The following is a 56,623-nucleotide window of genomic DNA, read 5'->3' as shown; positions in this document are numbered from 1 at the left end:
TCACCGCGTGCCTTCCCCGTCCGGTGTGCCGTAGGGGACGACCAGGCGGGCCAGCTCGGTGCGGCGATCGTAGAGCAGCGCCCGGCCGGGGCGGGGGTGCCACCGTACCGGCCGGCCCAGCAGCCGGGTCACCTCCGGCCCGGGTACGTCGAGGAAGAGCAGCCCGTCGACAGTGGCCGATGGCTGCGTTACGGCAGCCTCGGTGCCGTTCGCCGGCTCCGGATCGGCGGCCGGTCCTGTCCCCGGCCGTTCGGCGTCCGGTGGTTCGGGCTGAGGCGGTTCGGCGACCAGGCTGGCGAACGGTTCCACCGCCCGCCACCAGCCGAGCAGGTGTACGCCCCGCCCCGGTCCGTCGCGCAGCAGTGCCCGGAGCCGGTCGACCAGCGGGTCGCCGACGCGGGCCAGCTCGTCCATCCCGAACGCCACCAGGTAGCCGGGTCCGGGAAGCCCCAGCGCGCCAGCCAGCCCGCCGGCGTCCACCCGGCACACCGGATGCCGCCGGGACAGCTCGGCGGCCAGTGCCTCGGCCACCGGATCCGGGCCCGGGGCCGCGATCACGAACTCGATGCTGCCGGCGGGGTGCTGCCCGGCAAGCCCTCGGGCCGCGCCGGCCACGACCCCGGCGCCGGACCGATCCGGCCCGAGGACCGCGAGATGCCGGCCGGGCGACCGGTCGAGCGGTAACTCCGCCGGGCGCGGTGACACGTCGACCAGCAACCCGACCGGCGCGTTCGCCGGGTGCGGCAGGTCCACCACGCCTGCTGTTCCGCCGGTTCCGGCCGGCTCGTCGTTCTCGGCCGGCTGGCTGTTCTCGGCCGGCTGGCTGTTCTCGGCCGGACCGCTGTTCTCGGCCGGACCGCTGTTCTCGGCCGGCCGACCGGTTCCGGCCGGTCTGCCGGTCTCCGTCGGTTCGCCGGCACCGGGTGTGACCGGATCGGCGGCCGGGACCGGCGGCGGTGGCGGGGTCAGGTAGCCGATGAAGACGGCCGGAGCGGGCGTGCCGGCCGGGCGGTCTGCCCAGAGCCGATGTCGCAGGCCGCTGAGCACGCCCGGGTCGGCGTGCGGATCGGGGAACCGGACCGTCCGTTCGTGCCCCCGGGTCGCGCCGCGCGGACCGCCCAGCCCGCCAGCGGTGTTCACCACCGCCGTACCCAGGGGCAGGCCCGCCGCCGAGTCGTTCGTCGGCTCCAGCACGTCCGTGCCGCCAGGCAGCGCCACCCGGACCGGGAACTGCCCGAGGAACGAGTCCCGCCGGGCGCGCAGCGCGGCCAGGGCCGGCGCCGGTCGGCCGGCCAGGATCAGGTGCACCCCCGCCGACCGGCCCCGTCGGGCCACCGACTCCAGCCGGACCAGTGCCTCGGCACCGATCGCGTCCTCCTCGGCCAGCAGCACCGCGTACTCGTCCAGCACGCAGAGGATCCGGGGGGCGGCACGGCGGTCGGGGTCGGCCCGCTGGGCGGGCACCGGCGCCGCGCCGGCCGGATGGCCCGGCCCCACCGCTGCCGGGGACGGCTCCGCCGCGCCACGACGGTCCAGTTCGGCGTCGAGTTCGCGGAGCACCGCGAGGCCGTACTCCCGGTCGGCCTGCACCCCGACGGCCCGGACGTGCGGCAGCCACGGCCCGCCCGGCCCGGTGCCGCCGGACCCGCCCGCCGGCTCCGGCACGAACTCGGCGAACGCCGTCCCGTCGGCGAAGTCGATCAGATAGAGCACCAACTCGTCGGGGTGGTAGCGGGTGCAGAGCCCGTAGAGGACGTTCACCAGGAACGCGCTCTTGCCGGCGCCGCCCCGGCCGCCGACCAGCCAGTGCGGGGTGCGTTCGTCGAACCCGAGCGGCACGGTCCGGTCGCCGTCGTGCCCGACCGGGGTGCTCAGCCCGGCGGCGGCGGACTCGGCCCAGAATCCGGCCGCCGGCTCCGGCAGCAGGTCGTCGAGGGTACGCCGGTAGTCGGCGTGGAACCGTGCGGCCAGGTCCCGGCAGACCCGGTCCAGCAGCGGGACCGGCGGGCAGTCGTCGAGGAAGACCGGCGCGCCCAGACCGGTGCCCGGCAGGTGCGGTGCCGGAGCGCTGAACGAGGCTCCGGGCGGGTCGCCGACCAGCGCGTACGGGTTGCGCATCGCGATCATGGTGGATCGGGCCAGCGGTGCCTGACTCGTCTCCGCGGACAGTGGCGGAGGCGGCCAGCCGGCGACGATCAGGTGCAGCCCCGCCTCCGGACCCTCCCGGGCCAGTACGCCGATCCGGGCCAGGTCGCTCGGCTCGGACAGCTCCGGCAGCGAGCCGACCACCACCAGCAGGGTGCGGTCGTGCCGGTTGTAGCGGGCGGTGGCCGGCCGGGTGGGGCGTACCCATTGCTCGGCCTCGGCCAGCACGGCCCGCAGGCCGGTGCGGTCGGTGGCCGGCGGCGGCATCAGGCCCGCGTCGGCGAGCGGGGCGAACGGGGCGAAGAGCTGGCCCTCGGCGGTGGCGTCGACGCCCCGCACCAGCAGCGAGCCGGCCGGGGCGGCGGCGAGCAGCCGGAGGAGTACGCAGCGGAGCAGCCCGGCGACCCGGGGATCCCGGCTGTCCGCGTCGACGGTGAGGTGGCCGGTGCCGAGCAGCGGCACCACCACCGGAAACCGGGCGTCGTCCAGTGGTTGGGCGGTGCCGATCCGCACGAAGGCGGGTCGGGCGGGGCCGCCGAGCGGGGCGTCCTCGGACTGGGCGTCCAGCGGTGCGCCGAGCCACCCCGGAGCGAGTTGGCTCGCCGCCGCGCGCAGCCGTTCGGCGAGTTCGTGCTGCTCCCGCTGGTCGGCGGGGATCGGCCGGATCGCCTCCAGGGCGGTGGCCGCGGCGGCGGTGGTGGCGGCGGCCCGGCGGTGCAGTACGGCGGCTGTGCCGGCGGCGGCCCGCCAGCGCAGCGTGGCGGCGTGCCCGGTCGGCCCCCTCCAGGTGTCCACCGCACCAACTCCCTCGTCCTGGTCTGAGACGGTATCCCAGTGCGGCGGCATCTTCGGGGACCTGCCGGGATGGTCGTGGCACAGATAGCCGAGGTAGCGGATAGTTATCAGTTGCTCCCTTTTGGTTATCAAGCTGGAATTCGCGCCCATTGGGTACCCGGGCGCCAGCGGTTAGCCTCAGGGGGTGGAATCAGTGCATCCCCCGGCCGATTCCCAGGTGTCCCGGGTACCCACCCAGCGGACCCCGCCCGGGCAGGCCGCTCCCGAGCCGGTCGCACCGCCACCGGCGCCACGTCGACGGCGGCTGGGCCTGGTGCTGGCGGTCGTCGGCGGCGCGCTTGCGCTGTTCTGCCTGGCCGGCGCCGCACTCGCGTACGTCGCCTACGACCGGTTCACCGCACCCGACCGGAGCGCCCCGGACGTGGTGGTCGACAACTACCTGCGGGCCTACCTGGTCGACGAGAACGACGTACTCGCCGAACAGTTCGAGTGCGCCGACCGGGCTGGGCTAGCCCCGCTGCGGACGCTCCGCGCCGACCTGGCGGCCCGGGAGCGGCAGTTCCAGATCACCTTCACGGTGAAGTGGGGGCCGCTGGACGTACGTGCCCGGGACTCGTCCGCCGAGGTTCTCGTCGAGCTGGTGATTTCGTATCAGGTGAACAACCTGTCCCAGACCGACCATCAGCGGTGGCGGTTCGTCACCGAGCAGGAGGACGGCTGGCGGGTCTGCGAGGCCGGTCCGGTGAGCTGACGTCCGACCCCGCGCCGCCGGTCAGCTCATCGGTCGCGGTCAGCCCTGCCCGGGTGGTGCGGTGCAGGAAGTCGGCGAGTAGTTCGAGTTCTGCCTCGTCGTACCCGGCCAGGATCTGGTCCATAGACGCGTTCATCCCCGAGTAGAGCTGGAAGAGTTCGGCGTTGCGGTCCCGCAGCGCCCGTACGGCGACCGCCCGGCGATCGGTGGAGTCGCGTTCGCGGACGATCCAGCCGCCGCGTTCCAGCCGGTCGATGATCCCGGTCATGGTCGCCGGGTGCAGTCCGGCGCGTCGGGCCAGGGCGCTCGGGCTAAGCGGGCCGTACCGGTTGATCAGGTCCAGGCAGGCGAAGTCGGTGGCCCTGACCTCGACCCGCGCCCCGACCTGGTGGTTGAGCAGGGACAACTGGATGCTCAGCTCGCGCAGCGACTCCTTGAGCCCGGTGATGAGCCGGCGGCGCCGCCGCGCGGCGCCCGCGTCCGGAGCGGCCTGCGGGACCGGGCCGGCGTCCGTCCGGGTGCCTGCCGCCCGTCCGCTGTCGGACCGGTCGCCATCCGTCCGGCCGGTGGACGGTGTTACGGAACTCATATAGTCTCCGCATCGAACTCAAATATTATGAGACTCGTAAGGTATTGCTCTCTGAGTACACGATATCCGGCTGCACCGGAGGTCGCATGTTTACCGCCTACGTGATCGTCGCCCTGTTGACCAGCATCGCCAACACCTTCTCCGGGATCGTCGCGGTCGCCCGGCTGAAGCCGGTCCTGCCCGTGATGGCCGCGGTGGGCGTGCCGGAATCCTGGCTGGTCTTCCCGATCGGCACCCTCAAGCTGGCCGGTGCCGCCGGCCTGCTGGTCGGCCTCGTCGCCGTGCCACTGGTCGGCACGGCCGCCGCGATCGGGCTCGTACTGTACTTCGGCTGCGCCATCTACCTGCACGTCCGTGCCCGCGACTACTCGGCCCAGTTCGGCCTGGCGATCGTCTTCCAGGCGCTGGCGATCGCCACCCTGGCACTGGACCTGGCCGCCCGTTGACCGGCGGCGCCGGTCACTCGATCCAGAGTAGGTGCACCGGCACCTCCAGTGTGGTCGGCGGCCGGCCGCTCCAGGCCCAGCGGTACCAGTCCAGTTCGGCGGTGACCCGTACGCAGATGTCGCCGTCGTCGCTGGTGTAGACCTCGGTGACCGCGCGCAGGTCGCGCCGCTCGACCCCGTCGGCGACCTGGACCACCCGGCGGCCGGCGACCGCGTCCGCCTCGACCACCGGCACCGGGGCCCGGTGCGTCGGCGCGTCCAGCGACACCAGCCGGGAGATCACGTCCGGCCGGGCCGGCCGGGGAATCGGCGGCGTGCCGCCCCCCGACGACGGCGCCTCGCCGAGAATTTCGACCCAGACCCGCTCCACCGGCACCAGTGGGGCGAAGACCTCGGTCTGCTCCGCCTCCGCCCGGTACCACTCGTGCTCGGCCAGCACCGGCACGTAGGTGCGGCTGCCCTGCACCACCCGTTCGTCCGCCCGCAGGTCGGCCCGCCAGCCGAGCCCGGGCAGACCAACCAGCACCCGGCGACCGCGCAGGTCCACCCGGTTCGCGGCGGCGGCGATCACGATCGGTCGGGGCGGCGCCGGAGCCCAGTCGGGCTGGCCGGCGAACGGATCGGGCAGTGGATCGTGGCTCACGGTTCGCTCGACCTACCTGTGGCTGCTCGACGGAACGCCCTCGGCGCCTGACACCGCTATTCTCCAGGCTCCCGGTGGGGCGGCAACACAGTGTGTGACGGTAGCCGAGCCGATCAGTCCAGGCCGTGCTCTCCCGGGGCGGTGTTGAGCACCCAGGCGAGCGGCATTGTGGCTCCCGCCTGGTAGTGCGTGCCGTGGAGCCGGTACATGGTGACGGTCTGACCGGGGTCCTGGTCGATAGTCCAGTACTGCGGGATGCCCGCGCCGGAATACTCGGCCGGCTTGGCGGCGGTGTCCATGGCAGCCGACCCGGGCGAGATGATCTCAACCGCGAGCAGCACATCCGCGACCGGCAGCCACACGGATTCGGCTTGCGGCTTACTCCAGACGACCAGGTCGGGGATGCGGCCGCCGACACCGCCGGTCGCGCCGGGGATGCGCAGACCGACCGCCTGGGCGACGCGGTCCGCCGGGATGCCGGCGGTGAGCAGCCAGCCCATGAGCCGGGTGGCAATGATCGCGTGCGTGTATCCAGCCGGCGGCATGACCGACAGCACTCCCTCAGGGCTGATCTCATACCGGTGGTGCTCATCCGCGGCCATCATCGCGGTGAGGTCGTCAAGCGTGATCACCGTGGGCATGTGTCGACCGACGGCCTCCGCACTCATGCCCGCCATGGTACTGCCGGCCTGAGCCTGTGGGGCCTGGTCGGGGCCGATGGAGTGCGATTCGTCGATGATGCCGGGCAATCATCGTCCTGGCTTCTCGGCGACGAAGACGCCGCGACCCGGGCGGCCGATCAGGATTCCGCGCTGGCGGAGCCGGGCGGTGGCGCGCTGGATGGTTGCGGGCGAGACGCCGTACTGGTCTGCGAGCATCTGGCCGGACGGTAGTTGGGACCCGGGTGGAAATTCCTTCCGCTCGATCCTCGCGAGGAGGTCTTCGAGCAGCTCATCCATGGTCGGCGGGATAGGCACAGGTCGCCCCTTGCGGTTCGGTTGGCCCGTCCAGTATCGATCATGAGTTTGACGTAGGCAACGTATGTGCCACCTTTGAGCAAGGTGATGAGGTGACTAATAAGATCGAGTGAGTATGTTGACTAATATGATGAGGTGCAGTAGCGTCACTGACGTCGGGAATCGACGTCTTTGCGGTCGGTTGGCACCTCTCGCAGGGGCGAGTGCACCCGTGGAAACAACCTGGACAGTTGCCCGGCGGCGTGGACGTTCCCCGCTCGACGGAGGTACGCGTTTCCCTAACCGGTCAACAGTCAGCCAGCACGGCTGCCCCTGTTGCCGTACTGCCGCTCTGGGCTGCGGTGGCCGGGGCGGGGGCGGTCCGGCCGGACCCGAAACGGCCGGGCCACCCCCTCCAGCGCAGGAACAAGGACGGGAACAGGACGGAACACCAGGCGAAAGGATGGACGGACGTGCGACGACTCCTTCGGCGCATCCTGCCGAGATCGAGCGGAGCGGAACGGTTCCCCTCGGTGCTCGGTGAGCGCCGCTCCCGGCCGTACCAGCCGATGCGGCCCTGGCAGGTGCGGGGTCGGCGGTTCCGGACGACCTGGCGTGGTCTGGATCCGGGCGAGGTCGCGGCCTTTCTCGACCGGGTCGCCGACGATCTCGGCAGCGTCTATGCCCAACTCTCCAGCAGCCAGGAGGAGGCGGCCCGGATCAAGGATGCGCTGCGGCGCTGGCAGTCCGCCCAGGCGCCGAGCATGCGCGAGATGGCGCGACGGTGAGCGCTGAACTGCACCGGTACGTCATCCACCTGCCGATCGTCACGACCGACCTGCCCCGGGCCCGTGTCCTGGCCCGGACCGTCGCCCGGGCGCTGACCTTCCTCTGCGTGGACGTGCCGGAGACCACCGTCTCGGAAGAACGGAACCAGGACGTACGCCATCGGGTCTTCTGCACCCGGCGGCTGCCCAACGGCCGCCGCTGCGGGCTGCGGATCGACCACGAGATTCCGTGCACCCCACGAGTACGGCGGCGGTCGATATGACGACGTGCTGGTCGGCGCCGACGGTGCCGGGGCGGCTTCCACCGCGCGAGCCAGGGGCAACAGGCCGGAGGGACATCGGCTACCGTGCTGTGTCCCCTTCCCTGATGTGGGACTTGAACTCGGGACATTCGATCAGCGGGGTGTGGGTGCAGGCGGAGGCGTGCCGAAGGCTGTCGCGCATGCGTGTGAGGCGAGCGACGTCCTGGTCCAGCTCTCGAGCCTTTTCCGCCATCCGCTCGCGCAACTCGGCGTCGCCAGGACTCGCGACGAGGAAACGCGCGATCTGCGCCAAGGTGAACCCGGCAGCTTGCGCACAACCGATGAGCGTGATCCGGTCGATGACGTCGGGGCTGAATGTCCGGCGTAAGCCGTTGCGCCCGCTCGACCGGATCAGCCCGCGCCGTTCGTAGAACCTGAGCGCCGATGCCGTCATCCCGGTCTGCTCGGCGACCTCGGCGATGTCCAGTTCTGCCGTGCGCGGCACGTCGCAGCTCCTCTTCGATTGACCAGGTGGGCGCCCTTGACTTGAACCACGGTACAAGTCAGAGGCTGTGGGAACACATCCCGCTCCAGACTGGGAGATCACCCACCATGCCACTCCACCCCCAGGTCAAGGCACACCTCGATCGGCTTGCTGCCGTCAGGTTCGGCAGCCTGCACACCGTCTCGCCCGCGCAGGCGCGTGCTGGGGCCCGCCGATTGACTGCGGCGTCGGTCGGCGAACCGGAGAAGGTGGCCGAGGTATGCGACCGCGTGGCCGCGACCGAGGCCGGCGAGGTGCCGATGCGCATCTATCGCCCGCTCGGCGTCCCGACGGGCGGCCGAGCGCTTCCCGTCGTGGTCTACTTCCACGGCGGCGGCTACGTGCTGGGCGACCTGGACTCCCATGACGGCCTCGCCCGCGCGCTCTCCAACGGTTCGCGAAGCGTGGTCGTGTCAGTCGACTACCCCCTGGCACCGGAGAACAAGTTCCCCGCTCCGGTCAACGCGGGCTACGCGGCGACCAAGTGGGTCGCCGACAATGCCGGCGAACTAGGAGTAGACCCGGCGCGACTCGCCGTTGCCGGCGACAGCGCCGGCGGCAACCTCGCCGCCGTCGTCACCCTCAAGGCACGTGCCGCCGAACAGCCGCACATCGGATTTCAACTGCTCGTCTACCCAGATCTTGACTTCCGGCGTACGAACCAGTCAATCAGCGAGTTCGCCGGCAAGTACGGCAACATCACCCGGGAGGCCCAGGAGTGGTTCATGAACCACTACCTCACCACTGAGGACGACAAGCTCCACCCGTTCGTGTCCCCGCTTCTGCAGCCCGACCTGAGCGGACTCCCACCCGCCTTCATCATCACCGCGGAGTACGACGCCCTACGCGACGAGGGCGAGGAGTACGGCCAGCGCCTGACCGCCGCAGGCGTACCCGTGACCGTCAAGCGCTACGACGGGATGATCCACGAGTTCCTGCGCCATCCGTTCGACGACGCAAAAATCGCCATCGGCGACGCCACGGCCGCCCTTAGGAACGTCTTCAACCCCAAGGCCACCATCGATGTGTAACTGACTGGTCAGCCACTCCGGGCCGGTCCGCCTGGTCGCATCACAGGACCCACGTCAACTGCGGCATCATCGCTCATTTCCGGTGAGCGGTGCGCCGCGGTCCCGCATGAACGGCACCGGGTCGATGGCGCCGTGCCGGCTCCGGTCCCCGCGCAGGTGCACCTCGAAGTGCAGGTGCGGCCCCGACGAGTTGCCGCTCGATCCGACCCGCCCGATCACCTGCCCGGCCTCCACCATGTCGTTCTTGGAGACCATCGGCCTTTCGACCATGTGGCAGTACCGGGTGATCACGTTGCCCGCGTGCAGGATGTCGACGAACCAGCCGCAGCCGCCCTTGCCGGGGAAGCCGTCCACGTCACAGCTCAACCGGCCGCGTCGGTCCGGGTCGCAGCGGGCGACCAGTACCCGGCCGGTCGCCGCCGCCCGGATCTCGGTGGTGTACCTGGCGGCGCCGATGTCGACGCCGTTGTGCGCCGGCCGGGCGGCGGTACGGAACCCGGAGCCGACCCCACCGGGAATCGGTGCGGTCCAGCCCGAGGCGGCGATCTCCGCCCCGTCGGCGCAGCCGAGCCCGAGGTCGGTACCGGCGGCCCGGGCGGCCCCACCGGTCAACGCGTTCACGATCTCGGTCGCCAGCGGCTCGTGCTTCGCGTACGCGTTCGGGAAGGCGCTGATCTGCACCGCCTGGGCGGCCCGGGTCAGCGTCCGCTTCTGCCAGTCCCGGATGGTCTTCAACTTCTGGTAGAACTTCCGGGCCGCGTACTCCGGGTCCAGGATCTGCTCCGGGGTGCCCCAGCCGGTGCTGGGCCGCTGCTGGAAGAGCCCGAGCGAGTCGTGGTCGTTGCGGTCGCCGAGGTGCCCCAGGTTGTTCAGGCCGGACTCCTGCATGGCGGTGGCGACCGCGATCACCCAGGCCCGGGGCGGCAGTTCCAGCTCCCGGCCGACCTTGATGATGATCGCCGCGTGCCGCATCTGGCTCGCCTTGTAGGGCCCGACCAGCGGCAGATCCCCGTCGGTCTTGACCGGGTCGGTGTTGCCGCAGCCGAAGGTGGCCGCCGCCATGTTCTCCTCCTCCGAGGCGAACATGGTCACCAGGAACGCGCCGGTGCCCCCGACGCAGCAGAGCAGCGCGAGTACCCCGGTCAGCGCCATCGCCAGCGCGACCCGACGTACCGGCCGCCGGGCCGGACCGCGGTCGGTCATCCCCACACCTGCCTCCCCGCGCCCGCTCAGCGCCGCTGCCAGTCCACCGTGTCGACCCGCCAGCGCCCCTGGTGGGCGACCAGGCCGAGCCGGAGTTCGCCGGAGTCCACCGGTACGACCACCTCGACGAGGCTGTCGTTCAGAGGTACGACGAGCAGGTCGCCGGTGATCCGGTCGGCCGGCACGGTGACCGGGTCGACCCCGGTCAGCTGCTCGGCCAGGGTCTCGGTGGCGAGCGGCCGGAGCCCCTCGTGCCACTCGGCGGCGGCCACGTCCCGGTGGTCGAGCCAGGCGGTGGCGAAGGACCGGGCCACCGCCGCCGGCTCGGGTGCGCCGGGACTGGTCCGCGGCGACGGCTCCGTCGTCACCGTCAGTCCGTCGTCGCCCGCCTCCGGGTCGGTGACGTTGATCGGGCCGGGAGCGCCGCCGATGAGGGTGGGCCGGTCGTTGCCGGGTCCGGCCACCAGCCGGGCCGCGCCGACGATCCCGACGACCACCACGGCGATCGCGACGGCGATCCCGAGCCGGGACCGGAGGAGCCGGGTGAAGAGGAACTCGAGGGCCCGCCGCATCGGGTCACCTCGCCTCGGAGCGGATCCGGGGCGCCCGGGCGGGCGCCGGATCGGGTGCCGGCGCGGAATCGGGCCGGTAGATCACGTAGGAGGGGTTCTCCACCGGCACGTCCGGCTCGGTCCACTCCGCCGGCCGACGCCGGGACGACCGGCCGGGGCGCGAGCCGCTGCCGGGGGCGTCGGCCGGGGAGGTGTCGGCCGGGCCGGTGTCCAGGTCGGTACTGCTCTCCGCGCGGCTGGCGGCGCCGGCCTGCACCGGGTCCTCGTGCCGGGTCTCCGGGCGTATGTTGGTCTGCTGGATCACCAGGCTGCGGTTCTTGACCCGGATGTCGGTGCGGTGGTCCGGGTCGTCGAGCTGCGACGCGGCCCGGACGTCCCGGAAGAACCGGCGGTGCCAGGAGCCGGCCGAGGCGATCACCTCGGTGCTGTCCTTGCCGCCGAGCTGGGTGATCCGGCGGTACGGCCGCAGCAGCAGCCAGCCCACCACCCCGCAGAGCCAGACCAGCACCACCTGGAGCCAGCCGGGAATGGTCGGGGTGCTCATCACCAGGTCGACGGCGAAGAGATAGATCGCCGCGCCGGTGCCGAAGATGGCGATGTTGAACACGGCGGCCACCACGGCGTTGCCGAGCCGGCGCAGCCCGGCGCTGGCCGGGCGGAGCAGTCCGACCGTGCCGAGCACCGGTGCGGCGATCACCGCCCACCGGAAGAGCAGGAAGCCGAGGAGCACCAGCAGGGACGCGGTCAGGTCGAACATCGCGAAGAGGATCGCGGCCAGGATGGCGATCAGCCCGGCGCCGATCCGGTCCGAGTCCCGGGCGCCGCGCAGGTACTCGTACGCCTCCGGGTCCTCCTTCTGGATCTGCGCGGCGACCTTCATCCACTGTTCCTGCTTGGCCGAGACGGTGGTCTGCCGGGTCTCCGGGTTGGCGGCGATCTTCGCCGTCTCCTCCCAGGTGAACGCCTTGGCGTCGTAGAGCGCCCGGCCGTACTTGCGGGCCGTCTCGCTGTCCGAGGAGCCGAGCGCGCCGCGCAGCCAGTTGCGGTAGAGCATCGACTCGGTCGCGGTGTCGGCGGCCCGCAGCGCCGGTGGCCGGTTGTCCTTGCAGCCGGCCGGGTTGAGCGAGCCGCAGCGGTCGGCCGGGATGCTCTTGTCCCGGGGGCCGACCGCCTCGTGCACCACGGTCAGGGTGGTGACCAGAGTGCCGTCGGCGACGTTGGCGGACCGGACCGGCCAGGCGGCGATCGCGGTCACCGCGACCATCACCAGCACCGCCCAGCCGGCGGTGGTCATCGCGTTGCTCATGTCCGACTGCCGGGAGCGCCAGAGCAGGTAGATGCCGACGACGCAGAGGGTGATGATGCCGAAGACGCTGAACACCCGCTCGTAGACGGCCTTGGTGGCCTGCTCCACCAGCGGGTCGGCCCAGTCCCACATGGTGCTCGGGTCCCAGGCCCGCTCGCGCAGCGCGTTCGAGGCACCGATGATCGCGGCGGCGATCCTGATCTCGCCGTCCGCGATCTTGTTGAAGACCTTGCTGCCCGGGTCGATCACGTCCGAGGCGCAACCGCCCGAGTCGTCGTACGTCTCGTAGCTGTAGCCCGCGTTGCCGTACTCGGTGTACATGCCCTTCACGCCCGGCTTGCCGCTCGCCTCCGGGCGGGTGGCGAACCAGCCGCCGAGCCCCTGGTCGGGCGCGCTCGGGGTGGGCGCCTTCACGCAGTCCCGGATGTTCTGGCCGACGTTGGCGAGCCGGTCGACGCAGTCCCGGAAGTCCGCCTCCCACTCGGCGGTGGTGCAGAGCGCGACCTTGGCCTGGCTCGGCACCGGCGTTGCGGCGGCCGGAGCGGCGGCGGCCGGCGTGGCGCTGCCGAGCACCGGCCAGCTCAGGGTGGCGGTCGCCAGCACCCCGATCGCGAGCAGCAGGGCGGCGAGGCGGGCTCCGAGCCTCATGGTCAAGCCTCCAGGTCCGCGACGGGGGAGGGCAGGTTGGCCTGGGCGGCCTTCGCCGTGACCGGGGTGGTGTCCAGGTGGTCGAGCAGGCCGGGCACGTACGAGACGTCGACGCGTACCTTCTGCACCCGGCCGTCGACGTCACGCATCACGAACTCCCGGAAGCCGAGCCGGTCCGCGGACGACGTGTCCACACTGGAGAGCGAGGCCAGGGTCGCCTCGTAGCCGTCGTCGACCGGGACCCGGAGCAGCCGCAGCGCCTCGGAGGCGATCTCGACGTCCTCGGCGATCCGGCCGACGAAGACGGTGGAGACCAGGTTCTGCACGTCCAGCCCGAGGATGTCCTTCGGGTTCTGCGAGGAAACCAGGGCGGCGAGGTTCCACTTGCGGGAGTCCCGGGCCAGCCGGACCAGGAACGACCGGCCGGAGCGCCAGCCCTCCATGAAGTGCGCCTCGTCCAGGCCGACCAGTTTGCGCGACGACATCGCGCCGCCGTAGCAGCGACGTACCGCCAGCCGGTGCGCGGTGTGCAGCATCGGCAGCGCCAGCGCCTCCTCGGCCGACCAGTACTCCCGCTCGATCTTCAGGTCCGGCAGCCGCAGCCCGGCCATGGTGATCACGGTCAGCGTGGCGTCGGCCCCGAGCAGCCCTTCCGGTGGCCGGCCGAAGAAGAGCAGCGCCAGCGGCATCTCGGCGGTGTCCAGCAGCAGGTTGGCCAGCTCCCGGCCCTCGTCCTCCAGCCCGGCCAGGCAGGCGACCACGTCGTCCAGGGTGGAGGTCTCCTCGGCCGGCACCTGCCGGACCGCGTGCCGGAACAGCGTGGCGGTGGAGGCCTCCCGGGCCACCTGCGGTGGCACCAGCATCATGCAGATGTCCTGCACCAGCATCCGGCGCTCGGCCCGGGCGTTGGAGACCGCGATCTGGAACTCCCGGTCACCCGCCGCGCCGGTGGGGAACTCGCTGCGCAGCGGGGTCGGGATCAGCGCGTACGGCGCCAGGGTGCCGTGCTCGGAGCCGGTCAGGTTCAGCACCCGCGAATACGGCCGAAGCTCCGGCATCGCGCAGAGCCGGGCCAGCGGGCCGGACGGGTCGAGCAGGGTCACCTGCACCCCTCGCCGGGCGGCCAGGTAGCCGAGCGCGCCGAGCAGGGTCGACTTGCCACCGCCCGGCTCGGCGACGAAGACGGCGAGGCCGGAACGCTCGCGCACCTCCATCGGGAAGTGCAGGTCGAGGAAGACCGGCCGGCGGCAGGTGCCGGCGGTACGCCCGATCAGGTCGCCGCGCCGGTCGCCGACGGTGGAGGCGGCCTGCGGCAGCGCGGCGGCCAGCAGCGGAACCGGCATCCGGCGCAGGTAGCCGGTGTTGGCGATCGGTTCGCCGGGAATGAACTCCCGGGCCAGCCAGTCCTGGTTTTTCGGATGCTGGAGCGAGATCCGCAGCTCTCGCGAGTAGAGCTGGATCAGCCGGCGGGCCCGCTCCAGGCACTCCTCCCTGGTCCGTCCCCCGACCGCGATCCGGTGCCAGCCGTGCGCCCGGGCCGAGTCCACCGGCAGCCCGGTGGTCATCTCGTCGCCGATCACCAGCGCCCGCTTGGCGAGCCGCTCCAGCTCGGGCGGGGCGTCGATGCCGTGCTCGGCGTAGTCGAGCTGCTGGGAGCGGATCATCCGCAGCCGGTGTTCGAGGTTGCGGAACGAGTCGGCGGAGCCGAGGATGTCGACCCGGGTGGAGAGCTCCATCGGCCAGGGCAGCCGCTCGTGGAAGTGCAGCCACGGCTCGTGCCGCTCCGGGATCTCCAGCGGTTCCATCCGGCCCACCGCGAGTACGGCGACGTGCCGCTCCTCCCCGGTCATCCGGTTGACCAGCTTCACCGTCGACCCGTACGGGCTGCGGTAGCGCTCCACCTGCTCGGTCAGGGCGAGCAGGTCGCCGCGCTCCCACCGGCCGTTGGTGACCGGCGAGAGCTGGCCGGGCGGGGCCATGCAGAGCGCCACGGAGCGGTACATCAGCCACTCCAGCTCGTCGGCGGTGACCTGCCGCCCGCGCATCCCGAAGGCGCCGAGCACCTCGTCGAACTGCTCGACCGTCCGGCCCAGCTTGCGGCGTTCCCCGTCGGAGGTGCCCCGGCCGAAGGCCCGGAGGATCCGCTCGGCCAGCGAGTTGCCGAGCGACCGTCGGGCGAAGGTGACGCCGAGGTAGGTCTGCCCCTCGGCGTGGTTGACCGATAGCAGGTGCCGCTGGGCGGCGACCAGGTGGTCCGACCAGCTCGGGGCGCCGGACACGGTGGCCAGCGGCTGCGGGGTGTGCTGGTCGATCGTCCGGGCCCACTCGTCGGCCGGGAACGGCCGGGTGGTCCGGCGCAGGTGCAGCCGGAAGCCGGCGAGGCCGGCGTACTGCTCGGAGATGGCCGCGAGCAGCGCCTCCCGCTCGGCGTCCGGCCGGAACGCCCAGCGCACCTCCGGCAGCCAGTACCAGGCGGTGACGGTGTTCGGGGTGAAGGTCAGGTGACCGGCGATCTCGGTGATGGCCAGCTCGACGGCGGGATCCCGGTCACCGAAGCGGAGCTTCGGTGCGCGTACCCGCTGGGGTTTGGTCAGCGGCTGCGGCCCGGCCGGCTTCGACGCGCTCCGCCGCTGCTTCGGTGCGACCGGCGCTCGGTCCCGGTCCCCGTCCCGGGCGGGATTGCGGCGGTCGTGTGTGGGACGGTCGGCGGTCCGGCGGTCCGGTCGTTCGGCGGGCTCGCGGACGATCGGCAGCGCGCCCGAGTGTTCGCCACCGCGCTGCTGCGGCGCCGGGCCCGGACGCCCGGGGTACGCCTCGGGCGGGGTGCCGGCCAGGGCCGCGGTCCGGTCGGCCGCCGGGGTGCGGTGCGCCGCTGGTTCGGTCGGCCGCCCGGCACCGGTGACCGGGTCGGGGTCGGGGCGGCCCGGTTCCGCCTGCCGGCGGGGGACGTCTGCCACCTGCCGGTGGGCGGCCTCCTCCACCTGCCGGTGGGCGGCCTCGGCCAGGGCGTCGGTGGGTTCGTCCTGCCCGGGGCGGGTGGCCGGCGGCGCGACCCGGGCGGTGGGCTGGCCGGGCACCGCCTCCCGCTGGCCGGTGCCGCCCGCCGGGGGCTCGTCCGGTTCCCAGGTCGGCAGGCCGACGGCGGCGTCCCGATCCTCGCCCCAGCGCCCGCGCGGTTGCGGGGTGGGACGCTGCGCGGGGCGGGGTGCCGGCGCGGCCGGCGGGGACGGTTGGACCGGCCCGCCGAAGAGGTCGAGGAAGGGGGAGTCGATGTCCGGGTGCTCGACCGGGGCGCGCGGCGGGGCCGGTGCCGCGCTCGCGGATCGGGCCGGTGCCGCGCTCGCGGATCGGGCCGGTGCCGCGCTCGCGGGCCGGGCCGGGCGGTTCCGGGCCGGTGGCTGCGGCGCCTGGAAGACCGCGACCGCGCCGTGGCCGGTGTTGCTGAGCAGCGCCGCGTCGTACTCGTTCTCCTCGACCAGCTCGGACGGCGGGTAGCCGGAGGACTGCGTACCGTTACCGGGGTTGTCGGCCGGGTGAGCTGCCGGGTGCGACGAGCCCGGCCGGGAGGGGCGGGTCATGCCGCCGCCTCGCCCGGCCCGGCGAACTCCGTGGTCCTGACGAACTCCGTGCTGGAGCGGCAGGGGAATCTGGTTCGCTCGGTCACGCCGTCACCTCACTGGGGTCGGTCATGTCAACTGCTCCCGGATCCGGATACGGGTCGCGACCAGTCGGGGGTCGCGCTGCTCTGTCGCCGGTTCGCGGGTGCGCCGCCAGTCGGTCAGTGCCGTCCGGATGACCATCCGGGCGGGCCGGTCGGGATCGACGTACCGGAAGACGAAGGATGTGGTGACCATCGCGAGCGCGATCTCCCAGGCGGGGATCAGCTCGACCTTGAGGGTGAAGAGCCAATGAATGAACATGAACAGCGGCACCAGCAACATGAAGAGCCCGTACTGCGTGTATGGCAGGTGGACGGGCAACGTGTAGCCGGGCGGCCCCAGGTAGACCAGGCGGGCCCGATAGATGTCGTCGTCGGTGCGCAGCCGCATCTCGTGCTCCGCGGTCTATTCGAAGATCAGGTTGATCAGGTTCTCGCCGACGAAGAACAGCGTCGCCGCCCCGGCGATGAAGGCCAGGCCGAGCAGCGCGATCGCCGAGCTGGTCAGTACCTTGGAGACCTCGCCCTTGCTGGCCCGACCGATGAAGATCACGCCGAGCACGGCGAGCAGGATGGGCGCGATGTTTCCGGCGAAGAAGCCGACGATCCCTTCGGTGTCGATATTGCCCTCGGGCGGTGGCTCGGCGGCCGTGACCGACGCGAGGGTGTGGAGCGCGTGCGTGGCGGCCGGCCATGCCGTCTCCACCAGCTCCATGGCGAACATCGGAATCCTCCCCGGGTGCGGTGACGCCTCGCCTCCGCACTGCTGTCAAGCCCGGTCAACCGGGTCGGTCGTGGGGTGTTGATCGACCCTGCGTCTCGCAATCACCGCGAAGAGTGATGGTTTGTGGGCATCTTTGTCCTAATTCGGCCCATCTCTTAAGTTCTGGCATCTGGCTGATGCGAGCGTACGGCGCGTGCCTGTTTGGAACAAGCGGCGACGAGTGCCACCGATCCGCCCCGACCCGCCGGTTTTCACGCCCCTCCGACCCGGACCGTCGCGCGGCGGCGGACCGGCGCCGGGCGGCGGAGCGGCGCCCGGCCGCGGCAGGGGGCGAGCTGGGGTGTTGCCGGCTGGGTGGGTAGCGTCGGGGGGTGAGCGAGTCAGTCCCGGGTGCCGCCGCCACAGGTGGTGGATCGCCCCTCGTCGGCGAGCTGCCTGGCGCGTCCCGGCCGGTGGTGATGGGCGTCCTCAACGTCACGCCCGACTCCTTCTCCGACGGCGGCCGGTACGCCGACCTCGACGCCGCGGTACGGCACGGGGTACGGATGCACGCCGACGGCGCCCACCTCGTCGACGTGGGTGGCGAGTCCACCCGGCCCGGCGCCGACCGGGTCGACGCGGAGACCGAGGCCGCCCGGGTGCTGCCGGTCATCCGGGAACTCGCCGCCCGGGGAGTGCCGATGAGCGTCGACACCTACCGGGCCAGCGTCGCCGCCGCCGCGCTGGAGGCCGGCGCGACCGTGGTCAACGACGTCTCCGGGGGGCTCGCCGACCCGGACATGGCCAAGGTGGTCGCCGAGGCGGGCTGCCCGTGGATCCTGATGCACTGGCGGGCGCACGCCAAGCGGATGCAGGAACTCGCCCACTACACCGACGTGGTCGCCGACGTGCGGGCCGAGCTGGCGCAGCGGGTCTCCGACGCCCTCGCCGCCGGGGTCGCCGCCGACCGCATCGTCATCGACCCCGGCCTCGGCTTCGCCAAGCGGCCCGCCGACAACTGGCAGCTCACCGCCCGGCTGCCGGAGCTGCTGGCGCTCGGCTATCCGCTGCTCTTCGGGGCGAGCCGCAAGTCGTACCTGGGTGCGCTGCTGGCCGACCCGGACGGCACGCCCCGGCCGACCGAGGGGCGTACCGCCGCCACGATCGCCACCAGCGTGCTCGCGGTCGCGGCCGGAGCCTGGGGGGTACGGGTGCACGACGTGCGGGAGACGGTGGACGCGCTCGCGGTCTGGACCGCCAGCGGCCGCCCCCGGCTGGCGACCGGGGAGGTGGCCGGATGACGGGTACGGCTGGCGACCGGGAGGAGGCGCAGGTCGGGGCATCCGACCGCGAGACCGATCGGATCGCCCGGGAGACCGATCGGATCGCCCGGGAGACTGACCGGATCGCCCGGGAGACTGACCGGATCGCCCGGGAGACCGACCGGATCGTGCTGACCGGGCTGCGGGCACGCGGCCGGCACGGCGTCTACGACTTCGAGCGCGCCCAGGGGCAGGACTTCGTCGTCGACGTGGTGCTGGAACTCGACCTGGGCGCGGCGGCCCGCTCCGACGACGTGGCCGACACCGTGCACTACGGCGAACTGGCCGAGCGGCTGGTCGGGATCGTGACAGGCGAGCCGGTCAACCTGATCGAGACGCTGGCCGAGCGGCTCGCCGCCGCCTGTCTGGCCGATCCACGGGTACTCGGCACCTCGGTCACCGTGCACAAGCCACAGGCGCCGATCCCGCACGACTTCGCCGACGTGGCGGTGACGGTGACCCGGAGGAGGCCGACCCGATGACCCGGGCCGTGCTCTCGCTCGGCAGCAACCTCGGCGACCGGCTGGAACACCTGCGCACGGCGGTGACCGGGCTGCGCGACGTACTCCTGGTGGCGTCCGGGATCTACGAGACGCCGCCGTGGGGTGACCCGGACCAGCCGGCGTACCTGAACGCGGCGTTGATGGTCGCCGACGACGCGGCCGGCCCGCGCGACTGGCTCGACCGGGCCCGGGCCGCCGAGGCGGCGGCCGGCCGGGTCAGAGACCCGGAGCGCCGGTTCGGGCCGCGCAGCCTCGACGTCGACGTGATCGGAGTCTGGACGGCCGACGGTCAGCCGGTGCACAGCGCCGACCCGGAGTTGACCCTGCCGCACCCCCGCGCCCACCTGCGGGCCTTCGTGCTCCGGCCGTGGATCGACATCGAGCCGTACGGGCGGCTGCCCGGCCACGGCGCTCTGACCGACCTGATGTCGACCGAACCGGTCGGCACCGACGCGCTGGACCTGCGCCCTCGTCCGGATCTGCGGTTAGAGTCGGATTGACGGTGACCGGTCGAGGATGGCCGGTCGACGGTGACCGGGCCGCGGGCCCGGACGGGTCCGCCGACCGCGGGACGCGCCCGTCCGGTCGACACCGGACCGGCGCCCCGTGTCGACGAGCGGAGTGAGGAAGAGTTGTGACCGAGCGCAGACCCCCGACGCGCGGCCCGGCCCCCGAGCGCGGGCGGATGGGTCCGACCAAACCCGCCTCGCTGGTCGTGGCCGGGCTCGCCTCGGCGGCCCTGGCCTGGTTGCTGGTCAGCAGCTTCTACAGCCACATTCCGCCGCTGCCCTGGCTGCCCATCGTCACGCTGCTCGGGCTGGCCGCCCTGGAGGGCTTCGCCGCGGCGAACACCCGGGCCCGGATCGAGCGCAGGCCCGGCCGGGACCCGGTCGACCCGCTGGCGGTGGCCCGGTTCGTCGTACTGGCCAAGGCGTCGGCGCTGGCCGGGGCGATCTTTGCCGGCTTCTACGCCGGCTTGGACGTCTGGCTGCTCATCGAGCGGACCCGGGCGGCCGCCAACGACGTACCGGCGGCCAGTGCCGGACTCGGCGCGTCGCTCGCCCTGGTGGGTGCGGCGCTCTGGTTGGAACGCTCCTGCCGGGTGCCTGATCGTGATGATCAAGACTCGGAGAGTGACGACCTGGGGCGGCGCGACGAGCCCTGAGCAGGCCGTCCGGGTAATCGACGCGTACCGGGGGTGACGGCCGGGCGTGCTCGCGGGTACGGTGCCTCCGACCGGGCCGGATCCGCCAACTCCGCTGGATCGGGCCCACGTCCGACCGCTTCGGTCCCGGATGCCGCCCCGGGCCGGGGCCTGTTCGCTGGACGAACGGGAGGCGCGCATGGCGTACGACGATTCGATCTATCGGCGACGGGACCCCGGAATTGATCCGGTCGGTACCAGCGAGCGGGAGGATCCCCGGTACGGCGGTGACCCCGGATACGACGCCGACCCCCGTACGTCGTCCAGCCACCTCACCGGGCGGTTCATGGGTGGCGAGTCGGCCACCGTCAGCGACCCGGACCCGGTCGCACCGACCCGGCGACGGAACGTCTCGCCGGCCGCGCTGGAGAACGTCTTCGACGATCCCGCACACGGCGAGCCCGGACGGGATCGGATCGGGGTGCACCTGCTCTGGGAGCTGGTGCTGCTGGTCGTGGTGGCGGTGCTGCTCTTCCTGTGCAACCGGGACTATCCCGACCTGCTCCGGGGCGCGCAGCGGGAGAGCCTGCTCGTCTTCGGTACCGCGATCGGGCTGCTCACTCTCGGCGCCGGGCTGACCCTGCGGACCGCCGCGCCCAACCTCGCACTGGGCCCGGTCGCGGTCGCCGCCGCGCTGCACTTCGCGGAGAACTCCGACCGGGGCGTCGTGTCGGCGATGCTGCCGGCGCTGGTCGCCGGGGTGGGCGTCGGCCTGGTGATCGCCATCCTGGTGGTGGGCTTCCACGTACCGGGCTGGGCGGCCAGCCTTGCCGCCGGACTCGCGGTGATCGTCTTCATCGAGCAGCGGAGCGCCCCGGTCGACGTGCAGGGCGAGTACGACCCGACCCGGCACGCGGTCTACCTCTTCGCCGGCTTTGCCGCCGTCGCCGTGCTGGCCGGCCTCTTCGGCACCGTCAAGACGGTACGCCGGGCCGTCGGCCGGTTCCGCCCGGTGGCTGACCCGGCGCTGCGCCGGGGTGGGGGTGCCGGATTCATCGTCACGTTCGGCCTGGTGGTGTCGACGGTCTTCGCCGTCGCGGCGGGAATGCTGCTCGCGGCCGGCGGCACCGGGCCGGTGCCGCCGACCACCGGCATCGAGTGGACCGGTCTGGCCTTCGGCGCCGCGCTGCTCGGTGGCGCCAGCGCCTTCGGGCGGCGGGGCGGGATCGCCGGCGGGATGCTCGCGGCCGTCGCGCTGGCGCTGTTCATCCGGTACGCCGACGAGCGCAACCTGGACATCGCGCCGGCCGCCCTGGCCGCCGTGCTGGTGGCCGCCGGTCTGGTGGTGACCCGGCTGGTCGAGGCGAACGGCCGCCCCCGGTCCTACGCCGAACCGGAGCGGGACTGGGTGGAGGAGCCGGAGACGCCGAGGGCGAGCTGGGACACCGCCCAGGCGTCGCCGCCGGAGCCGTGGACCTCCACGCTGCCGAGCCAGCAGACCGACCGCTGGGGCGGCGACCGCTGGGACGCCCCGGACCGCTGACGCTGGTGAACCCTTGACGCGGCCGGCCGTCGGCGCTGGTGGATCGTTGGTACTGGCGGTGCGGCTTGCGGCGGTTCGGGCGGATAGGCTCGGCCCATGACGGAATCGCGTCCCGAGTCCCGTACCACCCCGACCTTTGCCGAACTGGACGCGCTCTCCACGGAGGAGCTGCGGCAGCGGGCCTTCGCGCTGGCCCGGGAACGGCGGGACATCGGATTCTTCTGGTCGGTGATCCGGCACCTGCCGAACGCGGACGAGGCGGCGGCGCTGGACGGCGCGCCGAACGCGGCCGGCCCGACCGTCGACGAGGCGGTCGCGCTCTGGCGGGAGTTCACCGGCCACGGCTACGAGGAGACCGCACCGCTGCTCCGGGCCGCCTTCATCGACTATCTACAGAAGCCCTGACCGGGGACCCTACAGAGGCACTGACCTGGACCCTACAGAAGCCCCGACCGGGATCCCGAAGCCCTGACCGGGACACCGGGCCGCCCGTCTGGTGAACCCAGCGCACCCCGCGAACATGACACCGGGTTTCGCGATCAGATTCCCCTGGGAATTACCTGTGCATGGCTCTCACCAACAGATACAAGACGGCCACGGGTGCGGGCACGCTCACCGCACTCGTACTGGTCCTGGTCTTCGGCAGCCCCTGGTATGCCGACTGGGCCCGGAGCGAGACCGACCCTGACACGGCGGGTGGCTGGTTCCTCCGGCTGCTCGCCTGGCCCTCGTGGCGGTTCGACTCCGACGACACGATCCAGAACGTCATCGCCGCCGACCTCAAGGCAATCCTGGTGGTGGTGCTCACCTGGGTCTTCCTCTACCTGTTGCCCGGCTCGCAACTGGCCCGGGCCCGGGGCACCGTCAGCCAGTTCCTCGCGGGCTGGTCGGCGTACGTCTTCGCCGGTGCGTTCGCGGCCCTGCTCGCCACGTTGATCGGCAGTAATCCGTCGCTGCTCGGCGCGTTCCAGGCCGCCGGCAGCGGTGCCACGTACGGCTTCTTCGTCGGCTGGATCATCGGCCTGGCCACCCTCGGCGGCTGGCGGGGCCGGCACTGAGCCCGCCACCGCACCGGACCCGTTCGCCCGATGGCGTGCCGGGCGGCGGTCCGGTGCGGGCCCCCGCGAGGAGCGACTATCCGCCGACCGGGTCGGCCGGGTAGTCGATGCTGAGAATCTGGTGCCGGCTGACCGTCCCGAGCGGCTCGCCACCCTCGCCGGTCACCATGGCGTCGTCCGAGTTGTGCCGGAGCAGCACCGCCAGCGCGTCGTAGAGCGACGACCCGAGCGGCACGGCGGGCAGCCCGGCAGCGCTGACCGGGTCGGCCAGCGGACGCAGCAGGTCCGGGGTGATCGGGGTGACCGCGAGTCGCCGGATCGCCCGGTCCGCCCCGACGAACTCCCGAACGAACGCCGACCTGGGCTCGCCGAGCAGGGTCGCCGGGCTGGCATACTGCTCCAGCCTGCCGCCCTGGGAGAGCACCACGATCCGGTCGCCCAGCCGTACCGCCTCGTCAAGGTCGTGGGTGACCAGCACGATCGTCTTGCGTACCTCCGCCTGGAGCCGCAGGAACTCCTCCTGGAGCCGGGCCCGCGCGATCGGGTCGACGGCCGAGAACGGCTCGTCCATCAGCAGCACCACCGGGTCGGCGGCCAGCGCCCTGGCCACCCCGACCCGCTGTCGCTGGCCGCCGGAGAGTTCGTGCGGATAGCGCGGGCCGAAGGTGGCCGGGTCGAGACCGACCAGTTCCAGCAGCTCCGCGCCGCGTTGCGCGATCCGCGCCTTCGGCCAGCCGGACAACCGGGGTACGGTGCCGACGTTCGCGGCGATGGTCTGGTGCGGGAAGAGCCCGACGTTCTGGATCACGTAGCCGATCCGCCGCCGGAGCCGCACCGGATCGGTCCGGGTGACGTCCTCGTCGCCGAGCAGGATTCGTCCCGAGGTCGGCTCGATCAGCCGGTTGATCATGCGGAGCACCGTGGACTTGCCGCAGCCGGAGGGTCCGATCAGCACGACCAACTCGCCGGCCTTGACCTCCAGACTCAGCTCGTCGACCGCTACCGTGCCGTCGGGATACTGCTTGCGTACCTGGTCGAGGGTGATCGCGGCGGCACCCGTGGTGCCGGCGGACCCGGCGGAGCGGGCCTCCGGGGTAACGTCCACGTATGTCCTTCCGGGTGATCGACCGGGCTGACCCGGGTAATCCGTGGTTCTCCTGGGATTATGTGCAGCGCAACTCGGAGACGATTCTCGCCGCACTGCGGGAGCACGCGTCCCTCACCGCCCAGGCCGTGCTGATCGCCGCCGTGGTAGCGATCCCGCTCGCCGTGCTGGCGTACTGGTTCCGGCCGCTCACCGGGCCGATTCTCGCACTCTCGGGTGTGCTCTACACCGTTCCGTCGCTGGCACTGTTCGCATTCGTCGCACCGTACCTCGGGACGGGGACGACGACGGTGCTGCTCGGGCTGGTCCTCTACGCCCTGCTGCTGATCGTCCGGAACGCACTCGCCGGGCTCAACCAGGTGCCGGAGGAGGTCCGGGACGCGGCCCAGGGCATGGGGTACGGCCGATTCGCCCGTCTGCTCCGGATCGACCTGCCGCTGGCGTTCCCGGGTATCCTCACCGGCCTGCGCCTGGCGACCGTTTCCACGGTGGCCCTGGTCACCGTCGGGGTGCTCGTCGGGCACGGCGGCCTCGGGCAGCTCATCCTCGGCGGGTTCCGAAACAACTTCTTCAAGGCCGAGATCATGACCGGCACCCTGCTCTGCGTACTCCTGGCCCTGGTGCTGGACCTGCTCCTTGCCGGCCTCGGCCGGCTGCTCACCCCATGGGCACGGCGTCGGCGAGCCACCGGGTGAGCGCGAGGAGTGAGCCGGTGTTGCGAGCCCCGCAGTCGCGAGCCGGGGGTGGGCAGGGGTGAGCGCGAGGAGTGAGCCGGTGTTGCGAGCCCCGCAGTCGCGAGCCGGAGATGAGCAGGGGTGAGCGCGAGGAGTGAGCGGCGATGAACCCGATCGAGCAGGCCGTCGTCTGGCTGAACGACCCGCTCAACTGGACCAATCCCGGTGGCGTGCTCGACCGGCTGGTCGAGCACCTGGTGATCTCCGGCGCCGCCGTCGCGATCGGCTGCCTGGTCGCCTGGCCGCTCGGGCTCTGGCTCGGGCACACCGGCCGGGGCGGTGGCATGGTGGTGCTGGTCTCCAACGTCACGCTGGCGATCCCGACCATCGCGCTGCTGACCATCCTGCCGCTGACCGCGCTCGGCTTCGGTAAGCCGCCGGTGATCATCGCGTTGGCGGTCTTCGCGGTGCCGCCGCTGTTGGCGAACGCGTACACCGGGATCCGGCAGGTTGATCCGGAGGTGCGGGAAGCCGCGCGCGGGATGGGACTCTCCGGCGGGCAGTTGCTGCGCCGGGTGGAGCTGCCGCTCGCGGTGCCGTACCTGGCGGCGGGGTTCCGTACCGCCGCGGTGCAGGTGGTGGCGACCGCCGCGCTCGCCTCGTTCGTCAACGGAGGCGGGCTTGGCCAGATCATCAGCGCCGGGTTCGGGCTGGGCATCTCGGTCGGCGGTGGGCAGATCCTGGCCGGCGGGCTCCTCGTCGCCCTACTCGCGCTCCTGGTCGAACTGGTCTTCGCGCTGCTGGAACGGGTGGTCACGCCCCGGCCGCTGCGCCGTGCCCGGCGCCGGATCATCCGCCGCGCCGACCAGCGGGCGGCGGCCGCGGTCACCGGCTCCTGACCAATCACCGGGCTCCTGACGGTCGGGGCGGTGTGGGTTTGGTCACTCTTGCAGTCCTCGGCGAGGCCGGATGGGGTGATCTGGTCCGCGCGATTTTCGCTTAGAGTGGTCAAGTGGCTGCGCTCTGTGGCTCTTTGCGTGACGATCCGGTGACGAAGCCCATCGCGAATTGTCGTACCCGGCGAGAGGATGTTTCGTGAGAAGTCGCGGGCGGCCTTCCTGACATGTCGCCCGTCGGACACGCGGCCGGCCCGATCCGGGCCGCGCCGGGACACAGGAGGCGGGCGATTCATGCGTACACGTTCACGTCTGGCAGCCGGCGCCGCCGGTGCGGTCGTCGCGGCTGGGTTCCTCGCCGGCTGCGGTGGGGCCGGCTCGTCCGGCACCCAGGCTCCGGCGACCGGGGCGCAGGGTGCCGGTTGCGCACCGGTGGCCGGGTCGAGCCTGGTCGTGCTCGACGACGACAAGAAGCTGCAGAACAGCGACAACATCATTCCGGCGATCAACAGCAAGGTGGCCCAGCCGCCGCTGGTCGCGGCCCTGGACAAGGTCTCGGACAGCCTCGACACACCCAAGCTGATCGGCCTCAACAGGGCGGTCGACGTCGAGCGCAAGACCCCGAAGGTGGCCGCCGAGGAGTTCGCCGCGGCCAACAACCTCACCGCAGGCATCCCGACCGGCGGCACCGGGTCGATCACCGTCGGCGTGGCCAACTTCAGCGAGAGCCAGACCCTGGGCGAGCTGTACCGGATCGCCCTCACCGCCGCCGGCTATGAGGTCAAGGTCCAGCAGATCGGCAACCGCGAACTCTACGAGCCGGCCCTGGAGAAGGGCGACATCCAGGTCGTCCCGGAGTACGCCGCGACGATGGCCGACTTCCTGAACAACAAGGTCAACGCCTCCTCCGGGTCCACCCCACCGCCGATCTCCTCACCGGACCTCGACCAGACCGTCAACGGGCTCAGGGCGGCCGGTGAGAAGGTCGGCATCACCTTCGGCAAGCCGTCGGCGGCCCAGGACCAGAACGCGTTCGCGGTCACCAAGGAGTTCGCCGACAAGTACGGCGTCCGCACGCTCAGCGAGCTGGCGGCGAAGTGCTCCGGCTCGGCGACCGTGCTCGGCGGGCCGCCGGAGTGCCCGCAGCGGCCGAAGTGCCAGGCCGGACTGGTGCAGGTCTACAACTTCAACGCGGGCCGGTTCGACTCGCTCGACGCCGGTGGCCCGCAGACCAAGTCGGCGCTGACCAGCGGCACGATCAGCGTTGGGCTGGTCTTCTCGTCGGACGGCGCGCTGGCCACGAGCTGACCGTCGGCGCGGGGTGCACCTCCCGCCCGAGGAGTGGAACCGACCGTGGCCGGTCGACGTCGCCGTACGTGGCGTCGACCGGCCGCTCACATGCCCGCCGCAGCCATTCCGGTCCCCGGCAAGTGTGAGTAGGCTCGACTGCCATGTCAGCCCGCGAGGCCACCGAGGGAACCCGCCGTAGGCCGCTGCTGACCGTACTCTTCTGGTCCGGGGTCGGGCTGGCTCCGCTGGCCGCCCTGTTGCTCCTGGTGGGGCAGGGCAACGGGCCGCTCCGGATCGCGGCGGTGCTCGCCGTGCTGGCGGTCGTACTCATCGGATTGTCGATCACGTTGCGCGGCGACTCGGAGGGTGTCCGGCTGGACATCGAGGAGACCCTCGCCGAGGAACTCGACGACCTTCGGGGCGAGTTGCGCAACGACATCGCCACCGCCGCCCGGGCCACGCACAAGGCGTTCGGCGAGAAGCTGGCGGTCGTGCAGGGCAACGTCGAGGCGTTACGTGGCCAGATCGAGACTTTCCGGGCCACTGCCGCCGCGCCGGGCGGCTCCGCCGCCCCTGCCGGGCCGGGCACCTCCGCCTCCGTCATGGCGGGCACCACCCCCGCCTCCGCCAAATCGGGCAGGTCTTCCGCCGCTGCCGTGTCCGGCGCCGGGGCCGGTCCGGCCGTTGGTGACGCACCGGTGGCCGGCGGTCCGGCTCGGTCCCACGCCTCGACTCATTCACACGCCTCGACCCATTCACACGCCTCGACTCATTCACACGCCTCGACTCATTCACACGCCGCGGACCAGAGCGACAACACCGGCGAGTTCCACGGCCGCCCCGGTGGCGGATACCGGGACGGCGGCCACCAGGGGAGTGACTATCCCGACGGCGACCGGCCCGGGGCGGGGCGGCGGCGGTACGACCGGGACGACGGCGCACCGGGCGAGTCCGGGCAGTACGGCCGCTCGTGGTCGCAGGGCGCGCGAACGCACCGGGGCGGTCCGGCGGGAATGCCCGGCGGCCCCGGTGGGGTGTCCGGACCGCCGCTCGGCCGAGGCGTCGTCCGGCACACCGAGACCGTGCAGGTGACCACCCGGCAGACCATCGTCGGCGGACACGAAGACGATCATGGCCACGGTTACGACGGCGGAACCTACGGTGCAGCCGGCTACGGCGGCGGCGTCCATTCGGGCGGCTACGGCGGCGGCGTCCATTCGGGCGGCTACGGCGGCGGCGTCCATTCGGGCGGCTACGGGGACGGCGCCCCTTCGGGCGGCTATGGCGGCGGCGCCCATTCGAGCGGCCATGGCGGCGGAACCCACGGTGGCGGTGGCCGGGCCGGCGGCTACGGCGCCGGAACCATTGGCGGCGGCGTACACGGCGCCGGCTCGGGCGGCGGGACCTACGGCGGCGGGACCTACGGCGGTGCCGGTTCCGGTGGCGGGACCTACGGCGGTGGCACCTACGGCGGTGCCGGTTCGGGGGACGGGACCTACGACGGCGGGACCTACGGCGGCGCGGCAGCACACGGTGCCGATGCGGGCGGTGGCACCTACGGCGGTGGCACTTACGGCGGTGGCACCTACGGCGGTCGCCGGGAGTCGGACGGGCGCGACGAGGATCCGGACGACCGGCGGGCGCGGGGTCGGGGCTCCGCCGAGGCTGCCGACGAGGGGCGGGCCGGGTGGCGGTCCGGTAACGGCGGCTGGCGTGGCCGTCCGGCCGACCCGGAGCCGGAGACCGGCGACCCGGCCGACGACTCGTACTGGGCCGAGCTGCGGGCCGGCGACCGCTGGGCATCGGTGCGCGACGACGACCGGGGCCGCGAGGTCCGGATGGGCGAGCGACGGGCGTCGATGCGGTCCGACGGGTCGGGTACGGAGTTGCGGGTCGAGGACCGCTGGGCGGAGATGCGCCGGGAGGAGCCGGGGCCGGACGAGGGCCGGCGGACCGGTCGCCAGTGGTCGGAGCCCGCCGACGAAGACCGGCGGTACGGCGACCAGCGCGGCTCGGGCGGCTGGTCCGGTCAGGACGGTGCCCGGCACGGCGCCGGTGCCGACCTCGGTGACGGCCGGGGCTGGGAGCCCTCCGGCGGTGCCGCGGCACTGCCCGCCGCAGGGGTGGACCCGGCTTCCGTCTGGGGCCCGCCCAGCCAGAAGCCGGAACCGGAGCCTGCCCGGCGGGGGCGGCGGCACCGCGACGACGAAGAGTACGGCTACCCGCCGTTGGACGAGGCACCCCGGGCCGGCGGTACCCGCCGTTCCGGGTACGGCTACTCCGCCGACGGCGACTGGCGTTGACCGGTCACCTGCCCCACCGGTTACCTGCCGATGGCGCCGACAGCTACTTGTCGATGTCGCCGACGACGAAGAACATCGAGCCCAGGATCGCGATCAGGTCCGGCACCAGGCAGCCGGGGAGCAGCGTGGCCAGGGCCTGCACGTTGGCGTACGAGGCGGTGCGCAGCTTCATCCGCCACGGCGTCTTGTCACCCCGGGATACCAGGTAGTAGCCGTTGATCCCGAGCGGGTTCTCGGTCCAGGCGTAGGTGTGCCCCTCCGGGGCCTTCACCACCTTGGGCAGCCGCACGTTCACCGGACCGCTGATCCGGTCGACCTGGTCCAGGCAGCGTTCCGCGAGGTCGAGTGAGACGTACACCTGGTCGAGCAGGATCTCGAACCGGGAGTGGCAGTCACCGGCGCTGCGGGTGACCACCGGCACCTCCAGCGCCCCGTACGCCAGGTAGGGCTCGTCCCGGCGCAGGTCGAAGTCGAGCCCGGAGGCCCGGGCTACCGGTCCGGAGGCGCCGTACGCGGCCGCGTCGGCGGCGGAGAGCACCCCGACCCCGACGGTACGGGCCAGGAAGATCTCGTTGCGCCGGATCACGTTGTCCAGGTCCGGCAGGCGGCGGCGTACCTCGCCGATCGCCGTCCTGGCCCGTCGGGTCCAGCCGGCCGGCACCTCTTCCTTGAGCCCGCCGACCCGGTTGAACATGTAGTGGATCCGGCCGCCGGAGACCTCCTCCAGCACCGCCTGGAGGGTTTCGCGTTCCCGAAACGCGTAGAACATCGGGGTGATGGCGCCGATCTCCAGCGGGTAGGAGCCGAGGAACATCAGGTGGTTGAGCACCCGGTTCAGTTCGGCGAGGGCGGTACGCAGCCAGACGGCCCGCTCCGGCACCTCCATCCCCATCATCCGCTCGACGGCGAGCACCACGCCGAGTTCGTTGGAGAACGCCGACAGCCAGTCGTGCCTGTTGGCCAGCACGATGATCTGCCGGTAGTCGCGTACCTCGAAGAGCTTCTCGGCGCCCCGGTGCATGTAGCCGACGATCGGCTCGCAGGAGATCACCCGCTCGCCGTCGAGCACCAGCTTGAGCCGGAGTACGCCGTGGGTCGACGGATGCTGCGGCCCGATGTTCAGCACCATGTCGGCGGTGTCCAGGCCCGCCCCGGTGCCGACGGTCAGCTCCCGCAGCGCGCCGGTGTCGGCAGTCATGTCCGCCATCGTGCCACGATCCGCCGGAACGCATCGCCGAGGCGGACACCGGAGTAGGACGGAGGAAGGATGCGCCCCAGGCGATCGAGGGCCGGTTTCGTCGCGGTCGACCGGTCGCCCTCGGTGGACGACCGCGAGCGACCGGGCGGTCATCGCGCGGGTTGCCCCGGCACCGGTGCACCGGATTCTCCGCCGAGCCATCCGGTGGGGCCCGGGTCGACGCCGACCGGTTGGAGCAGCCACCAGTGGCCGCCGAGACCGGCCGGGTCGGTGAGTTCGGCCGCGGCGGAGGCCCGGGCCAACGCCCGGACGTAGCCGGCCGGGTCGGTGGAGGCCATCGCCAGCGCGGGTCGCCGCCCGTCGGCTCCGAGCGCCCGCAGCGCGGTGCGCTGTTCGACCAGGGTGTACGGCAGTCCGGCCAGCGCCGTACCGGCCGCCGCCACCGAGTCCATCGCGACATGTGCGGTCAGGTCGCAGCTGCCGTCCGGTACCGGGTAGACCTGACGGCCGGAGCGGAACCCGGTCAGCGTGCCGTGCACCGGGCGGTCGTCCCGCAGGTGTCCGTAGTCGACGGCGAGCGCCAATCCCCGGTGCAGGCTGCCGACCGCCTCCGCCCAGGCGGTGTCCCGGGGCAGCCCGATCTCGGCCCGGATCGGGGACGGTTGCACCCGGTCCGGGGGCGGCTCGATCCGGTCCGGCGAGGGCTGGTCCGGAGGAGACTCGTCCGTCGATGTCGGCCACCAGCGGGCCAGCCAGTCCGCCTCGGCCGGGTCGAGCGGGCCGCCGGGCGACTCCGCGCCGGTGGCCGGGTCCACGAGTACCCGTCGCCAGCCGGCCCGGCCGGATTCCGCCACGTCCAGCGGTACGTTGTCCAGCCACTCGGTCGCGATCAGCAGGCCGACGACCCGCTCCGGCAGGTCCGAGCGCCAATTGATCGGCTCCGGCAGCGAGTCGGGTCGCGGGGCGAGTTCGACCGCGGTCAGCCGGAGCCGGGCGGCGAGTTCCGGCGGGGCGAGCCGGGCCAGGGTGCCGAGCAGTTCCCCCCGGCCGGCGCCGACGTCGACCACGTGCAGCGGATCCGGCCGGCCCAGCGCGGCGTCGAGCCGGGCCAGCAGCCGCAGCAGGGCGCCGCCCAGCACCGGTACGGCGTGGGCGCTGGTCCGGAAGTGCGCGGCCGGCCCGGCGCCGCTGACGAAGAACCCCTGCGCGCCATAGAGGGCGGTGGTCATCGCGGCTCGCCATCCGATCGGCACCGACCCAGGTTATGCGGCGCGCTGCTCAATCCACGCCCGGTACGGCACCGATCCGGCCGGGCCGATCCGGACGGCCGTCACGTCGGGACGTGTCCGGGCACATCAGCGACATGTAGCGGCATGCCGGGGTGTCCCGTGTGCCACGTCACCAACTGGGCGAAGCGGTCGTGGCAGGCGGGTGAAGGTTTTCACACCTCTTGGTCCTGAACTGGCCGGACGGCGCATACTTGCGATCGACCGGTACCACTTATCGAGGACTGGATCACTGCTATGAGCGCTTCCGCGCGCCCGCGTACCGCCGCCTCCGGCGGGACGGACCGGCCAACGGCCGCCGCCCCGAGCCGTGACCGCGCCGGCCAGGGCCAGACGCCGCCGCAGCGTCCCCGCCAGCTCACCGTCGGCGTGATCGGCGCCGGCCGGGTCGGTGCCGTGCTCGGTGCCGCGCTGGGCCGGGCCGGACACCGGGTGGTCGCCGCCTCCGGGGTCTCGACCGCCGCCCGGGACCGGATCGACCGGCTGCTGCCGGGGACCACCGTACGCCCCGCCGACGAGGTGGCCCGGGCCGCCGTCGACCTGCTGCTGATCGCCGTACCGGACGACGCGCTGGCGCCGGTGGTCGCCGGTCTGGCCGGGACCGGTGCGCTCCGGCCCGGACAGGTGGTGACACACACCTCCGGCGCGCACGGCCTCGACGTGCTCGCCCCGGCCGTGGCGGTCGGGGCACTCCCGCTGGCGCTGCACCCGGCGATGACCTTCACCGGTACCGCCGACGACCTGCACCGGCTGCCGGGCATCTCCTACGGGGTGACCGTGCCGGAGCGACTGCGGCCGTTCGCCGTCCGGCTCGTCGCCGACCTCGGCGGGGTACCGGAGTGGGTGGCCGAACCGGACCGTCCGCTCTACCATGCCGCCCTCGCGCACGGCGCGAACCATCTCGTCACGCTGGTCAACGAGGCGGTGGACCTGCTCCGCGCCGCCGGGGTGGCCCAGCCGGCGAAGGTGCTCGGCCCGCTGCTCCGGGCCGCCCTGGACAACTCGCTGCGGCTCGGCGACGCGGCGCTGACCGGGCCGGTGTCCCGGGGCGACGCCGGTACGCTCGCCCGGCACCTGGACCGGCTGGCCGTCACCGCTCCGGAGTCGGTGCCCGGCTATCTCGCGCTGGCCCGGCGTACCGCCGACCGGGCGATCGCGACCGGCCGGCTCCGCCCGGCCGACGCCGAGGTCCTGCTCGGGGTGCTGGCCGACCGGGACCGGAAGGCGCTGGCCGACCGCGACCGGAAGGCGCTGGCCGACCGGGACCGGAAGGTCGCCGCCGCGTGACCGGCGGGAAGGGGGAGCCGAGATGACCACGGTGCTGCGTACCCGGGCAGAGCTGGCGGCCGCGCGGGCGTCCCTGCCGGGGAGGCTGGCGGTGGTGATGACCATGGGCGCCCTGCACTCCGGGCACGAGGCGCTGCTGCGGGCGGCCCGGGAGCAGGCCGACACGGTGCTGGCGACGATCTTCGTGAACCCGCTCCAGTTCGGCCCGAACGAGGACTTCGACCGGTACCCCCGGACCTTCGAGGACGACCTGGCGGTCTGCCGGGGGGCCGGGGTCGGGTACGTCTTCGCCCCGTCGCGGGAGGAGCTGTATCCGGACGGCGAGCCGATGGTGCGGGTCGACCCGGGCAGCCTCGGCGAGGAGCTGGAGGGCGCCAGCCGGCCCGGCTTCTTCACCGGGGTGCTGACCGTGGTGGCGAAGCTGCTCAACCTGCTCCGGCCGGACGTGGCGCTCTTCGGCGAGAAGGACTACCAGCAGCTCACCCTGGTCCGCCGGATGGTCCGGGATCTGGAGCTGGACGTGGCGATCGTCGGTGTGCCGACCGTACGCGAGCCGGACGGGTTGGCCCTGTCCAGCCGCAACCGCTACCTCTCCACACAGGAGCGAAGCGCCGCGCTACGGCTGTCGGCGGCGCTGCGGGCCGGCAACGCCGCCGCCGGGGCCGGTCGGGGTGCCGACGCCGCCCTCGCCGCCGCATATCGCGCCTTCGGCGACGGTACGACCGGCGCCAAGCTGGACTACCTGGTGCTGACCGCCCCGGACCTGGGCCCGGCGCCGGCCACCGGCCCGGCCCGGATGCTGGTGGCCGCCCGGGTCGGCTCCACCCGGCTGATCGACAACATGCCGGTCGACCTGGCTCCGGCTCCCGACCCGGGCGACTGAGGCGTCGACCTCCCGAGACCGTCCGAGAACCCTGCCGCACGGAGGACGTACCGATGTTCCGCACCATGCTCAAGTCGAAGATCCACCGGGCCACGGTGACCCAGGCGGACCTGCACTACGTCGGCTCGGTGACCATCGACGCCGACCTGTTGGACGCCGCCGACCTGCTCCCCGGCGAGCAGGTCGCGATCGTGGACGTGACGAACGGGGCGCGGCTGGAGACGTACGTGATCGCCGGTGAGCGCGGCAGCGGGGTGATCGGCATCAACGGCGCCGCCGCGCACCTGGTGCACCCCGGCGACCTGGTCATCCTGATCTCGTACGGCCAGATGGACGACGCCGAGGCGCGGACGTACCAGCCGCGGATCGTGCACGTTGACGCGAAGAACCGGGTCATCGAGCTGGGCGCCGACCCGGCGGAAGCCGTACCCGGGATGGTCGGTGACCCGGTCCGGGGTGACCTCGTCACGACCGGCTGACCGACCCGCTCGCCCGGGGCGCCCGCCGGCACCCGGTTGCCACCCGGTCGAACCCCGCCCCCTCCCCGCTGACCAGCCTGTTCGGCGCGTCGGTCAGCCCGAGGCGACCCGCCGGGGAGATGATCTCGCCGTCCGGATGACCCCGCCGGTTAACGTAGGGTGCAGCCATCCGGACTGTTGGTCGCCCTGGGGAGGACGCGATGCGCCGTTGGATGAGCGCCCTGGCGTTGGCCGGGGCAGTCCTGCTCGGCGTCGCCGGCTGCGCGCCTCCGGACGGTACCGACGGCGACCTGACCAACGGCTGGGCTCCGGTCGGCGAGCCGGCGGTCTTCACCCCGACGGCCGAGACCTGCCACCGGGCCGACTTCTCCGAGACGGTCTACCTGTCGTCGTACGTGCCGGTGGACTGCACCGACAACCACCGGCTGGAGACCGTGCACGTGGGCACGTTCGCCGGGGCGGGCGAGGCGGAGAAGCCGCCGGAACCCGGCTCGCCGCAGTTCACCACCGCGTACGCCGAGTGCGACAGCCGGGCGCGCGGCTTCCTCGGCGCCGACTGGCGTACCGGCCGGTTGTGGCTCGGGGTGGCGGTGCCCTCCCCGAAGGGCTGGCTGGCCGGGGCCCGGTGGTTCCGTTGCGACCTCACCGAACTGTCCAATGTCGAGGAGGATGGCGAGGCGGTCAGCCGGACGGCGAGCCTGAAGGGCGCGCTGCGCGAGGCCGGGCCGTTGCGGCTGGGCTGCTACGCCACCACCGTGACCCGGACCGAGACCATCGACCGGATGCCCCCGGTGGAGTGCTCGGCCCGGCACAACACCGAGTTCGCCGGGGTGTGGCGGGCACCGGCGACGTTGAAGTACCCGACGGCGGATCGGGACTGGCAGCCCCTCTACGACGGCTGTTACAGCGTCGCGGCCCGGTTCGTCGCGGTGTCGCAGAGCACGATCCGGTTCCGTACCGGTGTCGTGGCGCTGCCCGGCGGCCGGGACGACTGGACGGCGGGGAACCGGGGCGTCCGCTGCTATCTGTGGGTCTCCGAGGGCAGGTTCACCCGCTCGCTCAAGGGTGCCGGCGCCGACGCCCTACCGATCCGGACCCGCTGAGCGCCCGCCGATCCGGCCCGCTGAGCGCGGTCGATCCCGCAGCGGAGGGTCGTTCCGTCCGGATCGGGGAGCGTCGTAGGCCACTTCTCCCGCCCCCGGGCCCCCCGACAGCCCCGGCACGGGGTTGACTGGAGCGATGCAGTTTCCGACCGTCGACCTGCCGGTGGTACCCCGGTTGCTGGCCGCGCCGGCACCCGGATGGGTGGAGACGACCGACGTGATCGTGATCGGGTCGGGCATCGCCGGGCTCACCGCCGCGCTGCACCTGCGCGAGGCGGGGCTGCACGTGACCGTGGTGACCAAGGTCAACATCGATGACGGCTCGACCCGGTGGGCGCAGGGCGGCATAGCGGCCGTACTCGATCCGCTGGACACCCCCGCCGCGCACGCCTCGGACACCGAGCTGGCCGGGGTCGGGCTCTGCGACCCGGCGGCGGTACGGGTGCTGGTGGCGGAGGGGCCGAGCCGGCTGCGGGAGCTGATCCGGACCGGTGCCGAGTTCGACCGCAACCCGGACGGCTCGCTGATGCTCACTCGGGAGGGCGGCCACCGGGCGGACCGGATCGTGCACGCCGGCGGCGACGCGACCGGGGCCGAGGTGCAGCGGGCACTGCACGCTGCGGTCGGCCGCGACCCCTGGATCCGGCTGGTCGAGCATGCCCTGGTCCTCGACCTGCTCCGGGCCCCGGACGGCGGCTGGGCCGGTCCCGGACGGGCCTGCGGGATAACCCTGCACGTGCTCGGCGAGGGCAGTGAGGACGGGGTCGGTGCGATCCTGGCCCGGGCGGTGGTGCTGGCCACCGGCGGGATGGGGCAGATCTTCGCCGCCACCACCAATCCGGCGGTCTCCACCGGGGACGGGGTCGCCCTGGCGATGCGGGCCGGCGCCGCCGTCACCGACCTGGAGTTCGTCCAGTTCCACCCGACCGCGCTGATGGCGTCGGCCATCCCGGACAGCGACGGCGTCCCGGACAGCGACGGCGTCCCGGCCCTGGCAGCCCAGCAGCCGCTGGTCTCCGAGGCGCTGCGCGGTGAGGGCGCGTACCTGGTCGACGCGGACGGCAAGCGGTTCATGGTCGGCCAGCACGAGCTGGCCGAGCTGGCGCCCCGGGACGTGGTCGCCAAGGGAATACACGGGGTACTGCTGGCCACCGGCGCCGACCACGTCTTCCTGGACGCCCGGCACCTCGGGGCGGAGTTCCTGGCCCGGCGGTTCCCCACCATCGTCGCCTCCTGCCGCGCCGCCGGGATCGACCCGGCCGAGCAGCCGATCCCGGTCGCTCCGGCCGCGCACTACGCCTCCGGCGGGGTCCGCACCGACCTGCACGGCCGCACCTCCATCCCCGGCCTGTACGCCTGCGGCGAGGTCGCCTGCACCGGCGTGCACGGCGCCAACCGGCTGGCCAGCAACTCGCTGCTGGAGGGGCTGGTCTTCGCCCGCCGGATCGCCCAGGACATCGCCCGGGATCTGCCGGCCCAGGTCGAGCCGGTCCGGACCGGGGCGTGGCAGGGCGGCGCGGGCGCGACGATCGACCCGGCGGTGCGGCCGCGCCTGGCCAGGGCGATGACCAGGGGCGCCGGGGTGCTCCGCTCCGCCGACTCGCTGCGGGCGACCGCCGCGGAGCTGGTCACCCTCGGCGCGACCCGGGCCGCGCCGCGTACCGCGAGCTGGGAGGCGACCAACCTGATCACGGTGGCCGCGGCGCTCGTCGGGGCGGCGTACGCCCGGCAGGAGACCCGGGGCTGCCATTGGCGCGAGGACTTCTCGGAATCGCGCGACGATTGGCTCGGGCACCTGGTCGGGTCGATCGGTCCGGCGGGCAACCTCGAACAGGACTGGGAGGCACTGTGCTGACAGACTCGACCACGCGGGCGCTGCGGGACGCCGGGCTCGACCCGGTGGAGGTGGAACGCATCGTGCGGGGGGCGCTGGACGAGGACCTGGGGCCGGAGCGGCTGGACGTGACCAGCGTGGCGACGATTCCGGACGACCAGGTCGACGCCGCCGACCTGGTGGCCCGGGCCGACGGGGTCGTCGCCGGACTGGCGGTGGCGGCGGCCGTCTTCGAACTGGCGGCCGGCGCGGACGTCCGGGTGCTGCCGGTGGCGACCGACGGCGCCGAGGTCGGCGTGGGGGACGTGCTGGCCACGGTGACCGGGCCGACCCGGGGGCTGCTCACCGCCGAGCGGACCGCGCTGAACCTGCTCTGCCGGATCTCCGGGGTGGCGACGCACACCCGCGCCTGGGTGGCGGCGCTGGGCGGCGGCAAGGCGACCGTGCTGGACACCCGCAAGACCACTCCCGGGCTGCGCCCGCTGGAGAAGTACGCGGTCCGGGCCGGCGGCGGCGCCAACAAGCGACTCGGGCTGTACGACGTGGCGATGATCAAGGACAACCACAAGCTGGCGGCCGGCGGTGTCGGTCCGGCGTACCGGCGGGTCCGGGAGGCGTTCCCGGCGGTGCCGATCCAGGTCGAGGTGACCACGGTGGCCGAGGCGCTGGAGGCGGTCGAGGCGGGCGCCGACTTCCTGCTCTGCGACAACATGTCCCCGGCGCTGCTGACCGAGGTGGTGGCGGCGGTGGGCGACCGGGCCGAGCTGGAGGCGACCGGCGGGCTGACCCTGGCCACCGCCGCCGAGTACGCGGCGACGGGTGTCGACTACCTCTCGGTTGGGGCGCTCACGCACTCCTCGCCTATCTTGGACATCGCACTGGACCTCCGCTCGCGCGCCGCGTAGCGGCGGGACGCGCCACGACTCGGGGTTCGGGACTGACGACATGCTGCTCTGTATCGACATCGGCAACACCAACACCGTGCTGGCGACCTTCGAGGGCGAGAAGCTGGTCCACTCCTGGCGGATCAAGACGGATGCCCGGTCCACCGCCGACGAGCTGGGGCTGAAGCTGCGCGGCCTGCTGGCCGCCGGCGCGGTGGAGGTCACCGGGGTGGCCGCCTGTTCGACGGTGCCGGCGGCGCTGCGCTCGCTGCGTACGATGCTGGCCCGGTACTACGGCGACATCCCGTACGTGATCGTCGAGCCGGGGGTGAGGACCGGGGTGCAGTTGGCGATCGACAACCCGAAGGAGGTCGGCGCCGACCGGGTGGTCAACACCCTGGCCGCGTTCACCCTCTACGGCGGGCCGTCGATCGTGGTCGACTTCGGCACCACCACCAACTTCGACGTGATCAGCGGCCGGGGCGAGTTCCTCGGCGGTGCGTTCGCGCCCGGCATCGAGATCTCCTTCGACGCGCTCGCCGCCCGGGCCGCCCAGCTGCGCAAGGTCGAGCCGGCGGTACCCCGTTCGGTGGTCGGCAAGAACACCGTCGAGTGCCTCCAGGCCGGGATGTACTTCGGTTTCGCCGGCCAGGTGGACCGGATCGTCGAGCGGATGATCGACGAGCTGGGCGAGGTCCGGGCGGTGATCGCCACAGGCGGGCTGGCGGCCCTGGTGATCGGCGAGTGTCGGACGATCACCCACCACGAGCCGATGATCACGCTGATCGGGCTGCGCATGGTCTACGACCGCAACCGCTGACCTTCCCCGCCGCGGCTGGTCGACCATGCCGGGGTTATCCGGTGCCCCGCCCCCGGCCCACTTGAGTACGCTCGGGGCCGAACTCCGCCGACACGATTTCCCGAGGAAGCATGCCGTGAGCCAGCAGATCTCGAACCCCGCCGACCCCGTGGACGACCTTCCCGAGCAGATGCGGGTCCGCAGGGAGAAGCGGGACCGCATGCTCGCCGAGGGCGTCGAACCGTACCCGGTGGGATATCCGCGTACCGCGACTCTCGCCGAGATCCGGGCCCGTTACGCGGACCTTCCGACCGACACCGCCAGTGGGGACGTCGCCGCCGTCACCGGCCGGGTGATCTTCGTACGCAACACCGGCAAGCTCTGTTTCGCCACCCTGCGGGACGGCGACGGCACCGAACTCCAGGCGATGCTCTCGCTCGACCGGGTCGGGCAGGAGCGGCTCGACGCCTGGAAGCGGCTGGTCGACCTCGGCGACCACGTCGGCGTTACCGGTGAGGTGATTACCAGCCGGCGCGGGGAGCTTTCCGTGCTCGCCGATTCCTGGGCGCCGACCGCGAAGGCGCTCCGGCCGCTGCCGGTGGCGCACAAGCCGCTTAGTGAGGAGGCCCGGGTCCGGCAGCGTTATGTCGATCTGATCGTGCGCCCCCGCGCCCGGGAGATGGTACGCACCCGGGCGGCGACGCTGCGTAGTCTGCGCGATTCGCTGCACGCCCGGAGTTTCATCGAAGTTGAAACCCCCATGCTGCAACCGCTGCCGGGTGGGGCCACGGCCAGGCCATTCGTGACGCACAGCAATGCGTTAGACACGGATCTGTATCTGCGAATCGCCCCCGAGCTTTTTCTCAAGCGGGCGGCGGTCGGTGGCATCGACCGGGTCTTCGAGATCAACCGCAACTTCCGTAATGAGGGGGTCGACTCTTCGCACTCGCCCGAGTTCGCCATGCTGGAGGTGTACGAGGCGTACGGTGACTACGACACCATGGCGACCCTCACCCGTGACCTGGTGCAGGCAGCCGCGCTCGCCGCCGCCGGGTCTCACCTGGTCACCCACGCCGACGGCACCGAGTTCGACCTCGGCGGTCAGTGGCGTTCGGTGACCCTCTACGGCACCCTTTCCGAGGCGCTCGGCGAGGAGGTGACCGTCCGCACCGCAATGGCCGACCTGCTGGGATACGCGGAAAAGGTCGGTCTCGCGGTCGACCCGACGTGGGGTCCGGGCAAGCTCGCCGAGGAGCTTTTCGAGGAGCTGGTCGTCCCGACGCTGCGCCAGCCCACCTTCGTCCGGGACTACCCGGAAGAGACCAGCCCGCTGGTCCGGGCGCACCCCGACGAGGCGGGCCTGACCGCGAAATGGGACCTCTACGTGCTCGGTTTCGAGCTGGCCACCGGCTACACCGAGCTGGTCGACCCGGTGGTGCAGCGGGAGCGACTCGTGGCGCAGGCCCGGCGCTCGGCCTCCGGCGACGACGAGGCCATGCGGCTCGACGAGGACTTCCTGCGGGCCATGGAGTACGGAATGCCGCCGCTCGGGGGCATGGGAATGGGAATCGACCGGCTGCTGATGGCCCTCACGGGCCTCGGAATTCGGGAAACCATCCTCTTCCCGATGGTCCGACCCGAGTAGTGTCGCCGCACGACTTGTCGGGTAGTTTCGCCGTCCTATTGACGGAGCAAGCATCTAACGGGCTATTGTGCTCTTGTTTGCGGCGAACCTGCTCGAAAGGATAGCGACACGTGGCCAAGCAGATCATTCACAAGCTGGTCGATGACCTGGACGGCGGAGACGCGGACGAGACCGTCAAGTTCTCGCTCGACGGCGTGCAGTACGAGATCGACCTGTCGGAGAAGAACGCCGGCAAATTGCGGGAGCTATTCGCCCCGTACGTCGCCGCCGGGTCGAAGGTGGGCCGGGGTGGCGTGGTCGTCGGCGGCCGTGCCGCACGGGGGCGGGGTGGCGCGACCGCCGACCGCGAGCAGAACAAGGCGATCCGGGCCTGGGCCAAGAAGGAAGGCAAGGACATCTCCGACCGCGGGCGGATCCCGCAGGAGATCGTTGACGAGTACCACGCCAAGGCGGGCCGCTAGCGGCCGGCGCTTCCGTGGTCCCCGCGCGGGATGGGTGGACGATCAGTCCCCCATCCCGCGCATTTCTGTGTGCTGTGGGCAAGTATGAGAGGATTAGGGCGAGTGTCCGCTTCGTCGGCCGGTCGTCGAGCCGGATCACCGACCGGGGCCCGGTCGCCTCGGTCGTCGAGTTCGACGGGTCGGTGATCCCGGTCGCTTCCCGCCCGCCGCGCAACCGCCGGTGGCGAGGTGTCGTCCGCGCGGCCGTCGCCGTCGGGAGCGATCTGTCGGTCCCGGGAACAACCTGACGGCCCAGGCGTTGTCCACAACCAGTGGACGAAGTTGTCCACAGCCTGTGGATGACGCGGGGCCGCGTCGTCCGGACGGAGGCTCGAATTTCGCTCTGCGCGTACAGCGGACGGTCCGGGAAGCATCGCTGAGCGTGGACTGTTGGTAAAAACGTCGCGTACCTGGCTCATTCCGGGAACACACGACCTCAGGAGAGTCGGCTCGCGGCGATAGAGTAAGGGAGCACGGACGTCCGCCCCGGATGTCCGGGTGGTGGCCCCGCCACGATGCTTGGACCATCAAGATCGAGTGCGCACGGCACGTGAGGAGCACGAGGGCATGTTCGAGCGGTTCACCGACCGAGCGCGGCGGGTTGTCGTCCTGGCTCAGGAAGAAGCCCGGATGCTCAACCACAACTACATCGGTACGGAGCACATCCTGTTGGGTCTCATCCATGAGGGTGAGGGCGTCGCGGCGAAGGCCCTGGAGAGTCTGGGGATCTCGCTGGAGGGCGTCCGCCAGCAGGTGGAGGAGATCATTGGCCAGGGCCAGCAGGCGCCGAGCGGGCACATCCCGTTCACGCCGCGGGCCAAGAAGGTGCTGGAGCTGTCGCTGCGCGAGGCGTTGCAGCTCGGGCACAACTACATCGGTACGGAGCACATCCTGCTCGGCCTGATCCGTGAGGGCGAGGGCGTCGCCGCCCAGGTGCTGGTCAAGCTCGGCGCCGACCTGAACCGGGTCCGTCAGCAGGTGATCCAGCTCCTCTCCGGCTACCAGGGCAAGGAGCCGGCCGCGGCCGGTACCGCGCCGGGTGAGGCCGCGCCGTCGACCAGTCTGGTGCTGGACCAGTTCGGCCGGAACCTGACCCAGGCCGCCCGGGAGGGCAAGCTCGACCCGGTCATCGGTCGGGAGAAGGAGATCGAGCGGGTGATGCAGGTGCTCTCCCGCCGTACCAAGAACAACCCGGTCCTGATCGGCGAGCCCGGGGTCGGCAAGACCGCGGTGGTCGAGGGGCTTTCCCAGCGGATCATCAAGGGCGAGGTGCCGGAGACGCTGAAGGACAAGCAGCTCTACACGCTTGACCTGGGCGCGCTGGTCGCCGGTTCGCGATACCGCGGTGACTTCGAGGAGCGCCTGAAGAAGGTTCTCAAGGAGATCCGCACCCGCGGCGACATCATCCTGTTCATCGACGAGATCCACACCCTGGTGGGTGCGGGTGCCGCCGAGGGTGCGATCGACGCGGCGAGCATCCTGAAGCCGATGCTGGCCCGTGGCGAGCTGCAGACCATCGGCGCGACGACGCTGGACGAGTACCGCAAGCACCTGGAGAAGGACGCCGCCCTGGAGCGGCGGTTCCAGCCGATCCAGGTGGGTGAGCCGTCGCTGACGCACACCATCGAAATACTGAAGGGCCTGCGGGATCGCTACGAGGCGCACCACCGGGTGAGCATCACCGACGCGGCGTTGGTCGCGGCGGCGACGTTGGCCGACCGGTACATCTCCGACCGGTTCCTGCCCGACAAGGCGATCGACCTGATCGACGAGGCCGGTGCGCGGATGCGGATCCGTCGGATGACGGCGCCGCCGGACCTGCGTGACTTCGACGAGCGGATCGCCCAGGTGCGCCGGGACAAGGAATCCGCGATCGACGCGCAGGACTTCGAGCGGGCCGCGCAGTTGCGGGACAAGGAGAAGCAGCTCCTTGGTCAGAAGGCGCAGCGGGAGAAGGAGTGGAAGGCCGGCGACCTGGACGTGGTTTCCGAGGTCGACGACGAGCAGATCGCCGAGGTGCTGGCGAACTGGACCGGTATCCCGGTCTACAAGCTGACCGAGGAGGAGACCTCCCGGCTGCTGCGTATGGAGGACGAGCTGCACAAGCGGGTCGTCGGCCAGGAGGACGCGGTCCGGGCGGTGTCGAAGGCGATCCGGCGTACCCGGGCCGGTCTGAAGGACCCGAAGCGGCCGTCCGGCTCGTTCATCTTCGCCGGTCCGTCCGGTGTCGGTAAGACCGAGCTGTCCAAGGCACTGGCGGAGTTCCTCTTCGGTAGCGAGGACGCGCTGATCCAGCTGGACATGTCCGAGTTCCACGACCGGTACACGGTGTCGCGGCTGGTCGGGGCGCCTCCCGGTTACGTCGGTTACGACGAGGGTGGCCAGCTGACCGAGAAGGTGCGGCGCCGGCCGTTCTCGGTGGTCCTGTTCGACGAGATCGAGAAGGCTCACCCGGACGTGTTCAACACCCTGCTCCAGATTCTGGAGGACGGGCGGTTGACCGACGGTCAGGGCCGGATCGTGGACTTCAAGAACACGGTCATCATCCTGACCACCAACCTGGGTACCAGGGACGTGGCCAAGGCGGTCTCGATGGGCTTCCAGGCCTCGGAGGATTCCGACTCGAACTACGAGCGGATGAAGCAGAAGGTCAACGACGAGCTGAAGCAGCACTTCCGGCCGGAGTTCCTCAACCGGATCGACGACACGATCGTGTTCCACCAGCTCAACCAGACCGAGATCCTCTCGATCGTGGACATCATGATCCAGCGGATCGAGACCCAGCTCCGTAACAAGGACATGGGCCTCGAGCTGACCGACAACGCCAAGAAGTACCTGGCGAAGAAGGGCTTCGACCCGGTGCTGGGCGCCCGGCCGCTGCGTCGGACGATCCAGCGCGACATCGAGGACAACCTGTCCGAGCGGATCCTGTTCAACGAGTTGACCCCGGGGCAGATCGTCGTCGTCGACTGCGAGGGCGACCCCGACAACACCGACAAGTCCAAGCTGGTCTTCCGCGGCGCGGAGAAGCCGGTCCCGGTGCCCGACGCGGTGCCGGCCGACCTCGGCAACACCGCCGCGGCCGGCGCGGACGAGTAGGCGGCGGCTCGGTAACAGACGGTTCGGCCCGGTGGCAGTCGCCACCGGGCCGAATTCGTTCGTGCGGAACGGGGGCTATCCGTCGGTGCCCTCGCCGGCCAGCACGCAGGTGTCGTCGACCATCTCGACCAGGCCGTCCTCGATAAGCCCGGCCAGCGCCCGGGAGCGTTGCAGGTCGTCCGACCAGACCAGATCCAGCCGGGCCCGGGGCACCGGGCCGGTAGCCTCCCGGAGTACGGCCAGCAGCTTGCCCCGGACCTGCCGGTCAGTGCCGGCGTACCGCTGTGGGCGGCGGGTCGGGCCGGACGGCGCGGTACGCCCCGACGCCCGCCACGCGCACCGGGCGGCCAGCGGACAGTCGACACACCGGGGTGCCCGGGCGGTGCAGACCAGCGCCCCCAGCTCCATGAACGCGGCGCTGGCCCGGGCGGCCCGCTCCGGTACCGCCGGCAGCAGTGCCTCGGTGGCGACCAGGTCGGCGGGACGGGTCGCCGGCCCCGCGTCCGGTTCCCCGGCAACGGCCCGGGCCACCAGCCGGCGTACGTTCGTGTCCACCACCGGATGCCTCTGGCCGTACGCGAACGCCGCTACCGCCCGGGCGGTGTAGTCGCCGACGCCGGGCAGCGCCAGCAACTCCTCCAGGGTGGATGGCACCTCCCCGCCATGTCGCCGCAGTACGGCCACCGCACACTCGTGCAGCCGCAGCGCCCGTCGGGGATAGCCGAGCCGCCCCCACATCCGGATCGCCTCGGCCGGAGTGTCGGCGGCCAGGTCGGCCGGTGCGGGCCACCGGGCGAGCCAGGCCCGCCAGGCGGGAAGTACCCGCACCACCGGGGTCTGCTGCAGCATGACCTCGCTGACCAGGATCGGCCACGCCCCGATGCCGGGCTCTCGCCAGGGCAGGTCGCGGGCGTTCTCGTCGTACCACCGGATGGCGTCGGCGGCGAGTGGTGTAGTCGACATGGCGCCGTCGATCCTGTCATGCCGGCCGGGCGCCCGGTCGCGGCCGGGCCGTCCCGGAGCGTGGGCCGGAGGCCGGGTCGGGTCCCGGACGGGGTGGACGATCCGGCAGACTGCCCGGATGAACGAGCTCGCGATCACCGTCATCGGTCCGGACCGGCCCGGCATCGTGGCCGACGTGACGGAGGCGCTGGCCCAGGTCGGGGCCAACCTGACCGACTCGACCATGACCCGGTTGCGCGGGCACTTCGCGATGACGTTGATCTGCGTCGGCCCGTCCGGTGCCGAGGCGGAGGCGGCGCTCGCCCCGGTCGTCGGGGACGGCCCGCTGGTGGCGACGGTTCGCCCGGTCGGCGCCGAAGCGACGAGTACGCCGCTCGGCGAGCCGTACCTGATGGCCGTGCACGGGGCCGATCGGCTCGGCATCGTCGCCGCGCTGACCCGGGTGATCGCCGAGGCCGGCGGCAACGTCACCGACCTGACCACCCGGCTGACCGGGCCGCTCTACGTCCTCCTCGCCGAGGTGGAGTTGCGGCCGGGCGCGGCCGACGGGATCGCCGCCCGGCTGGCCGAGGTGGCCGCCGGGCTGGACGTGGAGGTCACCCTGCGGCGAGCCGACTCGGACCTGCTGTGACCGGGAAGGACGGTTCCGGGATGGTCGAGGAGTGCGACCTGGGCGACTGGACCCCCGAGCTGCTCGGTGACCCGGGCCGGGTACGCCCGGTGGTGACCGCGCCGGCCGGGGTGCTGAGCCGGGCAGGTGTCACCGTGGACCCGTGCGACGACGAGGTGGTCCGACTCGCCGCCGATTTGGTGGCCACGATGCGGGTCTCGCCCGGCTGCGTGGGCCTGGCCGCACCGCAGATCGGGATCGGCGCCCGGGTCTTCGCGGTGGACGTGACCGGGCATCCCAAGACCGTCACCTCGCACGGCACCTTCGTGCTCTGCAACGCCGAGATCGTCGAGGCGAGCCGATGGCGGCCGGGGCGGGAGGGCTGCATGTCGGTCCCCGACCTGACCGGTGACGTGAAGCGGGCCAGCCGGGTAGTGGTGCGCGGGGTCCTGCCCGGCACCGGCGAGGCCGTCCGGGTGGTCACCGACGGCTTCGAGGCCCGGGCGCTTCAGCACGAGATCGACCACTGCGCGGGCCGGCTGTTCCTGGACCGGGTGGCCGGCGCGCACGCCGTCTACCAGCGCAAGGTCTATCTGTGAGCTGCGGCGCGGATACACCGGGCCGGGGCCCCGGCGCGTCGCGGGGGTCAGGGCCACGCGTGCCGATACGGTGAAACCATTATGCGTCTGACGGTTGGCCCCCTGCCGCCCGCCGTGTATTGGCGGCGTCGAGCCGTCGTGCTCGGCGCTCTGCTGCTCTTCCTGATCGTGCTGCTCTACTCCTGCATCAACACGGGCGGGGCGGACGACTCCGGAGGGGACAAGACCGCCGATCCCGGGCCGTCCCCGACGCTCACCCCGCACGTGGATCCTTCCGCGTCCGGCCCTCCCGACTCGGGTGCTCCGGAGCCGGGTGGTCCGGGCGGTGAGGAGCCGTCCGACCCGCCCGCGGACGACGGAGGGTCGGTCGAGCCGGCGGGTGGCGGTGAGGTGCCACCGGCGCCGCCGCCGGTCGCCAACGAGTGCACCGACCAGGAGATTTCGGTGATTCCGGTGCCCTCGCGGACCTCGGCCCAGCGGGGGCAGCCGATCGACCTGCGACTCAGGATCAAGAACGTCTCCGACCGGACCTGCAACCGGGACGTCGGCGCAGACCTCCAGGAGCTGTACATCAAGTCCGGCGCCCGGAAGGTCTGGTCGTCGGACGTGTGCAGCGAGGTCCGCTCCAACGACGTCCGGGCGTTCCCGCCCAACCACGAGAACGAGTACAGGGTCTCCTGGAACGGGCGGGAGAGCTCCAGGTGCAGCAACCAGCTCGCCGCCGGGCCCTATCCGGCGGCCGGCACATACCAGCTCTTCGGCCGGCTCGGCAACAAGCACAGCGACCCGGTCCGGATCACCATCACCGGCTGACCGACGGCACCGTCCGGTCGCCACCGGACCGGACCGCCGCCCGCCGGCGGCCCCGCCCGCCGGACGCCGCCGGTCGCGGTCAGCCGACTCCGAAGATCGGGGCTGGCCGACGCCGCCGGTCGGGTCAGACGTAGCGCTCCAGGATCGACGCCTCGGCGAGCCGGGACAACCCTTCCCGTACGCCCCTGGCGCGGGCGTCGCCGACCCCGTCGACGGCCTGCAGATCCTCCACGGTGGCGCCGAGCAGCCGTTGCAGGCTGCCGAAGTGGCCGACGAGCCGGTCGACCACCAGCCCGGGCAGCCGGGGCACCTTGGCGAGCAGCCGGAAACCGCGCGGGCTGACCGCCGCGTCCAGCGCGTCGGAGGCACCCGGATAGCCGATCGCCTTGGCGACCGCGACCAGGTCGATCAGCTCGGTGGCGGTGAGCAGGTCCAGCTCGACCAGCGCCTCGTCGAGGGTCCGCGCCTTGCGGCCGATCGGCAGGTAGTCGCGGATCACCAGGGTCCGGTCGGCGTCCACCCCGGCCATCAGCTCGTCGAGTTGGAGGGCGAGCAGCCGGCCGTCGGTGCCCAGCTCCACCACGTAGCCGGCGATCTCGTCGGCGATCCGGCGGACCATCTCCAGCCGCTGCACCACGGCGACCGCGTCCCGTACGGTGACCAGATCCTCGATCTCCAGCGCGGAGAGGGTGCCGGAGACCTCGTCGAGGCGCAGCTTGTAACGCTCCAGGGTGGCCAGTGCCTGGTTGGCCCGGGACAGGATCGCGGCCGAGTCGTCCAGCACGTGCCGCTGGCCGTTGACGTAGAGGCTGATGATCCGCATCGACTGGCTGACCGAGATCACCGGGAAGCCGGTCTGCCGGGCGACCCGCTCGGCGGTGCGGTGCCGGGTGCCGGACTCCTCGGTCGGGATCGTGGGGTCGGGCATCAGGTGCACGGCGGCCCGGACGATCCGGGTGCCGTCGCTGGAGAGCACGACGGCGCCGTCCATCTTGCACAGTTCGCGGACCCGGGTTGCGGAGAACTCGACGTCGAGCGGGAAGCCGCCGGTGCAGAGCGTCTCGACGACCCGGTCGTAGCCGAGCACTATCAGGGCCCCCGTGCGGCCGCGCAGGATGCGCTCCAGCCCGTCCCGCAGCGCCGTGCCCGGCGCCATCAGCGCCAGGTTGGCCCGCAACGGGTCACCCGTCGGCCCCGTCGCGTTCATGGTCATGCCGACGCCGATGGGACGGGCCGAGGTGCCGGCGCTGGTACGGACAGGAGAAGCCGCGCTGGCGGTTCGGTTCGCGTCGCGGTCGATCGGCACTCGGACATTCTACGGACCGCCCTGCGTTCGGTGCCGTCGCGGTTACTGTGACGTGCCACTGTGCCTGCTTCCTCCCATCGGCGTGCCGTTCGGTTCCGTCCGGGGCCGGCCGGGTTAGTGTCCAGTTTGTAGCTGATTGGCGAGCCCTGCGAGGCGTCGCCGTTCGCCCGGCCGCAGGTGGCAACGGCCGTAAGCATGCCATGCCCCGGCCAACAGCAGCCCGATGTGACCGTATGGTTACTCAGCTGACACCCGCGCCACGGACTGCAGCGCCGATCGGACGTCGGTGACTTCCATCACCCGCATGTTCTCCGGGGTCACTCCGCTGGCGCCCGGCCCGCAGCCGGTCGGCACGAGGGCGTACTTGAAGCCGAGCCGGGCCGCCTCCGCCAGCCGGCGCGGCACCGCGGCGACCCTGCGCACCTCACCGGTCAGCCCCACCTCGCCGATCGCGACCAGATCCGGTGCGATGGCCAGGTTGAGCCCGCCGGAGGCGACCGCCAGCGCGACGGCGAGGTCGGCGGCCGGCTCGACCACCCGGATCCCGCCGACGGTGGCGGCGAAGACCTCCCGGTCGTGCAGGGTCAGCCGCTCCGTCCGGCGCTGCAGCACCGCCAGCACCATCGCCAACCGGGCGCTGTCCAACCCGGAGACGGTCCGCCGGGGAGACCCGGCCACCGTCGCGCCGATCAGCGCCTGGACCTCGGTGACCAGCGCCCGCCGGCCCTCCATCGCGACCGTCACGCAGGTGCCGGGGACCGGGTCGGCGGAGCGGGTCAGGAACAGCCCGGAGGGGTCGGCGAGGCTGCTGATCCCGCCCTCGTGCATCTCGAAGCAGCCGACCTCGTCGGCGGTGCCGAACCGGTTCTTCACGCCGCGCACCATCCGCAGCGAGGAGTGCTTGTCGCCCTCGAAGTGCAGCACCACGTCGACCAGGTGCTCCAGCACCCGGGGGCCGGCCACCTGGCCGTCCTTGGTGACGTGCCCGACGAGTACGGTCGCGATGCCCCGCTCCTTGGCGACCGCTACCAGGGCGGCGGTGACCGCCCGGACCTGGGTGACCCCGCCCGGCACCCCCTCGGTGCCCGGGGTGGAGACGGTCTGCACCGAATCCAGCACCAGCAGGCCCGGCTTGACCGCGTCGAGGTGGCCGAGGACGGCGGAGAGGTCGTTCTCGGCGGCCAGATAGAGCCGGTCGTGCAGGGTGCCCATCCGCTCGGCCCGCAGCCGGACCTGGCTCACCGACTCCTCGCCGCTGACCACCAGAGACGGGCTGCCGGCACCGGCCGCCCACTGCTGGGCGACGTCGAGCAGCAGGGTCGACTTGCCGACGCCGGGCTCGCCGGCGAGCAACACCACCGCGCCGGGCACCAGGCCGCCGCCGAGGACCCGATCCAGCTCGGGCACGCCGGTGGGGCGGGCCCGGGCCGGGGCGGCGCTGATCGTGGCGATCGGCCGGGCCGGCTCGGCGGGTGCCCGGGAACTTACCACCCGGCCGGAGACGGTGGGGCCGGTGAGCGTCGACTCGACGACGGCGCCCCACTCGCCGCACTCCGGGCATCGGCCGACCCACTTGGGCGGCTGGTGCCCGCAGGCGTCGCACTCGTAGGCGGGGCGGGGGTCGCGGCTCGCGGCGCGACCGCGCCCGGTGGCGGCGCGGGGCGTGGCTCGGCTGGTCGTCACCCGAGCACGCTAACGAATCGGTACGACGGAACCGGCTGCACCCGGCCGGGTCGGCTGCGGCCTACCCGTGCTCTTCCTCACCGACGACCGGCGTACCGACCGGGGCCGGGGTCACCGGCACCGCGACCGGGGCCCGGGCCGACACCTGGGTGCCGCCGAAGTCGAAGACCAGCTCGATGTCGGTGCCGGTCAACAGCGGCTCGGTCAGCCCGGAGAGCTGGAGCCAGCTTCCGGTGGTCTCGTTCAGCACCACGAACCCGCCGGCCGGGATCCGGATCTCGGCCGGCAGCGTCGGGGACGCCGTGGGCGACGCGGTGCCGGCACCCTCGGTCGGGGTCGCCGTCGGCGAACCGTCCGGGGCCGGGCTCCCCGAGGCCTCCGGGGAGGGGCCGCCGGTGGTGGTCGGCGACGGGCTCGCCGAGACGGTGCCGCCCGGGGTCGGCGCGACCGAGGCACCGGCCAGCACCACCGCACGGGCACCGGGGGAGCTGACCCGCACCGTGACGGTCTCGCCGGAGTCGTTGAAGAGGGCGACGTTCATCGGCGCGTCCGCGCCGGCCGGGTAGCCCTGGATGCCCGGGTAGTCGACCGACAGGTTGCGGACCTTGAAGGTGTTGTCGGCCGACTGCGCGTTGGTGCCGACGCTGGTGGGCACCTTGGCGGCGGTCTCGGCGAGCTGACCCGCGCCACACCCGGACAGCAGCAGGGTGGCGGCGGTCGCCGTACCGGCCAGCACCGCGGCGGCTCGCCGAGCCCCCCTGATCGAGCGCGTCACCTGGTCCTCCTTCGTGCGATCCCGGTCGCCGTCGCGATCCGGCGGAACGGGCATGGTGGCCGTACCCGGGCCCAACGGGCTCCAGGGTAGTGGGCGGTGATCGGCTCCCGTACGCCGACCCGGTAACCCGGCGGGGTCCGATCGGGCGGTACCGGCTGGTGGAGAGCGGGGTCAGACCACCCGGCCAGTGGTCACCAGCAGCACGACATCGATCAGCGCGACGAGCATGACGGCCCGGAAGACGGCCACCGGGCGGTCGCCCCGGGCGGCGGCGGCCCGGCCGGCGTACCAGCCGAGCGCCGGGACCACGGCGGCGACCGCGACCGCGGCCAGGCCGGCCCAGGACGGCGGTCCGGGGGGCCCGACCACCAGGGTCGTGGTGGCCGCGAGCAGCAGGCCGGCGGCGGCCAGCCGGGAGCCGGCCGGGCCGAGCCGGTGCGGCAGGCCGCGCACCCCGGTCCGCTCGTCGTCGGCCAGGTCCGGCAGCACGTTCGCGAAGTGCGCCCCGGCGCCGAGCAGAGCGCCCGCCGCGACCAGCCAGGCTGGCGGTGTCGGCCCGCCCGGCAGCCCGAGTACGACGACGGCCGGCAACGCCCCGAACGAGACCGCGTACGGCAGCACCGAGAACGGGGTGGACTTCAGCGGCCAGTTGTAGAGCAGCGCGGAGACCAGGGCGAGGACGACCGCCCCGGCGGCGGCGAGGTTGAGGGTCAGCGCGGGCAGCGGGGTGAGTACGGCCGCGAGCGCGCCCGCCGTGCCGACCAGCCGCCGGCTGACGATGCCGCTGGCCACCGGCTTGTCCCGCCGGCCGACCGCGGTGTCCCGGTCGGCGTCGAGCCGGTCGTTGATCCAGCCGACGGCGAGCTGGCTGGCCAGCACGGAGAGGGCCACCGCCGCGACGCCGCCGGGCGAGTGGCCGACCCCCCAGGCGAGCAGGGCCGAGACGGTGGTCACCGCGACCGCCGGCTCGGGGTGGCTCGCCCGGACCAGCCCTAACACCACATGCGACATATGGGAAGTCTGGTTGTTACCGCTCGGTCGTGCCAGGCTCGATCGCATGCGGACAGCCCGGACCCGACCCGACGCCGGGACCACCGCGCCCGGCGGCCGGGCCCGACCGGCCCGCAACGACCCCCGGCAGTACGACGACCTCGCCGCCGAGTGGTGGCGGCCGGACGGCGCCTTCGCGATGCTGCACTGGCTGGCCGAGGCGCGGGCCGCGCTGGTGCCACCGGCCGCCCGGCCCGGGGCGGTCCTGGTCGACCTCGGCTGCGGCGCCGGGCTGCTCGCCCCCCGGGTGGCCGGCAGGGGATACCGGCACGTCGGGGTGGACCTGGTCCGCTCGGCGCTCGACCAGGCCGCCGCGCACGGGGTCGTTCCGGTGCGCGGGGACGTCGGGGCGGTGCCGCTGGCCGACGGCTGTGCGGACGTGGTGGCCGCCGGTGAGGTGCTGGAGCACGTACCGGACTGGCGGCGGGTGGTGGCCGAGGCGGCCCGGCTGCTCCGGCCCGGCGGCACGCTGGTGCTGGACACCCTCAACGCCACCACGTTGAGCCGGCTGCTGGCGGTACGGGTGGCCGAACTCTTCCCCGGGGTGCCCCGGGGGATCCACGACCCCCGGCTCTTCGTCGACGCCGGGGAGCTGGTCGGCGAGTGCGCCCGGCACGGGATCGCGCTGCGGATCCGGGGCATCCGGCCGGAGGCCTGGGGCACGGCACGCTGGCTGCTGCGCCGGGCCGTCCGACGCTCGGGTCCGGCCGGGGACGGGCGGACCGGGGCCCCGGCCGCGCCACGGATCGTGCCGACCTGGTCGGCGGCGGTGCTCTACCAGGGGTGGGGCACCCGGCAGTTCCGCCCAGACAGAGGAGCCGACACCATGCCGACAACCAGCACCACGCGCGACCGAGCTTCCCTCCCCGCGGCGGAAGCCGGGAACCTCCCGGGTGATTCTTGATGACGATGGACGCGCTCGCCGCGGCCCGCCGGGTGGCGCCGAGATTCGCCGCCCGGGCGGCCGAACACGACCGGGACGGCACGTTCCCGGTGGAGGACTTCGCCGACCTGCGGTCGGCCGGGCTCCTCGGGTTGATGGTTCCGCCCGAGCTGGGCGGGCTGGGGGCCAGCTTCGCCGGGTACGCGGCGGTCGCCACCGAGCTGGCCCGGGGCAACGGCGCCACGGCGCTGGTGTTCAACATGCACGCCTCGGTGACCGGCGCGCTCGGCGCGCTGACCGAGGAGCTGGCCGAGGCGCTCGGCGTACCGGCCGAGGCGCTGGCGGCCCGGGACCGGCTGCTCGCCGAGGCGGCGGCCGGCGCCTGGTACGCGGTGGCGATGAGCGAGCGCGGCGCCGGTTCCCGACTGTCGAAGCTGACCACGACGTACGAGCCGGTGGACGGCGGCTACCACATCAAGGGCGCCAAGACCTTCTGCTCCGGCGCCGGGCACGCCGACGCCTACCTGGTGGCCGCCCGGAGCATCGCCGACCAGTCGGTGGTGTCGCAGTTCCTGGTTCCGGCCGGGCCGGACGGGCTGCACGTGGAGCCGACCTGGGACTCGCTCGGGATGCGGGCCACCGCCTCGCACGACCTGCACCTGGACGTGACGGTGCCGGCCGACCGGCTGCTCGGCGGCGTGGAGGGGCTTGCCCTGGTGGTCGCCCAGCTCATGCCGCACTGGCTGGTGGCCAGCTACGCGGCCGTCTACGTCGGGGTGGCCCGGGCGGCGATCGACGCCGCCGTCGAGCACCTGACCGCCCGCGGGCTGGCCGGGCTGCCGGCGGTACGCGCCCGGGTCGGCCGGGCCGACGCCGCCACCGCCGCCGCCGAGCTGGCGGTGACCGAGGCGGCCCGCCGGGTCGACGAGGCGCCGGGCGACGCCGAGACGAACCGCTGGGTGTGGCGGGCGAAGCTGCTGGCCGGGACGACCGCGGCCGAGGTGGCGGCCTCGATGGTGGAGGCGGCCGGAACCTCGGCGACCCGGCGTGGGCATCCGCTGGAACGTCTCTACCGGGACGCCCGGTGTGGGTCGCTGCACCCGGCGACCTCGGACGTCTGCGCGGACTGGCTCGGCATCGCCGCGCTCGGTGGTGACCCGGACCGGGACGCCGCGACTCCCCGGTGGTGAGCCCGTTTCCGGTTTGCCGGACCGGAAGAGGAGGGGAAGAGGGGCTCATCGGGTATTTGATGGTGCGTGAGCGGCCGCCCGACCGCCACCGGTCGGGCCGCGTCGCGATCGGACACGTTGGCCTCGGCCGCGAGTCCCGGGGGGACGCTCGGGGGTTGGGCTCGGTGGGTGCGTGGAAGCGGGCAGGCGTGCGCGGTGTCGCGATCGGAGGACGGCATGGGGAGCGGAAGCGGGCGGGAAAGCTCCGGAGTGATCGCCGGGGTGGGTGTGGCGCTGCCGCCCACGGCCAGCCAGCAGGAGCTGTGGGCGGGCTTCTTCGCGGGGCACTTCGCCGGGGCCACCAGGGCGCTCGCCGAGCGGATCTTCGCCAACTCCGGGGTACGGCACCGGCAGGCGGCGGTGAATCCGCTGCTGGAGGATGTCTCGGACTGGCCGACCGAGCGCCGGATGCGCCGCTACCAGATCGAGGCGCTGCCGCTGGGCAAGGAGGCGGTCGGTCGGGCGCTGACCGACGCCGGCCTCTCGGCCGGGGAGATCGGCCTCTTCGTGGTCTGCTCGTGTACCGGGTACGCCACGCCGGGCCTGGACATCCTGCTGGCCCGGGACATGGGAATGGCCCCGGACACCCAGCGGATGTTCGTCGGGCACATGGGGTGCTACGCCGCGCTGCCCGGGCTGGCCGCGGCGAATGACTTCGTCACCGCCCGGGGCCGCCCGGCCCTGCTGCTCTGCGCCGAGCTGACCAGTCTGCACATCCAGCCGTCGTCGGCCCGGATGGACACCCAGCAGATCATCTCGCACGCGCTCTTCTCCGACGCGGCCGTCGCCGTGGTGGTCGCACCGGGCAGCCGTGCCGGGTACGCCGTCCGCGAGGTCACCGCGGTCACCGACACCTCGACGGCCGACCACATGACGTGGGAGTTGACCGACACCGGTTTCCGGATGGGACTGTCGCCGAAGGTGCCGCAGGTGCTGGCGGCACACGTCCGTGACCTGGTCACCGACCTGCTGGCCCGGCACGGCAAGCGGATCTCCGAGGTGGACGGTTGGGCGGTGCACCCGGGCGGTCCCCGGATCCTCAACGTGGTGGAGGCGGAACTCGGCCTGCCACCGGAGGCGCTGGCCGCGTCCCGGGCGGTACTCGACGAGTACGGCAACTGTTCGTCGCCGACTTCCTTGCTCATCCTGGAACGACTACGGCGGACGGCCGCGGCACCCCGTACCGTGGTGATGCTCGCGTTCGGACCCGGGCTGACCCTCTACGCGGCACTGCTGGACCGGCAGCCGGGGGTGGCACGGGCCGACGGCACGCGGTCGGCCCAGCGGGCCGGCCGGGGTGGCTCCTAGGATCTCCGCCGGACCGGCGGGAGGAGGCGACCGGTGCGCAGGGTGGCGTTGACGATCGCGGCGGTACTGCTGGTCGGCGTCGGCGGTTGGTGGTCGGTCCGGTCGGCACCGGAGCCGGCCCGGCCAGGGCAGACCGGGGTGGGCCCACCGGAGATGGCGCCGGGGATCGGCGGGGCGGACCTGGCCGGTCGGCAGAGTGGCGGCGTCGCCTGGCACAGCCTGCCGTACTTCCCGCAGACGGTGTGGCGGGAGACGGCGACGCTGAACCAGCGCCGCTTCGTCACCTGGTCGATCGACACCCGCCCGGGCGGTCGCTACCTGCTGCAGTACGTCTGCGTCAGCCTCGGCGAGCTGCACGTCCGGGTACTGCGGGGGGCGACGAAGGGCTGGTCGAAGTCGGTGAGCTGCCCGGGGCCGTTCGGCAGTGTGCAGCTTGTCGCGGCAAGTGACGAGCTGTCGATCGGCGCCCGGCGGCTGAACCACCGGCACGTGGAGGTCGCCCTCCAGGTGGTGGCGCTGCCCTGAGCGGCGTTCCGCCCCGGCCGGCCCGGCTCGCGCGGCGGCGGGCAGGCGGCCTCAGGCGGCGGTCAGCAGGCGGGGCCTCAGGCGGCGGTCAGCAGGCGGGGAAGGTCGGCCTGATAGTCGCCCGGGGAGCCGAGTTCCGGCACGGTCCGGAGGATCTGTCCCGACCGGCTGGCCAGTACGGCGCCGGGTCTGCCGTTCGCGGCGGTGAGATCCAGTGCGGCCCGCAGCTCGGCGGTCGGGTCGGTCAGGAAGCGGGGGGTTCCGCCACCGGGCGGCGGCATGGTCCGGGTGCCCGGTAGGGCCCGCCGGGTGCTGACCGCCACCACGGCGACTCCGGGCGGGGCGGCCCGGACGGCGGCGTCGAGGTGCTGGTCGCACGCGCAGCCGTCGATCAGAAGGATCACGGCGGGAAGGAGTCCCCGTAACGGGACGATCTGGCCGTCCTCGCCCACCAGGTCGAGCGCGGGCAGGGACCGTCCGGCGGATGCCGCCGCGCTGCCCGGGCTCGTCGCGCCGTTCGGGTTCGTCGCGCCACCCGGGTTCGCCTGGGCGCTCGGGTTGCCCGGGGTGCTGCGGGCGGTCGCGGCCGGCCGCTGCGGGGCGGGCCAGGTGATGGCGAAGAGACTGGTCAGGGCGGCCAGCAGGATCGCCGACATGATCAGCAGGGAGAGTCGCAACGGCACGGGACCGGCGGTGGTGGTGGGGACGCCGAGACGCCTGCGCCACCCCTCGCGGCGGGCCTGTAGCCGCAGCTCGCGGCGGACCTGGGCGGATTCGGCGGCCAGTTCGGCCGGGTCGTCGGGTATGACGATCCGGCCCCAGTCGGCGGGCAGGTCGGGTACGCCGTCGAACGGGCCGTTGTCCGGCCGGCCGTCGCCGTCTGCCGACATGCTCATGGCACCCCCTGGCTGCTCACCTGAGGTGTGATTCGGGCTCCACCCCAGCCTCCCCCACCGGGGGGCGTATCGCCAGTGGGCGGCGGTGCCGGGTGCCGAAGAGATATGCTGGAGTGACCGCAACGCCC

The 56,623-nt window shown here is 72.8% G+C and carries 55 protein-coding genes (1 of these 55 cut by a window edge); 33 read left to right on the top strand and 22 right to left on the bottom strand.

Features of this window, described 5'->3' with window-relative positions; translation table 11 throughout:
• Positions 1-4 carry the beginning of a hypothetical protein gene (locus tag EV371_RS32560; RefSeq protein ID WP_130465429.1) on the bottom strand. It extends 428 nt beyond the left edge of the window, so the window shows 4 of its 432 coding nt (coding positions 1-4); it begins with the start codon at positions 2-4; its stop codon lies off the left edge, out of view.
• Entirely contained in the window at positions 1-2,940 is a 2,940-nt protein-coding gene (locus tag EV371_RS32555; RefSeq protein WP_486484886.1) for an FtsK/SpoIIIE domain-containing protein, read from the bottom strand. Before EV371_RS32555 ends, EV371_RS32560 begins: the two co-directional genes overlap by 4 nt.
• Positions 2,941-3,133: 193 nt before the next feature.
• On the opposite strand from EV371_RS32555, the gene EV371_RS32550 reads away from it, so the two are divergent.
• The gene (locus EV371_RS32550; protein WP_130466382.1) at positions 3,134-3,691 is read left to right on the top strand and encodes a hypothetical protein; all 558 of its coding nucleotides are present in this window, start codon (positions 3,134-3,136) and stop codon (positions 3,689-3,691) included.
• Here EV371_RS32550 and EV371_RS32545 read toward each other — a convergent pair.
• Positions 3,639-4,280 (bottom strand): MarR family transcriptional regulator, encoded by a 642-nt coding sequence (locus EV371_RS32545; RefSeq protein WP_130465427.1) that lies wholly within the window; start codon positions 4,278-4,280, stop codon positions 3,639-3,641. The two genes, EV371_RS32550 and EV371_RS32545, sit on opposite strands and share 53 nt — an antisense overlap.
• Before the next feature lie 86 nt (positions 4,281-4,366).
• On the opposite strand from EV371_RS32545, the gene EV371_RS32540 reads away from it, so the two are divergent.
• A complete protein-coding gene (locus tag EV371_RS32540; protein ID WP_130465426.1) occupies positions 4,367-4,726 on the top strand; it encodes a DoxX family protein in 360 nt (119 codons plus the stop codon).
• 13 nt (positions 4,727-4,739) lie between these two features.
• Here EV371_RS32540 and EV371_RS32535 read toward each other — a convergent pair whose 3' ends face one another.
• The 3 genes from EV371_RS32535 to EV371_RS32525 form a co-directional block, all read right to left on the bottom strand.
• Positions 4,740-5,369 carry a hypothetical protein gene (locus tag EV371_RS32535; protein WP_130465425.1) on the bottom strand — a complete coding sequence of 210 codons (630 nt, stop codon included), beginning with the start codon at positions 5,367-5,369 and terminating at the stop codon, positions 4,740-4,742.
• Positions 5,370-5,482: 113 nt separating this feature from the next.
• Positions 5,483-6,118, bottom strand: a complete 636-nt coding sequence (locus EV371_RS32530) for a Uma2 family endonuclease (RefSeq protein WP_486484885.1) — start codon at positions 6,116-6,118, stop codon at positions 5,483-5,485.
• The gene (locus EV371_RS32525) at positions 6,119-6,346 is read right to left on the bottom strand and encodes a winged helix-turn-helix domain-containing protein (RefSeq protein WP_207230670.1); all 228 of its coding nucleotides are present in this window, start codon (positions 6,344-6,346) and stop codon (positions 6,119-6,121) included.
• 452 nt (positions 6,347-6,798) lie between these two features.
• Between EV371_RS32525 and EV371_RS32520 the strand changes: the two genes are divergently transcribed.
• Together EV371_RS32520 and EV371_RS32515 are read left to right on the top strand one after the other, a co-directional pair.
• Complete coding sequence (locus tag EV371_RS32520; protein ID WP_486484884.1) at positions 6,799-7,113, top strand: DivIVA domain-containing protein; 315 nt, start codon at positions 6,799-6,801, stop codon at positions 7,111-7,113.
• Complete coding sequence (locus EV371_RS32515) at positions 7,110-7,376, top strand: hypothetical protein (RefSeq protein ID WP_349340452.1); 267 nt, start codon at positions 7,110-7,112, stop codon at positions 7,374-7,376. The genes EV371_RS32520 and EV371_RS32515 overlap by 4 nt, the downstream gene beginning before the upstream one ends.
• A gap of 79 nt (positions 7,377-7,455) precedes the next feature.
• Here the strand turns inward: EV371_RS32515 and EV371_RS32510 are convergent, their stop codons facing one another.
• Positions 7,456-7,860, bottom strand: a complete 405-nt coding sequence (locus EV371_RS32510; RefSeq protein WP_207230669.1) for a MerR family transcriptional regulator — start codon at positions 7,858-7,860, stop codon at positions 7,456-7,458.
• A gap of 107 nt (positions 7,861-7,967) precedes the next feature.
• Between EV371_RS32510 and EV371_RS32505 the strand changes: the two genes are divergently transcribed.
• The gene (locus EV371_RS32505; RefSeq protein WP_165436891.1) at positions 7,968-8,930 is read left to right on the top strand and encodes an alpha/beta hydrolase; all 963 of its coding nucleotides are present in this window, start codon (positions 7,968-7,970) and stop codon (positions 8,928-8,930) included.
• Between the two features lie 66 nt (positions 8,931-8,996).
• Here EV371_RS32505 and EV371_RS32500 read toward each other — a convergent pair whose 3' ends face one another.
• The 6 genes from EV371_RS32500 to EV371_RS32475 all read right to left on the bottom strand — a co-directional run bounded on the left by EV371_RS32500 (position 8,997) and on the right by EV371_RS32475 (position 17,041).
• On the bottom strand, positions 8,997-10,133 hold the full coding sequence (locus tag EV371_RS32500) for a M23 family metallopeptidase (protein ID WP_130465422.1): 1,137 nt from the start codon (positions 10,131-10,133) through the stop codon (positions 8,997-8,999).
• 26 nt (positions 10,134-10,159) lie between these two features.
• Positions 10,160-10,705, bottom strand: coding sequence for a hypothetical protein (locus EV371_RS32495; protein WP_130465421.1), 546 nt, complete (start codon positions 10,703-10,705; stop codon positions 10,160-10,162).
• Positions 10,706-10,709: 4 nt separating this feature from the next.
• Complete coding sequence (locus EV371_RS32490; RefSeq protein ID WP_130465420.1) at positions 10,710-12,659, bottom strand: MFS transporter; 1,950 nt, start codon at positions 12,657-12,659, stop codon at positions 10,710-10,712.
• 2 nt (positions 12,660-12,661) lie between these two features.
• A complete protein-coding gene (locus tag EV371_RS32485) occupies positions 12,662-16,237 on the bottom strand; it encodes an ATP-binding protein (protein ID WP_130465419.1) in 3,576 nt (1,191 codons plus the stop codon).
• Positions 16,238-16,345: 108 nt separating this feature from the next.
• Positions 16,346-16,708 carry a hypothetical protein gene (locus tag EV371_RS32480; protein WP_130465418.1) on the bottom strand — a complete coding sequence of 121 codons (363 nt, stop codon included), beginning with the start codon at positions 16,706-16,708 and terminating at the stop codon, positions 16,346-16,348.
• 15 nt (positions 16,709-16,723) lie between these two features.
• Positions 16,724-17,041, bottom strand: a complete 318-nt coding sequence (locus EV371_RS32475) for a hypothetical protein (RefSeq protein WP_130465417.1) — start codon at positions 17,039-17,041, stop codon at positions 16,724-16,726.
• Positions 17,042-17,499: 458 nt separating this feature from the next.
• Between EV371_RS32475 and folP the strand changes: the two genes are divergently transcribed.
• The 7 genes from folP (at position 17,500) to EV371_RS32440 (ending at position 22,590) form a co-directional block, all read left to right on the top strand.
• On the top strand, positions 17,500-18,321 hold the full coding sequence (gene folP, locus EV371_RS32470; protein WP_130466377.1) for a dihydropteroate synthase: 822 nt from the start codon (positions 17,500-17,502) through the stop codon (positions 18,319-18,321).
• Positions 18,322-18,446: 125 nt separating this feature from the next.
• Positions 18,447-18,824, top strand: coding sequence for a dihydroneopterin aldolase (folB, locus tag EV371_RS32465; protein ID WP_130466376.1), 378 nt, complete (start codon positions 18,447-18,449; stop codon positions 18,822-18,824).
• Entirely contained in the window at positions 18,821-19,345 is a 525-nt protein-coding gene (gene folK, locus EV371_RS32460; protein WP_130465416.1) for a 2-amino-4-hydroxy-6-hydroxymethyldihydropteridine diphosphokinase, read from the top strand. The genes folB and folK overlap by 4 nt, the downstream gene beginning before the upstream one ends.
• 185 nt (positions 19,346-19,530) lie before the next feature.
• Positions 19,531-20,010 carry a DUF3180 domain-containing protein gene (locus EV371_RS32455; RefSeq protein ID WP_130466375.1) on the top strand — a complete coding sequence of 160 codons (480 nt, stop codon included), beginning with the start codon at positions 19,531-19,533 and terminating at the stop codon, positions 20,008-20,010.
• 178 nt (positions 20,011-20,188) lie between these two features.
• Positions 20,189-21,532, top strand: coding sequence for an ABC transporter permease (locus EV371_RS32450; protein ID WP_130465415.1), 1,344 nt, complete (start codon positions 20,189-20,191; stop codon positions 21,530-21,532).
• Positions 21,533-21,628: 96 nt separating this feature from the next.
• Entirely contained in the window at positions 21,629-21,937 is a 309-nt protein-coding gene (locus EV371_RS32445; RefSeq protein WP_130465414.1) for a hypothetical protein, read from the top strand.
• Between the two features lie 161 nt (positions 21,938-22,098).
• Positions 22,099-22,590 carry a hypothetical protein gene (locus EV371_RS32440; RefSeq protein WP_130465413.1) on the top strand — a complete coding sequence of 164 codons (492 nt, stop codon included), beginning with the start codon at positions 22,099-22,101 and terminating at the stop codon, positions 22,588-22,590.
• A 76-nt stretch (positions 22,591-22,666) separates the two neighbouring features.
• On the opposite strand, the gene EV371_RS32435 is transcribed toward EV371_RS32440, so the two are convergent.
• The gene (locus tag EV371_RS32435) at positions 22,667-23,695 is read right to left on the bottom strand and encodes an ATP-binding cassette domain-containing protein (protein WP_130465412.1); all 1,029 of its coding nucleotides are present in this window, start codon (positions 23,693-23,695) and stop codon (positions 22,667-22,669) included.
• A 2-nt stretch (positions 23,696-23,697) separates the two neighbouring features.
• On the opposite strand from EV371_RS32435, the gene EV371_RS32430 reads away from it, so the two are divergent.
• From EV371_RS32430 to EV371_RS32415, 4 genes are all read left to right on the top strand, one after another.
• The gene (locus EV371_RS32430) at positions 23,698-24,390 is read left to right on the top strand and encodes an ABC transporter permease subunit (RefSeq protein WP_130465411.1); all 693 of its coding nucleotides are present in this window, start codon (positions 23,698-23,700) and stop codon (positions 24,388-24,390) included.
• A 143-nt stretch (positions 24,391-24,533) separates the two neighbouring features.
• Complete coding sequence (locus tag EV371_RS32425; protein WP_130465410.1) at positions 24,534-25,268, top strand: ABC transporter permease subunit; 735 nt, start codon at positions 24,534-24,536, stop codon at positions 25,266-25,268.
• Between the two features lie 291 nt (positions 25,269-25,559).
• Positions 25,560-26,573 (top strand): glycine betaine ABC transporter substrate-binding protein, encoded by a 1,014-nt coding sequence (locus EV371_RS32420; protein WP_130465409.1) that lies wholly within the window; start codon positions 25,560-25,562, stop codon positions 26,571-26,573.
• Between the two features lie 143 nt (positions 26,574-26,716).
• Complete coding sequence (locus tag EV371_RS32415) at positions 26,717-28,858, top strand: hypothetical protein (protein ID WP_130465408.1); 2,142 nt, start codon at positions 26,717-26,719, stop codon at positions 28,856-28,858.
• A 43-nt stretch (positions 28,859-28,901) separates the two neighbouring features.
• Here the strand turns inward: EV371_RS32415 and EV371_RS32410 are convergent, their stop codons facing one another.
• Both EV371_RS32410 and EV371_RS32405 read right to left on the bottom strand, forming a co-directional pair.
• Positions 28,902-30,065 carry an NADH-quinone oxidoreductase subunit D gene (locus EV371_RS32410; RefSeq protein ID WP_486484883.1) on the bottom strand — a complete coding sequence of 388 codons (1,164 nt, stop codon included), beginning with the start codon at positions 30,063-30,065 and terminating at the stop codon, positions 28,902-28,904.
• A 140-nt stretch (positions 30,066-30,205) separates the two neighbouring features.
• The gene (locus EV371_RS32405; protein WP_130465406.1) at positions 30,206-31,309 is read right to left on the bottom strand and encodes an SAM-dependent methyltransferase; all 1,104 of its coding nucleotides are present in this window, start codon (positions 31,307-31,309) and stop codon (positions 30,206-30,208) included.
• Positions 31,310-31,579: 270 nt separating this feature from the next.
• Between EV371_RS32405 and EV371_RS32400 the strand changes: the two genes are divergently transcribed.
• From EV371_RS32400 to EV371_RS32355, 10 genes are all read left to right on the top strand, one after another.
• Complete coding sequence (locus EV371_RS32400) at positions 31,580-32,629, top strand: DUF2520 domain-containing protein (protein ID WP_130465405.1); 1,050 nt, start codon at positions 31,580-31,582, stop codon at positions 32,627-32,629.
• A 22-nt stretch (positions 32,630-32,651) separates the two neighbouring features.
• A complete protein-coding gene (panC, locus tag EV371_RS32395; RefSeq protein ID WP_130465404.1) occupies positions 32,652-33,512 on the top strand; it encodes a pantoate--beta-alanine ligase in 861 nt (286 codons plus the stop codon).
• Between the two features lie 53 nt (positions 33,513-33,565).
• The gene (gene panD, locus EV371_RS32390; protein ID WP_130465403.1) at positions 33,566-33,991 is read left to right on the top strand and encodes an aspartate 1-decarboxylase; all 426 of its coding nucleotides are present in this window, start codon (positions 33,566-33,568) and stop codon (positions 33,989-33,991) included.
• A 200-nt stretch (positions 33,992-34,191) separates the two neighbouring features.
• The gene (locus tag EV371_RS32385; protein WP_130465402.1) at positions 34,192-35,094 is read left to right on the top strand and encodes a septum formation family protein; all 903 of its coding nucleotides are present in this window, start codon (positions 34,192-34,194) and stop codon (positions 35,092-35,094) included.
• 136 nt (positions 35,095-35,230) lie between these two features.
• Positions 35,231-36,949: an L-aspartate oxidase gene (locus EV371_RS32380; protein ID WP_130465401.1), complete on the top strand. Its 1,719-nt coding sequence runs from the start codon at positions 35,231-35,233 to the stop codon at positions 36,947-36,949.
• On the top strand, positions 36,946-37,833 hold the full coding sequence (gene nadC / locus EV371_RS32375) for a carboxylating nicotinate-nucleotide diphosphorylase (RefSeq protein ID WP_130466374.1): 888 nt from the start codon (positions 36,946-36,948) through the stop codon (positions 37,831-37,833). Before EV371_RS32380 ends, nadC begins: the two co-directional genes overlap by 4 nt.
• 40 nt (positions 37,834-37,873) lie before the next feature.
• Positions 37,874-38,632, top strand: coding sequence for a type III pantothenate kinase (locus tag EV371_RS32370; protein WP_130465400.1), 759 nt, complete (start codon positions 37,874-37,876; stop codon positions 38,630-38,632).
• A 169-nt stretch (positions 38,633-38,801) separates the two neighbouring features.
• Positions 38,802-40,256, top strand: a complete 1,455-nt coding sequence (gene lysS, locus EV371_RS32365; RefSeq protein ID WP_486484993.1) for a lysine--tRNA ligase — start codon at positions 38,802-38,804, stop codon at positions 40,254-40,256.
• Positions 40,257-40,366: 110 nt separating this feature from the next.
• Positions 40,367-40,717 carry an Lsr2 dimerization domain-containing protein gene (locus EV371_RS32360; protein WP_130465398.1) on the top strand — a complete coding sequence of 117 codons (351 nt, stop codon included), beginning with the start codon at positions 40,367-40,369 and terminating at the stop codon, positions 40,715-40,717.
• Positions 40,718-41,323: 606 nt separating this feature from the next.
• Positions 41,324-43,855 (top strand): AAA family ATPase, encoded by a 2,532-nt coding sequence (locus tag EV371_RS32355; protein ID WP_130466373.1) that lies wholly within the window; start codon positions 41,324-41,326, stop codon positions 43,853-43,855.
• A gap of 75 nt (positions 43,856-43,930) precedes the next feature.
• On the opposite strand, the gene EV371_RS32350 is transcribed toward EV371_RS32355, so the two are convergent.
• Positions 43,931-44,818, bottom strand: coding sequence for an HhH-GPD family protein (locus EV371_RS32350; protein ID WP_130465397.1), 888 nt, complete (start codon positions 44,816-44,818; stop codon positions 43,931-43,933).
• A 118-nt stretch (positions 44,819-44,936) separates the two neighbouring features.
• On the opposite strand from EV371_RS32350, the gene EV371_RS32345 reads away from it, so the two are divergent.
• The 3 genes from EV371_RS32345 to EV371_RS32335 all read left to right on the top strand — a co-directional run bounded on the left by EV371_RS32345 (position 44,937) and on the right by EV371_RS32335 (position 46,840).
• Positions 44,937-45,449 carry an ACT domain-containing protein gene (locus EV371_RS32345; protein WP_130465396.1) on the top strand — a complete coding sequence of 171 codons (513 nt, stop codon included), beginning with the start codon at positions 44,937-44,939 and terminating at the stop codon, positions 45,447-45,449.
• A gap of 20 nt (positions 45,450-45,469) precedes the next feature.
• A complete protein-coding gene (locus EV371_RS32340) occupies positions 45,470-46,027 on the top strand; it encodes a peptide deformylase (protein ID WP_130466372.1) in 558 nt (185 codons plus the stop codon).
• A gap of 81 nt (positions 46,028-46,108) precedes the next feature.
• On the top strand, positions 46,109-46,840 hold the full coding sequence (locus EV371_RS32335) for a hypothetical protein (protein WP_130465395.1): 732 nt from the start codon (positions 46,109-46,111) through the stop codon (positions 46,838-46,840).
• Between the two features lie 124 nt (positions 46,841-46,964).
• Here the strand turns inward: EV371_RS32335 and disA are convergent, their stop codons facing one another.
• The 4 genes from disA to EV371_RS32315 all read right to left on the bottom strand — a co-directional run bounded on the left by disA (position 46,965) and on the right by EV371_RS32315 (position 51,663).
• Positions 46,965-48,146 (bottom strand): DNA integrity scanning diadenylate cyclase DisA, encoded by a 1,182-nt coding sequence (gene disA, locus EV371_RS32330; protein WP_130465394.1) that lies wholly within the window; start codon positions 48,144-48,146, stop codon positions 46,965-46,967.
• 237 nt (positions 48,147-48,383) lie between these two features.
• Entirely contained in the window at positions 48,384-49,829 is a 1,446-nt protein-coding gene (gene radA, locus EV371_RS32325; RefSeq protein ID WP_130465393.1) for a DNA repair protein RadA, read from the bottom strand.
• Between the two features lie 61 nt (positions 49,830-49,890).
• Complete coding sequence (locus EV371_RS32320; RefSeq protein WP_130465392.1) at positions 49,891-50,604, bottom strand: RAD23 family protein; 714 nt, start codon at positions 50,602-50,604, stop codon at positions 49,891-49,893.
• Positions 50,605-50,775: 171 nt separating this feature from the next.
• Positions 50,776-51,663, bottom strand: coding sequence for a UbiA family prenyltransferase (locus tag EV371_RS32315; protein ID WP_486484882.1), 888 nt, complete (start codon positions 51,661-51,663; stop codon positions 50,776-50,778).
• On the opposite strand from EV371_RS32315, the gene EV371_RS32310 reads away from it, so the two are divergent.
• The 4 genes from EV371_RS32310 to EV371_RS32295 all read left to right on the top strand — a co-directional run bounded on the left by EV371_RS32310 (position 51,662) and on the right by EV371_RS32295 (position 55,599).
• The gene (locus EV371_RS32310) at positions 51,662-52,558 is read left to right on the top strand and encodes a methyltransferase domain-containing protein (protein WP_130465390.1); all 897 of its coding nucleotides are present in this window, start codon (positions 51,662-51,664) and stop codon (positions 52,556-52,558) included. The two genes, EV371_RS32315 and EV371_RS32310, sit on opposite strands and share 2 nt — an antisense overlap.
• On the top strand, positions 52,558-53,727 hold the full coding sequence (locus EV371_RS32305) for an acyl-CoA dehydrogenase family protein (protein ID WP_130465389.1): 1,170 nt from the start codon (positions 52,558-52,560) through the stop codon (positions 53,725-53,727). The genes EV371_RS32310 and EV371_RS32305 overlap by 1 nt, the downstream gene beginning before the upstream one ends.
• Before the next feature lie 216 nt (positions 53,728-53,943).
• Complete coding sequence (locus EV371_RS32300) at positions 53,944-55,074, top strand: 3-oxoacyl-[acyl-carrier-protein] synthase III C-terminal domain-containing protein (RefSeq protein WP_130465388.1); 1,131 nt, start codon at positions 53,944-53,946, stop codon at positions 55,072-55,074.
• A 33-nt stretch (positions 55,075-55,107) separates the two neighbouring features.
• Positions 55,108-55,599 carry a hypothetical protein gene (locus EV371_RS32295; protein WP_130465387.1) on the top strand — a complete coding sequence of 164 codons (492 nt, stop codon included), beginning with the start codon at positions 55,108-55,110 and terminating at the stop codon, positions 55,597-55,599.
• Positions 55,600-55,676: 77 nt separating this feature from the next.
• On the opposite strand, the gene EV371_RS32290 is transcribed toward EV371_RS32295, so the two are convergent.
• Entirely contained in the window at positions 55,677-56,495 is an 819-nt protein-coding gene (locus tag EV371_RS32290; RefSeq protein ID WP_486484881.1) for a hypothetical protein, read from the bottom strand.
• Between the last annotated feature and the right edge of the window lie 128 nt (positions 56,496-56,623).

This window comes from Plantactinospora sp. CNZ321, assembly GCF_004217235.1.
This window is presented reverse-complemented; position numbering and strand designations above follow the sequence as displayed.

Coding starts and splice junctions, on each gene's coding strand:
- EV371_RS32475 (WP_130465417.1), bottom strand. CDS start 17,041: ATGTTCGCCATGGAGCTGGTGGAGACGGCATGGCCGGCCGCCACGCAC.
- EV371_RS32410 (WP_486484883.1), bottom strand. CDS start 30,065: ATGGCGGACATGACTGCCGACACCGGCGCGCTGCGGGAGCTGACCGTC.
- EV371_RS32480 (WP_130465418.1), bottom strand. CDS start 16,708: ATGCGGCTGCGCACCGACGACGACATCTATCGGGCCCGCCTGGTCTAC.
- EV371_RS32495 (WP_130465421.1), bottom strand. CDS start 10,705: ATGCGGCGGGCCCTCGAGTTCCTCTTCACCCGGCTCCTCCGGTCCCGG.
- EV371_RS32290 (WP_486484881.1), bottom strand. CDS start 56,495: ATGAGCATGTCGGCAGACGGCGACGGCCGGCCGGACAACGGCCCGTTC.
- EV371_RS32445 (WP_130465414.1), top strand. CDS start 21,629: ATGACGGAATCGCGTCCCGAGTCCCGTACCACCCCGACCTTTGCCGAA.
- EV371_RS32450 (WP_130465415.1), top strand. CDS start 20,189: ATGGCGTACGACGATTCGATCTATCGGCGACGGGACCCCGGAATTGAT.
- EV371_RS32385 (WP_130465402.1), top strand. CDS start 34,192: ATGCGCCGTTGGATGAGCGCCCTGGCGTTGGCCGGGGCAGTCCTGCTC.
- EV371_RS32540 (WP_130465426.1), top strand. CDS start 4,367: ATGTTTACCGCCTACGTGATCGTCGCCCTGTTGACCAGCATCGCCAAC.
- EV371_RS32505 (WP_165436891.1), top strand. CDS start 7,968: ATGCCACTCCACCCCCAGGTCAAGGCACACCTCGATCGGCTTGCTGCC.
- EV371_RS32400 (WP_130465405.1), top strand. CDS start 31,580: ATGAGCGCTTCCGCGCGCCCGCGTACCGCCGCCTCCGGCGGGACGGAC.
- EV371_RS32500 (WP_130465422.1), bottom strand. CDS start 10,133: ATGACCGACCGCGGTCCGGCCCGGCGGCCGGTACGTCGGGTCGCGCTG.
- folP (WP_130466377.1), top strand. CDS start 17,500: ATGGGCGTCCTCAACGTCACGCCCGACTCCTTCTCCGACGGCGGCCGG.
- EV371_RS32345 (WP_130465396.1), top strand. CDS start 44,937: ATGAACGAGCTCGCGATCACCGTCATCGGTCCGGACCGGCCCGGCATC.
- EV371_RS32340 (WP_130466372.1), top strand. CDS start 45,470: ATGGTCGAGGAGTGCGACCTGGGCGACTGGACCCCCGAGCTGCTCGGT.
- EV371_RS32300 (WP_130465388.1), top strand. CDS start 53,944: ATGGGGAGCGGAAGCGGGCGGGAAAGCTCCGGAGTGATCGCCGGGGTG.
- lysS (WP_486484993.1), top strand. CDS start 38,802: ATGCGGGTCCGCAGGGAGAAGCGGGACCGCATGCTCGCCGAGGGCGTC.
- EV371_RS32350 (WP_130465397.1), bottom strand. CDS start 44,818: ATGTCGACTACACCACTCGCCGCCGACGCCATCCGGTGGTACGACGAG.
- EV371_RS32430 (WP_130465411.1), top strand. CDS start 23,698: ATGTCCTTCCGGGTGATCGACCGGGCTGACCCGGGTAATCCGTGGTTC.
- EV371_RS32420 (WP_130465409.1), top strand. CDS start 25,560: ATGCGTACACGTTCACGTCTGGCAGCCGGCGCCGCCGGTGCGGTCGTC.
- EV371_RS32440 (WP_130465413.1), top strand. CDS start 22,099: ATGGCTCTCACCAACAGATACAAGACGGCCACGGGTGCGGGCACGCTC.
- EV371_RS32455 (WP_130466375.1), top strand. CDS start 19,531: ATGGGTCCGACCAAACCCGCCTCGCTGGTCGTGGCCGGGCTCGCCTCG.
- EV371_RS32485 (WP_130465419.1), bottom strand. CDS start 16,237: ATGACCCGCCCCTCCCGGCCGGGCTCGTCGCACCCGGCAGCTCACCCG.
- EV371_RS32315 (WP_486484882.1), bottom strand. CDS start 51,663: ATGCGATCGAGCCTGGCACGACCGAGCGGTAACAACCAGACTTCCCAT.
- panD (WP_130465403.1), top strand. CDS start 33,566: ATGTTCCGCACCATGCTCAAGTCGAAGATCCACCGGGCCACGGTGACC.
- EV371_RS32310 (WP_130465390.1), top strand. CDS start 51,662: ATGCGGACAGCCCGGACCCGACCCGACGCCGGGACCACCGCGCCCGGC.
- panC (WP_130465404.1), top strand. CDS start 32,652: ATGACCACGGTGCTGCGTACCCGGGCAGAGCTGGCGGCCGCGCGGGCG.
- EV371_RS32335 (WP_130465395.1), top strand. CDS start 46,109: ATGCGTCTGACGGTTGGCCCCCTGCCGCCCGCCGTGTATTGGCGGCGT.
- EV371_RS32545 (WP_130465427.1), bottom strand. CDS start 4,280: ATGAGTTCCGTAACACCGTCCACCGGCCGGACGGATGGCGACCGGTCC.
- EV371_RS32490 (WP_130465420.1), bottom strand. CDS start 12,659: ATGAGGCTCGGAGCCCGCCTCGCCGCCCTGCTGCTCGCGATCGGGGTG.
- folK (WP_130465416.1), top strand. CDS start 18,821: ATGACCCGGGCCGTGCTCTCGCTCGGCAGCAACCTCGGCGACCGGCTG.
- EV371_RS32415 (WP_130465408.1), top strand. CDS start 26,717: ATGTCAGCCCGCGAGGCCACCGAGGGAACCCGCCGTAGGCCGCTGCTG.
- EV371_RS32355 (WP_130466373.1), top strand. CDS start 41,324: ATGTTCGAGCGGTTCACCGACCGAGCGCGGCGGGTTGTCGTCCTGGCT.
- EV371_RS32380 (WP_130465401.1), top strand. CDS start 35,231: ATGCAGTTTCCGACCGTCGACCTGCCGGTGGTACCCCGGTTGCTGGCC.
- EV371_RS32425 (WP_130465410.1), top strand. CDS start 24,534: ATGAACCCGATCGAGCAGGCCGTCGTCTGGCTGAACGACCCGCTCAAC.
- EV371_RS32370 (WP_130465400.1), top strand. CDS start 37,874: ATGCTGCTCTGTATCGACATCGGCAACACCAACACCGTGCTGGCGACC.
- EV371_RS32305 (WP_130465389.1), top strand. CDS start 52,558: ATGACGATGGACGCGCTCGCCGCGGCCCGCCGGGTGGCGCCGAGATTC.